Origin of the sequence: Halanaerobacter jeridensis, from assembly GCF_016908315.1 — a bacterium.
In the GTDB taxonomy this organism is placed as follows: Bacteria; Bacillota; Halanaerobiia; order Halobacteroidales; family Halobacteroidaceae; genus Halanaerobacter; species Halanaerobacter jeridensis.
The window spans coordinates 173,014-230,684 of sequence record NZ_JAFBDQ010000005.1 but is presented as its reverse complement, the minus strand read 5'-3'; the positions used below and the strand labels follow the sequence as shown (position 1 = coordinate 230,684).

The 57,671-nt window shown below is 33.1% G+C and carries 47 protein-coding genes (1 of these 47 running past the window's edge); 43 read left to right on the top strand and 4 right to left on the bottom strand.

The annotated features are described in order from the left end of the window. Positions 1–400: the end of an MFS transporter gene (locus JOC47_RS06690; protein WP_204701281.1), read on the top strand. It extends 866 nt beyond the left edge of the window; the window shows 400 of its 1,266 coding nt (coding positions 867–1,266); the start codon falls outside the window, past its left edge; it ends in the stop codon at positions 398–400. Between the two features lie 46 nt (positions 401–446). Here the strand turns inward: JOC47_RS06690 and JOC47_RS06685 are convergent, their stop codons facing one another. After that, a complete protein-coding gene (locus JOC47_RS06685) occupies positions 447–1,316 on the bottom strand; it encodes a zinc dependent phospholipase C family protein (protein WP_204701280.1) in 870 nt (289 codons plus the stop codon). 185 nt (positions 1,317–1,501) lie between these two features. Continuing rightward, the gene (locus JOC47_RS06680; RefSeq protein ID WP_204701279.1) at positions 1,502–2,743 is read right to left on the bottom strand and encodes an LL-diaminopimelate aminotransferase; all 1,242 of its coding nucleotides are present in this window, start codon (positions 2,741–2,743) and stop codon (positions 1,502–1,504) included. 339 nt (positions 2,744–3,082) lie between these two features. Between JOC47_RS06680 and glgA the strand changes: the two genes are divergently transcribed. From glgA to JOC47_RS06590, 18 genes are all read left to right on the top strand, one after another. Beyond that, entirely contained in the window at positions 3,083–4,528 is a 1,446-nt protein-coding gene (glgA, locus tag JOC47_RS06675; RefSeq protein WP_204701278.1) for a glycogen synthase GlgA, read from the top strand. Positions 4,529–4,667: 139 nt separating this feature from the next. After that, positions 4,668–7,211, top strand: coding sequence for an alpha-glucan family phosphorylase (glgP, locus tag JOC47_RS06670; protein ID WP_204701277.1), 2,544 nt, complete (start codon positions 4,668–4,670; stop codon positions 7,209–7,211). A gap of 322 nt (positions 7,212–7,533) precedes the next feature. After that, positions 7,534–8,199 carry a DUF421 domain-containing protein gene (locus JOC47_RS06665; RefSeq protein WP_204701276.1) on the top strand — a complete coding sequence of 222 codons (666 nt, stop codon included), beginning with the start codon at positions 7,534–7,536 and terminating at the stop codon, positions 8,197–8,199. A gap of 66 nt (positions 8,200–8,265) precedes the next feature. Continuing rightward, positions 8,266–8,433, top strand: coding sequence for a hypothetical protein (locus tag JOC47_RS06660; protein WP_204701275.1), 168 nt, complete (start codon positions 8,266–8,268; stop codon positions 8,431–8,433). 8 nt (positions 8,434–8,441) lie between these two features. Next, a complete protein-coding gene (locus JOC47_RS06655; RefSeq protein ID WP_204701274.1) occupies positions 8,442–8,591 on the top strand; it encodes a DUF1540 domain-containing protein in 150 nt (49 codons plus the stop codon). Between the two features lie 193 nt (positions 8,592–8,784). Next, positions 8,785–9,309: a transcription repressor NadR gene (locus tag JOC47_RS06650; protein ID WP_204701273.1), complete on the top strand. Its 525-nt coding sequence runs from the start codon at positions 8,785–8,787 to the stop codon at positions 9,307–9,309. A 110-nt stretch (positions 9,310–9,419) separates the two neighbouring features. Continuing rightward, a complete protein-coding gene (locus JOC47_RS06645; protein WP_239550957.1) occupies positions 9,420–10,085 on the top strand; it encodes a hypothetical protein in 666 nt (221 codons plus the stop codon). 172 nt (positions 10,086–10,257) lie between these two features. Beyond that, a complete protein-coding gene (gene nadA, locus JOC47_RS06640; protein WP_204701271.1) occupies positions 10,258–11,166 on the top strand; it encodes a quinolinate synthase NadA in 909 nt (302 codons plus the stop codon). 16 nt (positions 11,167–11,182) lie between these two features. Further along, the gene (nadB, locus tag JOC47_RS06635; protein ID WP_204701270.1) at positions 11,183–12,820 is read left to right on the top strand and encodes an L-aspartate oxidase; all 1,638 of its coding nucleotides are present in this window, start codon (positions 11,183–11,185) and stop codon (positions 12,818–12,820) included. After that, a complete protein-coding gene (nadC, locus tag JOC47_RS06630; protein ID WP_239550956.1) occupies positions 12,783–13,646 on the top strand; it encodes a carboxylating nicotinate-nucleotide diphosphorylase in 864 nt (287 codons plus the stop codon). The genes nadB and nadC overlap by 38 nt, the downstream gene beginning before the upstream one ends. After that, positions 13,630–14,643: a PTS sugar transporter subunit IIC gene (locus tag JOC47_RS06625; protein ID WP_204701268.1), complete on the top strand. Its 1,014-nt coding sequence runs from the start codon at positions 13,630–13,632 to the stop codon at positions 14,641–14,643. The genes nadC and JOC47_RS06625 overlap by 17 nt, the downstream gene beginning before the upstream one ends. Before the next feature lie 193 nt (positions 14,644–14,836). Beyond that, positions 14,837–16,498, top strand: a complete 1,662-nt coding sequence (locus JOC47_RS06620) for a methyl-accepting chemotaxis protein (protein WP_204701267.1) — start codon at positions 14,837–14,839, stop codon at positions 16,496–16,498. A 549-nt stretch (positions 16,499–17,047) separates the two neighbouring features. Then, entirely contained in the window at positions 17,048–18,124 is a 1,077-nt protein-coding gene (locus JOC47_RS06615; RefSeq protein ID WP_204701266.1) for a sugar ABC transporter substrate-binding protein, read from the top strand. Positions 18,125–18,214: 90 nt separating this feature from the next. Next, a complete protein-coding gene (locus JOC47_RS06610; RefSeq protein WP_369127963.1) occupies positions 18,215–19,738 on the top strand; it encodes a sugar ABC transporter ATP-binding protein in 1,524 nt (507 codons plus the stop codon). A gap of 27 nt (positions 19,739–19,765) precedes the next feature. Continuing rightward, positions 19,766–20,905 carry a sugar ABC transporter permease gene (locus JOC47_RS06605; RefSeq protein WP_239550955.1) on the top strand — a complete coding sequence of 380 codons (1,140 nt, stop codon included), beginning with the start codon at positions 19,766–19,768 and terminating at the stop codon, positions 20,903–20,905. A gap of 99 nt (positions 20,906–21,004) precedes the next feature. Continuing rightward, positions 21,005–22,933, top strand: coding sequence for a methyl-accepting chemotaxis protein (locus tag JOC47_RS15900; RefSeq protein WP_204701265.1), 1,929 nt, complete (start codon positions 21,005–21,007; stop codon positions 22,931–22,933). 113 nt (positions 22,934–23,046) lie between these two features. Next, the gene (locus JOC47_RS06595; RefSeq protein WP_204701264.1) at positions 23,047–23,445 is read left to right on the top strand and encodes a hypothetical protein; all 399 of its coding nucleotides are present in this window, start codon (positions 23,047–23,049) and stop codon (positions 23,443–23,445) included. A gap of 21 nt (positions 23,446–23,466) precedes the next feature. After that, positions 23,467–24,186: a DeoD-type purine-nucleoside phosphorylase gene (locus JOC47_RS06590; protein ID WP_204701263.1), complete on the top strand. Its 720-nt coding sequence runs from the start codon at positions 23,467–23,469 to the stop codon at positions 24,184–24,186. Positions 24,187–24,230: 44 nt separating this feature from the next. Here the strand turns inward: JOC47_RS06590 and JOC47_RS06585 are convergent, their stop codons facing one another. Further along, the gene (locus JOC47_RS06585) at positions 24,231–24,959 is read right to left on the bottom strand and encodes a hypothetical protein (protein ID WP_204701262.1); all 729 of its coding nucleotides are present in this window, start codon (positions 24,957–24,959) and stop codon (positions 24,231–24,233) included. Positions 24,960–25,134: 175 nt separating this feature from the next. Here JOC47_RS06585 and JOC47_RS06580 point away from each other — a divergent pair, with 175 nt between their 5' ends. From JOC47_RS06580 to JOC47_RS06465, 24 genes are all read left to right on the top strand, one after another. Continuing rightward, on the top strand, positions 25,135–27,006 hold the full coding sequence (locus tag JOC47_RS06580; protein ID WP_204701261.1) for an HD domain-containing phosphohydrolase: 1,872 nt from the start codon (positions 25,135–25,137) through the stop codon (positions 27,004–27,006). Between the two features lie 196 nt (positions 27,007–27,202). After that, entirely contained in the window at positions 27,203–28,243 is a 1,041-nt protein-coding gene (hflK, locus tag JOC47_RS06575; protein ID WP_204701260.1) for an FtsH protease activity modulator HflK, read from the top strand. Then, positions 28,244–29,110 carry a protease modulator HflC gene (gene hflC / locus JOC47_RS06570; protein WP_204701259.1) on the top strand — a complete coding sequence of 289 codons (867 nt, stop codon included), beginning with the start codon at positions 28,244–28,246 and terminating at the stop codon, positions 29,108–29,110. It abuts the gene before it with no gap. Between the two features lie 451 nt (positions 29,111–29,561). Beyond that, the gene (locus tag JOC47_RS06565) at positions 29,562–30,791 is read left to right on the top strand and encodes a BaiN/RdsA family NAD(P)/FAD-dependent oxidoreductase (protein WP_204701258.1); all 1,230 of its coding nucleotides are present in this window, start codon (positions 29,562–29,564) and stop codon (positions 30,789–30,791) included. A gap of 74 nt (positions 30,792–30,865) precedes the next feature. Then, positions 30,866–31,378, top strand: coding sequence for a hypothetical protein (locus tag JOC47_RS06560; protein ID WP_204701257.1), 513 nt, complete (start codon positions 30,866–30,868; stop codon positions 31,376–31,378). A gap of 249 nt (positions 31,379–31,627) precedes the next feature. Then, the gene (locus tag JOC47_RS06555) at positions 31,628–32,050 is read left to right on the top strand and encodes a HutP family protein (RefSeq protein ID WP_204701256.1); all 423 of its coding nucleotides are present in this window, start codon (positions 31,628–31,630) and stop codon (positions 32,048–32,050) included. Positions 32,051–32,207: 157 nt separating this feature from the next. Next, positions 32,208–32,594, top strand: coding sequence for a chorismate mutase (aroH, locus tag JOC47_RS06550; RefSeq protein WP_204701255.1), 387 nt, complete (start codon positions 32,208–32,210; stop codon positions 32,592–32,594). Further along, entirely contained in the window at positions 32,584–33,684 is a 1,101-nt protein-coding gene (gene hisC / locus JOC47_RS06545; RefSeq protein WP_204701254.1) for a histidinol-phosphate transaminase, read from the top strand. The genes aroH and hisC overlap by 11 nt, the downstream gene beginning before the upstream one ends. A 239-nt stretch (positions 33,685–33,923) precedes the next feature. Continuing rightward, positions 33,924–34,940 carry a 3-deoxy-7-phosphoheptulonate synthase gene (aroF, locus tag JOC47_RS06540; RefSeq protein ID WP_204701253.1) on the top strand — a complete coding sequence of 339 codons (1,017 nt, stop codon included), beginning with the start codon at positions 33,924–33,926 and terminating at the stop codon, positions 34,938–34,940. Between the two features lie 12 nt (positions 34,941–34,952). After that, positions 34,953–36,050 carry a prephenate dehydrogenase gene (locus JOC47_RS06535; RefSeq protein WP_204701252.1) on the top strand — a complete coding sequence of 366 codons (1,098 nt, stop codon included), beginning with the start codon at positions 34,953–34,955 and terminating at the stop codon, positions 36,048–36,050. Positions 36,051–36,381: 331 nt separating this feature from the next. Next, the gene (gene aroA / locus JOC47_RS06530; RefSeq protein ID WP_204701251.1) at positions 36,382–37,668 is read left to right on the top strand and encodes a 3-phosphoshikimate 1-carboxyvinyltransferase; all 1,287 of its coding nucleotides are present in this window, start codon (positions 36,382–36,384) and stop codon (positions 37,666–37,668) included. A 150-nt stretch (positions 37,669–37,818) separates the two neighbouring features. Continuing rightward, positions 37,819–39,519 carry an AAA family ATPase gene (locus JOC47_RS06525; protein WP_204701250.1) on the top strand — a complete coding sequence of 567 codons (1,701 nt, stop codon included), beginning with the start codon at positions 37,819–37,821 and terminating at the stop codon, positions 39,517–39,519. 267 nt (positions 39,520–39,786) lie between these two features. Then, on the top strand, positions 39,787–41,967 hold the full coding sequence (locus tag JOC47_RS06520) for a [Fe-Fe] hydrogenase large subunit C-terminal domain-containing protein (RefSeq protein ID WP_204701249.1): 2,181 nt from the start codon (positions 39,787–39,789) through the stop codon (positions 41,965–41,967). Between the two features lie 144 nt (positions 41,968–42,111). Then, positions 42,112–47,685 carry an alpha-2-macroglobulin family protein gene (locus tag JOC47_RS06515; protein WP_204701248.1) on the top strand — a complete coding sequence of 1,858 codons (5,574 nt, stop codon included), beginning with the start codon at positions 42,112–42,114 and terminating at the stop codon, positions 47,683–47,685. A 9-nt stretch (positions 47,686–47,694) separates the two neighbouring features. Then, positions 47,695–50,037, top strand: coding sequence for a penicillin-binding protein 1C (gene pbpC / locus JOC47_RS06510; protein ID WP_204701247.1), 2,343 nt, complete (start codon positions 47,695–47,697; stop codon positions 50,035–50,037). A gap of 14 nt (positions 50,038–50,051) precedes the next feature. Continuing rightward, positions 50,052–50,279, top strand: a complete 228-nt coding sequence (locus JOC47_RS06505) for a hypothetical protein (RefSeq protein WP_204701246.1) — start codon at positions 50,052–50,054, stop codon at positions 50,277–50,279. A gap of 11 nt (positions 50,280–50,290) precedes the next feature. After that, on the top strand, positions 50,291–50,830 hold the full coding sequence (locus JOC47_RS06500; RefSeq protein WP_204701245.1) for a hypothetical protein: 540 nt from the start codon (positions 50,291–50,293) through the stop codon (positions 50,828–50,830). 100 nt (positions 50,831–50,930) lie between these two features. Further along, the gene (locus JOC47_RS06495) at positions 50,931–52,661 is read left to right on the top strand and encodes an ABC transporter ATP-binding protein (RefSeq protein WP_204701244.1); all 1,731 of its coding nucleotides are present in this window, start codon (positions 50,931–50,933) and stop codon (positions 52,659–52,661) included. A 300-nt stretch (positions 52,662–52,961) separates the two neighbouring features. Next, positions 52,962–53,795, top strand: coding sequence for a sigma-70 family RNA polymerase sigma factor (locus JOC47_RS06490; protein WP_204701243.1), 834 nt, complete (start codon positions 52,962–52,964; stop codon positions 53,793–53,795). 347 nt (positions 53,796–54,142) lie between these two features. Beyond that, positions 54,143–54,817 carry a (d)CMP kinase gene (gene cmk, locus JOC47_RS06485; protein ID WP_204701242.1) on the top strand — a complete coding sequence of 225 codons (675 nt, stop codon included), beginning with the start codon at positions 54,143–54,145 and terminating at the stop codon, positions 54,815–54,817. 3 nt (positions 54,818–54,820) lie between these two features. Continuing rightward, the gene (locus JOC47_RS06480) at positions 54,821–55,405 is read left to right on the top strand and encodes a lysophospholipid acyltransferase family protein (RefSeq protein WP_204701241.1); all 585 of its coding nucleotides are present in this window, start codon (positions 54,821–54,823) and stop codon (positions 55,403–55,405) included. 129 nt (positions 55,406–55,534) lie between these two features. After that, positions 55,535–56,218 (top strand): cytochrome c biogenesis CcdA family protein, encoded by a 684-nt coding sequence (locus JOC47_RS06475; RefSeq protein WP_204701240.1) that lies wholly within the window; start codon positions 55,535–55,537, stop codon positions 56,216–56,218. A 65-nt stretch (positions 56,219–56,283) separates the two neighbouring features. Continuing rightward, complete coding sequence (locus JOC47_RS06470; protein WP_204701239.1) at positions 56,284–56,829, top strand: TlpA family protein disulfide reductase; 546 nt, start codon at positions 56,284–56,286, stop codon at positions 56,827–56,829. 14 nt (positions 56,830–56,843) lie between these two features. Then, positions 56,844–57,401 (top strand): prolipoprotein diacylglyceryl transferase family protein, encoded by a 558-nt coding sequence (locus JOC47_RS06465; protein WP_204701238.1) that lies wholly within the window; start codon positions 56,844–56,846, stop codon positions 57,399–57,401. A gap of 48 nt (positions 57,402–57,449) precedes the next feature. Here the strand turns inward: JOC47_RS06465 and JOC47_RS06460 are convergent, their stop codons facing one another. Further along, positions 57,450–57,659 (bottom strand): DUF378 domain-containing protein, encoded by a 210-nt coding sequence (locus JOC47_RS06460; protein ID WP_239550954.1) that lies wholly within the window; start codon positions 57,657–57,659, stop codon positions 57,450–57,452. Positions 57,660–57,671 lie beyond the last annotated feature (12 nt).

Below are 57,671 nucleotides of genomic sequence, written 5' to 3'. Positions count from 1 at the left end.
GTTTGGAAAACTAGGAGAAAAAATTGGGGCCAAAAAAGGAATTATCATTGCTTTAACTGTTTATTTATTAATTACTATTAGGGGATATTTTTTAAGCACTGCACTTGATTTCTGGATTTTAGCTGGATTGGTAGGTTTAGTGCAGGGGGGAGCCCAAGCTTTAAGTCGTTCTCTATATGGAAGTATGATACCCAAAGATAAAACTTCAGAATTTTATAGCTTCTTTGGTATTTCAAGCAAGTTTGCTGCAATTACTGGTCCTTTTGTATTTGGTTTAGTGGGTCACTTAACTCATTCTAGTCGTTTAGGAGTTTTAGCAATAGCTGGATTTTTCTTAGTAGGAATTATAATTTTAACTACAGTCGATATAGAAAAAGGGAGAAAAACTGCTAATAAATAAATTTGATTTATTAAATGCAAAATGCAGGGCGCCCCCTGCATTTTTATCAAATTTTAACGCCATCAAAATTTATATTAGGAAAAGTAGATTTTAACTCTTCTTCTCCTATATCTCCATTAATAAATTTAATTACTTCTTTAAGTATATTGTGTGCCTCTCCTACGCCTTTTAGTAATAAGTTTTCTACATAATTATAATCATTACTAGATAATAATTTATAATCAGGACGTGTAGGATAGATTAAAGTATTTAAATCAAAAGATAATAAGGGATTAATTGCTTTAAATAAATATCTTTTAAAACGCCAGCGGCTGTAAAACAAGCCAAAGACTCGTTTGAAATCTTGATATGAATCGTTAATTACATCACTTTTGTATTTGATGTTTAATTTTTCTAAAAGGTAGTGATAATATTCTTCAACTATTTTAGGTAATTTATGTCCTGCATCAATAGCCGGAGTAGGAGGCATTCGATGGGCCAATTTATTCCAGTATTTATTAGTTAGATAAGTATCGATATTTATTTCTAAGTTTTTGTGTTCAGGAAAATTATTTGTTTCTTGATAGATAAAAGGATGAATTCTTTTATCTAGAGCATAGTGAACTATAAAACCGCTTAAATAAGCAAATAATTGAGGGAAGTTTTGGTTATCTTGATTGTCTTTTAAGAAATTAAGGCTAGTTGCAAATAATTTTTTTATTTGTTCTTGATGTAGTTTATCGCCTATTTCTGCACCGCGTTTTTCACTGATCCAGGGCCAAAAGTCATTGTAAAAGAAAATGTCAGGTCCTTCACATCCTAAATTAAATAATTCCTGATTCTTCTTAATCATTTCCACATATTTTTGCTCTTCAGATGCTTTCATTTCTTTAGTGACTAAGTCTCCCCCTAAAATATGAGTCCAGAAATCAGGCATAATAATCACTTCCTTTTATATTTAATAATAGGTCTATAGACAATAAGATAAACTAAATTTTATGTTGTTAATTATTATTTTTCGCGGTGAATTTATATTTTCCTGCTTAATAAAAGAAAAATTAGACAAAAAAATTCATTTTAAAACAAAAAGCCTCCGGAAATCCGGAGACTTTTAAAAGTAAATTAAAATACAAAATCAAATTTGGATAATCTATTTTTGATTTCAGAAATAATTCGTTCTTCTTCGGCTTGATCTTCAGCTCTAAAAGTAACTGAGAAGCGAATAAAACTACCAGCATCATCCCATGGTACAGCTGAGATTAAGGCTTCTTTAATTAGAAATTGCCCAAATTCTTCAGCATTAGCAAATTCGCGACCGTCTTCAGTTCCTTCTGGTATTTCTACATATAAGTAAAAAGTACCATCTGGTTTTTGAGCATCGAAGCCTAGGTCTTGTAAAACCTCGACTAACATTTCATGGCGTCGAGAATATTTTTCAGCAGTCTTTTCAGTGATTTCAGGTTTGTTTAAAGCTGTAATTCCTGCTTTTTGAATTGCTCTAAATTGCCCTGAATCATTATTGTCTTTAACTGTTGCAAAAGCGTTAACTAATTTTGGATTTCCAACTACAAAAGCCATTCTCCAGCCTGTCATATTAAATGATTTAGATAGAGATTGGATTTCCATTCCCACCTCTTTAGCACCAGGGATGGAAAGAAAACTTAATGGCTCATTATCATCAAATACTAATCCAGCATAAGCTGCATCATGGATAACAATAATGTCATTTTCTTGAGCAAAAGCTACAACTTCTTTGAAAAATTCTTCTGTAGCTCCTGCACCAGTTGGATTATTAGGATAATTAAGATATAATAATTTAGCTTTTTCCTTTTGTTCTTCAGTTAAAGAGCTTAAGTCAGGTAGAAAATCATTTTCTTTAAGTAATGGTAAGTTAACTACTTCTCCGCCTAGCCATTCAGTATGAGTTCCCATGACTGGATAACCAGGAACAGTCATGATAGTAATATCACCTGGATTAATAAAAGCACTAGGTATCATAGCTAGACCTGGCTTAGAGCCAATAGAGTGATTAACTTCAGTCTCTTTATCTAAATCCGTAACTCCGAATACCTCTTCCATATATTCTACAGCAGCATCCTTGAATTCTTGGATACCATTATCAGCATAGAATCTATTTTCTGGTTTTGCTGCTTCTTCACAAAGAGTTTCTACTACTTCATTGTTGGCCATTGCATCGGGTTCGCCAACTCCCATATCGATTAATTCCGTATTTGGATTTTCTTTTTTAGCTTTTCTTTTAGCTCGTTTGATTTTTTCAAACTTATAAAGTGTAGTATCTTTGCCAAACTGTTTTCCTCCGATTCGTTCTGCAAACAAATTTTGAATATAGCTTTCTTCTGACATATTTCAATACTCCCTTCTCATTTAGTAATTTAAAAGTTTCACTTATAATTATATAGTATGTAATTTATTAGTCAAGGTTATGTAAGAAATAATTAATAATCGTTTTTTTGAATTTTTTTACTTGAAATTATATTAATTAATAAAGTAGTAACTGATTAATTAAAAAATTTAAGTTCAACCGTGTAAATAACTTTCATCAATTACATTTTTAATTGGAACTATATATGTTGATAAATAGGCTCATTAGTGATATAATTTAAAATAGTTTGAGTTCAATAATTACTGGTTTTTGGATTGCAGTTAATGAATATAATAGCCTAAAAGGGGGCATAATTAATCATGGGAAAAAACGATGATGAATTAAAAATATTATTTGTATCTTCAGAAGTAGTTCCGTTTGTTAAAACAGGAGGTTTAGCTGATGTAGCTGGATTTTTGCCTCGAGAAATTAAGAAACAAGGGCATGATGTACGAGTAGTAATGCCGGAGTATACTCAACAGATAGATAATGAATATTTAGCTCAAACAGAAAATATTACACACTTTAGAACTAATGTAGCTTGGCGAGATGAATATGTAGGTGTTGACCGCTTAGAAAATAAAGGAGTGCCTACTTATTTAATTGATAACAAAGAAAAATTTGATCGCCCAAATTTATATGAAAATCCTGATAAGCATGTTCAATTTGCTTACTTTTGTCGAGCAGTGATTGAAATGTTACCTAGGATTGATTTTCAACCTGATATTATCCACTGTAATGATTGGCAAACAGGTCCTTTAAGTGCTATGTTAAAAACACAATATCAACAGTATTCTTTTTATGAAAATATTAAGACTATTTATACAATTCACAATTTGCGTTATCAAGGTCAGTTTGGTTTAGATATATTAGATGATACTTTAGCTTTGAGTTCTGATTTATTACCTAAGATAGAACATGATAATCAAGTGAATTATATGAAAACAGGTATTAGTTTTGCTGATGCTGTTAATACTGTGAGTAAGACTTATGCTGATGAAATTCAAACACCTTATTTTGGCGAAGGATTAGATTATGTATTACGTTATCGCTCTGAAGATCTATATGGGATCGTAAATGGTATTGATTATGATGAATATGACCCAGCTACTGATGATAGAATTTATGCAAATTTTGATGCTAATGATTTAGCTGGAAAAGAAGAAAATAAATTAAAGCTACAAGAAGAAATGGGATTGCCTCAGGACCCAGATGTTCCAGTAATCTCTATAATCAGTAGGTTAGTGCCACAAAAAGGATTTGATTTAATTAGAGAAGTAATTGATGAATTAATGCAAGAAGACTTGCAATTTGTACTTTTAGGTACTGGGAATAGTGAATATGAAGAAATGTTTAAAGCAGCAGCGGAAAGATATCCTAATAAATTAGCTGCCAATATTGAATATGATGTAGACTTAGCACAGAAAATCTATGCTTCTAGTGATATGTTCTTGATGCCTTCTCAATTTGAGCCTTGTGGTTTAGGACAATTATTTAGTTTACGTTATGGGACAATACCAATTGTGAGAGAAACTGGAGGACTAAACGATACCGTTGAGTCTTATAATGAACACACTGGCGAAGGTAATGGATTTAGCTTTACTGATTATAGTGCTCAAGATATGTTATATACGATTAGAAGAGCATTAAGCTATTATAAAAATGAAGCAGAAGTTTGGGAGAAATTAGTAAAAAGAGCAATTGAAAGTGATTATAGCTGGTATAATTCAGCTCAAGAATATATTGACCTATATCAAAAGGTATAAGTTAATTAGATTTTTTCTCTAATTTAAATTACAATAATTCTATTATTGTTATGACTTAATTAAAATATAGTAGTTATACATAAGAGAATTAGAATAAAAATTTATTAGACGGAGATTTATAAACAAATGGAGGGGTTTTATGGAAAATTTCGGAAAATTGTCAGTTTATCCAGAATTACCTGAAGAAATATCTGGTTTAGAGAAGTTGGCCCAGAATTTATGGTGGTGCTGGAATTATAAAGCAGAAGAATTATTTGAAATTATCGATGCTGAGTTATGGGAAGATAATAAAAATCCAATTATCTTTTTATCTAAAGTCAGTCATAAAAGACTATTAGAAGTTGTAGAAAATGAAGAATTTATGAAACAATATCAAAATGTTATGAATCAATTTAATGAATATTTAGCAGAAGAAAATACTTGGTTTGACCAGAATTTTTCTGGTATAGGGGATGACCAGGTGATTGCTTACTTTTCAGCTGAGTTTGGGTTTCATGAATCTTTACCTATTTACTCTGGTGGTTTAGGAGTATTAGCAGGAGACCACTGTAAATCTGCTAGTGATTTAGGACTTCCTTTTGTAGGAGTAGGTTTGTTTTATGAGTATGGTTATTTCAAGCAAAGAATTAATAAAGAGGGATGGCAAAAAGCATTATATCCTGAGTTAGACACTGATGATTTGCCATTAGAGACAGTTACTGATGAAGCAGGTAATGAACTTAAAATAGAAGTTAAATTAGCTGATAGAATGATTAAAGTTAAAGTTTGGAAGGTGGAAGTAGGGCGAGTTAAGGTCTACTTATTAGATACTAATGTTCCAGAAAATAGTGAACAAGATAAACAGTTAACTTCTCGTTTGTATGGAGGAGGAGATGAAACTCGTATTGCCCAAGAAATTGTCTTAGGTGTAGGTGGTACTCGTGCTTTATATGAATTAGGTTATGAGCCTGTAGTGTGGCATATGAATGAAGGTCATTCTGTTTATTTAGGATTAGAAAGAATTAAAGACCTAATGGATGATTTCAATTTAGACTTCAATGAAGCCTTAGAGACTGTAGCTGCTAATAGTGTATTTACTACTCATACTCCAGTTCCGGCCGGAAATGAAACTTTCCCATTAGAACTAAAAGAGAGATATTTCTCTGATTATTGGAAAAGCATTGGTTTGACTAAAGAAGAATTTATGGAACTTGGATATGTACATGAAGAAGATTCGGATGAATTTTGTTTAACTGTATTAGCCCTACGTTTAGCTCAATTTAGTAATGGAGTTAGTGAATTACATGGAGAAGTCTCTAGTGAAATGTGGGAAGATATTTGGCCTGATGTACCAAAAGAAGAGAATCCAATCGATTATATCACCAATGGAATTCATACTTTGACTTGGTTGGCTCCCGAGTGGGAAGAAGTACTTGATGATTATTTAGGTGACGGTTGGAGAAACAATATTGAAGATGAAGAAATGTGGCAATCCGTTGAAAATATTCCCGAAGAAGAATTCTGGCAGGTTCATAAAGATTTAAAAGGACAATTAATTGATCATATTAGAGATAGAGATTTAGAAAGAAGAAAGAGATATAGCAATGTTAGATTAGCTAATTCTGATTTATTAGATAAAGATACTTTAACAATTGGATTTGCGCGTCGCTTTGCTACTTATAAGCGAGCTAATTTAATTTTTAGAGATTTAGAACGTTTAAGGAAAATATGTAATCAAGAAGGAAAAGAAGTACAGTTGATATTTGCTGGTAAAGCACATCCAGCTGATGTTCCTGGTCAAGAATTAATTAAAGAAATACATGATATTTCACAGCGAGAAGCATTTAAAGATAAAGTGATTATTTTAGAAGATTATGATATGAATTTAGCTAGATATTTAGTGCGCGGTGTTGATGTGTGGTTAAATAATCCTCGTCGACCATTAGAAGCTAGCGGAACTAGTGGACAGAAAGTATCTGCCAATGGTGGATTGAACTTTAGTGTTCTTGATGGTTGGTGGGTTGAAGGATATAATGGTTATAACGGTTGGGCAATTGGATATGAAGCAGAGTATGATGATCGCTATAAACAAGATGAAATTGATAGTGAATCATTGTATGAAATTTTAGAAGATGAAATTGTTCCATTATATTATGATCATGATAATGAAAATGGTATTCCAGTTGAATGGGTTAAGCGCATGAAGAATGCTATGAAAACTACTGCACCGGTATATAGTACTGATCGAATGGTTCAAGAATATACTCAGAATTTATATATGCCTGCTTATGAGCGAGGTAAAGAAGTACAAAACAATGACTTTGCTAAAGCTAAAGAATTAGCTGCTTGGAAAGATAAAGTAAGATCTAATTGGAATCAAGTAAAAATTTCTTCTCAGTCTAAAGGGGACCAAGGAGAATTTGCAGTACAGGAAAAATTAAATGTAGGAGCTAAAGTTGATTTAGGAAACTTAGCGCCAGAAGATGTAACAGTGGAATTATATTTGGTTTCTAATGTAGATGAGGTTCCAGAAGCCGAGATTATTCCAATGGATTTAGATGAGAATGTACGAGGTAATATTTACTCTTATTCTATGGCAGTAAAGTTAGAAGAAAGTGGAGATTATGAATATACCTTTAGAGTAGTACCAAATGATGATGATTTAAGTACTAAGCATGAGTTAGGATTAATAGAGTGGATTTAACTAGATGATTACTAAGCACTGGGCTTTTTGCTCAGTGCTTTTTTATTTTTTTGAAGTTAATAATTTCATATGATTCATGGAATAATATCTATATAAAGTGGCACTATCGTGCCACTAGCTAGTAGATAAAAGCTAGTAGCTAGTAGTAAATTCAAAACCAAAAAACAGTTCACAGCTTTGAATTATTGAATACTAGGTTAATGTTTTAGGTTTTGAATTTGATTTTATGTTTTTAACTACTAACTCCTAGCTACTTACTTCTAGCTATAAAGCTTCACTCCAAAGTGAAGCTTTATATAGAAAAAGTGTAGGTGATAAGATTATGGATATGTTTTTTCGTACTTTATTGATTTACGGCATGATTTTAATTGGAATGCGATTGATGGGTAAAAGAGAAGTAGGTGAATTAACTCCGATTGATTTAGTAGTATCATTGATGATAGCAGAATTAGGAGTGTTGATTATTGAAGACAAATCAATTGGGTTAGTTAAAGGCTTAATACCTATTTTTACTTTAGTGGGAGTTGAAATTTTAGTTTCTTATCTATCACTTAAAAATGATACAATTAGAAAATTAGTTAATGGTACGCCATCAGTTTTGATTAAAAATGGGAAGATAATGACGGAAGAAATGAGGCATAATCGTTATACAACTCATGATTTATTAACTCAATTAAGGGAAAAAGATATTTTTAATATTTCTGATGTTGAATTTGCTGTCTTAGAAACTTCAGGAGAGTTAACAGTTGTTCCTAAATCACAAAAGAGGAATTTAACTCCTGAGAATTTAGGGTTAGAAACAGGTTATGAAGGGTTGCCGATAGTATTGATTGAAGATGGTGGTATCAATTATACTGCATTAGAGGAAGTAGATTTAGATAAGAAGTGGTTAACAACTGAATTAAAAAAAAGAATGATTGATGATATATCAGAAGTATTAATTCTAGCTATTGAAACTGATGGAAATCTTTATCTGTCTACTAAATAATTAATTTTAGTTTTAACTTAATTTTTGCTTTGAATTGGGTATATTAATTTTTAGAGGGGGGATAAAATGAAACATGATCCTAAGAACAAGAGCCAAAAAGAAGATGATGATGAATTAGTGATTGATTATAATCCAGATGATATGGAAGCAGGAGAAGAACTACCAGGTATTGATGAGAAAAAAAGAAAAAATCGAGAAAAGAATCGTGATTATAGCCCAGATGATTTTGAGTAGGTGGTTTGATGGCCAAAATAAAATGTAATGTAGAAAGTTGTGCTAATAATGTTAAGAAACATTGTTCATTAGAAGAAATTACTGTGACCTGTGATGATAATGGAGAATTTGCTCGAAGGGCAGCGCAGACTAAATGTAAAAATTTTTTGAGAGAATAGATTTAAAGTCGGCCTGAAAAGGTCGACTTTTTGTAATTTGAACTTTTCAATAGTAATTAGGATAAATTTTAGTTTGTAATTCAGGAACAATATGTTATAATTGATACAAATTAAAAATGATTATTAATTTGTAACTTAGTAGCAGACAAAATATTAAATTATTTTAGAAAAAAAGTATTGCGAGGTGCATAATATGTCTACCACAGATAGAAGGGAAGAACTTTTAAATAAATTACAAGTTAGTCAATCTCCAATTACTGGTTCCAACTTAGCTGATTTATTTGAAGTTAGCCGCCAGGTGATAGTACAGGATATTGCGTTATTGAGAGCTGAAGGGCATGAGATTTTAGCTACTTCAAAAGGGTATATAATCTCTGATAATAATGATAATATGGTTCAGCAAATAATTGCTTGTCAACATGGAGTTGCTGCAGAAGATGTACAAGAAGAATTAGAGACAATTATTAAATATGGAGGACGGATTGCTGATGTAGTAGTAGAACACCCTATGTATGGTGAACTGAAAGGAAGGTTAGTAATTCAATCCAAATCTGATTTGGAAGATTTTATGGAAGATTATGAAAATAAAGAAGTAAAACCGTTATCAACTTTAACGGATGGAGTACATTTGCATACTATAGAAGCATTAAATGAAGAGGTTTTAACTTTGATTAAAGATAAATTAAAAGAAAAAGGATTTATACTAGAGGATTATTAATTTAGTATTTGATAAATAATAAAAATATCTATAGTAAGTAAGATATATTTGAAGTTAATCAGAAAGGGGTGGTTAAAGTCACTATCAAAAAGGATGAGAGGATACCTTTTTTGATTACTATTTCTTATTTGCTTTCATTTTTGACAATTAGACTAATGGTTTTAATAGCAGGTTCAGCAGAAACTAAATTTGCTCAAGTAGCTAAAGAAGGTTTAACTCCCGATGCTACTTTTCATATTGGGCGTAATATAATTCTATTTGGTCATCATGTACATCATTTTTATTTTGGTATTTTATTAATTTGTTTTGCAGCTTGGATTTCGATTGTGGGGTCTAATTATTTTAATCGCCGACAGGCTGCTATTATTTATGGTATAGGTTTAGGACTCTTCATGGATGAAAGTGGATTGCTATTAACTTGGGGTGATTATTATTCAGGCGTAACTTACTTATTAAGTCTATTTTTAATTGGTATATTTTTGAATATTGTCTTTTTCCCTTATTTTTGGCGTGAAGTGAGAAATGAATTGTTAGACTCTAATTTACATTCTTGGACTTGGAATACTCTCCTAGATCACACAAGTTTTATAAAGGTGGCTGATATCGTGAGTGAAAAAACGAATAAAACAGAGCGGGCAAGTTTACTTTTTACGGGGATCATTTACTTAGGAGTAGGAGCTTTAATTTTACTTTATCCTGATTTTGTTTATTATTGGGTAGCTGGTGTATTCTTTATTCAAGGGGTTTCGTCTTTAATTAGATCCTGGCAGAATTAATATTGATTATTTTAAATATAAGCTATATATTACAGTAGATAAGCTAATTCTTATCTACTGTTTTATTATTAAATAAGGTGTAAAGACACTTGACATTACACAAAGGAGATTATAAAATTAGATAAAAGTGATAAAATTAACGAAAGTTAAATTATTTTAGGTGGTGGAAAAAATGAAAGAAAAGTTAGTTGCTAAAATTAATAATTTGAAGAAGAAGAAAGATGCAGTGATTTTGGCCCATAATTATCAAGAAGATGAGATTCAAGATTTAGCAGATTATACAGGTGATTCATTAGGCTTAAGTAGAAAAGCTGCTAATTTGGAAGCTGAAACTATTGTATTCTGTGGGGTTAAATTTATGGCTGAAAGTGCAGCAATTTTATCTCCTGACAAAACTGTATTACTGCCGCAAAGAAATGCTGGTTGCCCGATGGCAGAAATGATGTCAATAGATGATTTGCGAGAATTAAAGACAGAATATCCAGAAGCTACAGTTGTTTGTTATGTTAATTCTTCAGCTGCGGTCAAGGCTGAGAGTGATGTATGCTGCACATCTTCAAATGCAGTAGATATTGTAGAAAGTTTAGATAGTGAAAAAATTATTTTTGTTCCAGATAAAAATCTGGGTAATTATGTAGCTCAAAAGACAGATAAAGAGATTATTTGTGACCTTGGCTATTGCCCAACTCATTGCCGTGTTAAAGAAGCAGATATTAAACAGGTGCGTGATATTCATCCGGAAGCTAAAGTTGTAGTGCATCCCGAATGTGATCCAGAAGTTGTAAAAGCAGCAGATTTTGTGGGGAGTACTGCTCAAATTATAGATTATGCTCAAAAGACTGATACAGAAAAGATTGTAGTAGGAACTGAAATGGGAATTTTACATAAGTTACAACAGGATAATCCTAATAAGACATTTTACATTTTAAGTCAGGGGTTGATCTGTCAAAATATGAAATTAACAACAGTAAGTGATATAGTAGAAGCTTTAGAAAATATGAACTATCAAATTACTGTTCCTAAAGAAATTAGAAGTAAGGCTCAAGAGGCTCTAAATAGGATGTTAAAATTAAGTAATTAAAGATGAGGTTGATAATATGCTGCCTAGATATCTAGTTAATTTAAATATGAATAATTGTAAAAGAATAACTACTGATTATTTAGTGATTGGAACTGGCATTGCTGGTTTAACTTCTGCCCTTGAACTTGCAGAAGCAGGAGAGGTAACTGTTTTAAGCAAAGAAAGTTTTGCAGAGAGTAATACTAGATATGCTCAAGGTGGAATTGCTACTGCTTGGGCCAAGGAAGATAGTCCTGAGATGCATTATCAAGATACTATTAAAGCTGGAGCGGGATTGTGTACTCCTTGTGCTGTAGATATATTAGTTTCGGAGGCCAAAGAGCAGATTGAAAAATTAGTTGCTTGGGGAGTTGAATTTGATAAAAATAATGAAAATTTTGCTTTGACTAAAGAAGGAGGTCATAGCAAATCTCGAATTCTGCATGCTGGTGGTGATGCGACAGGAAAAGAAATTAGTAATAAGTTAGTGGAGCAAGTTCGTCAGCATCCTCAAATTAAAGGTCAGGATAATAGTTTTGTTGTGGACCTAATTACCGAAGATAATAGATGTTATGGAGCATATGTTTATGATAAAGAGGCAGATGAATATTTGCTTTATCAATCTCGAGCTGTTATATTAGCTACTGGTGGTAGTGGACAGTTATATTCATTTACTTCTAATCCAGAAGTTGCAACTGGAGATGGAATTGCTATGGCCTATCGGGCTGGAGCAGAAGTAATGGACTTAGAAATGATGCAATTTCATCCTACAGTATTGAATATAGAAGATGCTGATGAATTTTTGATTTCCGAGGCTGTACGAGGAGAAGGAGCTAAGTTGAGAACTGCTAATGGTCAAAGGTTTATGTCAGAATACCATGAATCAGCTGAATTAGCTCCGCGTGATATAGTAGCCCGAGCTATTAAGCAGGAATTAGTAGAACAGGAAGAAGATTATGTCTACTTAGATTTAACTGAATTAGGTGCAGATTTTATTAAGAGCAGATTTCCGACTATTTATCAAAACTGTTTAGCCTTAGGAATTGATATTAGTCAGGACTATATTCCAGTTAAGCCTGCAGCTCATTATTTTATGGGTGGTATTAAAATTAATATTGATGCTCAAACTAGTGTGCAAAGATTATATGCGTGTGGAGAAACTGCTTGTTTAGCTGTGCATGGTGCTAATAGATTAGCAAGTAATTCTTTGTTAGAGGGTTTAGTTTATGGTCATCGAGCTGCTGAAAAAATTAAAGAAGAAGATTATAAATTAGTTACTGAATTCAATTTTAATAGTGCAGCTAAAATCAATAAATCAGATATAGATTTAACAAGCTTAAAAAGAAAATTGCAAAATTTAATGATGAGTAGTGTAGGAATAATTAGAAAGCAAAATGATTTACAAACTGCTTTAAGGGAGATAGAGGAAAAATTACAGTTATTAGAATTGCGTTTAACTGAAGTTAAGGCTTGGGAAGTACAAAATATGTTAACTGTTGCTTATTTAATTATGAAATCTACGCTGTTAAGAACAGAAAGTAGAGGGGCTCATTATCGGATAAATTATCCTCAATCTAGAGCAGAATGGAAAAAACATATTGTAATACAGCGTCAAAATGAATGGAGGGCAGAAAAAATTGAATTTAAAGAAACCTCAAGTTTTACAAAAAATTAAAATGGCTTTAGAAGAAGATATAGGAACTGGAGATTTGACTACTGAGTCATTGATTGATTCTGGTCAAATTAGTCAGGGAATTATTAAGGTGAAAGAAGAAGGAGTAGTAGCTGGTTTAGAAGTGGTCGAACTTGTGTTTAGCACTTTAGATAATGAAATTGAGTTTGAAGCTTGTGTTGATGAAGGAGCTAGAGTAAGAGCAGGAGGCAAAATTGCAGAAATTAGTGGTGCTACTGCTTCTTTATTAACAGCAGAGCGAGTAGCTTTGAATTTTTTACAGCGGATGTCTGGTATAGCTACTACAACTAGAAAATTTAGTGATCTGGTAGCAGATTTTGAAGTGCGAATTGTAGATACTCGGAAGACAACTCCGGGGTTAAGAATTTTAGAAAAAGCAGCAGTCCGTTTAGGTGGAGGTTTTAATCACCGGCAGGGATTATATGATGCAGTAATGATTAAAGATAATCATCTAGCAGCTGTAGCAAGTCTTGGGGCTGCAGTAGATAAGGTGCGAAATAATGTGTCACATACAGTTAAAATAGAAGTAGAAGCTGAAACTTTAGAGCAGGTTGAAGAGGCACTTAGAGCAAAAGCTGATATAATAATGTTAGATAATATGGAAGTAAATCTAATGAAAGAAGCAGTAGAGTTGATAAATGGAAGAGCAATAGTTGAAGCTTCTGGTGGAATTAATGCATCTACAGTGGTAGATGTTGCTAAAACAGGAGTTGATATAATTTCTGTAGGAGCACTAACTCATAGCAGTAATTCCTTAGATATTAGTTTTGATTTAGTAGGGAGTGATAATAATGGGAAAACAGCTTAAAGAATTTTTAGCTAAAAAGAATATTGAAATATCAGTTAAGCGTTATGGAATTCAGGCCTTAGGTTCAATGGCTAAAGGATTATTTGCTTCACTAATTGTAGGTTTAATTTTGAAAGTATTAGGCCAAAAGTTAAATATACCGTTATTGATTGATTTTTATGAAATAGCTAAAACAATGATGGGACCAGCAATTGGAGTAGCTGTTGCTTATGGACTAGAAGCTCCACCTTTAGTAATGTTTACTTCAGCTGTTACAGGAGGAGCTGGGGCAGAACTTGGTGGTCCGGTGGGAGCTTTTTTAGCAGCAGTAATTGGAGCAGAATTTGGGAAGTTGATCTCTAAAGAAACAAAATTAGATATTGTGTTGACTCCTAGTATAGTAATTATTACCGGGGGCTTAATGGCTAAATTTGTTGGCCCGGGGATTAATAGTTTTATGAAATATTTAGGGCAAGTGATTATGAAGGCTACTCAATTACAGCCAGTTCCGATGGGAGTTATAGTTTCTACTTTAATGGGGATGGCGTTAACTTTACCAATTAGTAGTGCAGCAATTGGATTAATGCTAAAATTAAGTGGTTTAGCTGCTGGTGCTGCTACTGTAGGTTGTAGTGCTCAAATGGTTGGCTTTGCTGTAATGAGTTATCGAGAAAATGGGATGGGCGGTTTAGTCAGTCAGGGATTGGGAACATCTATGCTGCAGATGCCGAATATTGTGCATAATCCTCTGGTCTGGATACCGCCAACTTTAAGTGGGGCAATTTTGGGGCCATTAGCAACAACAGTCTTTAAAATGAAGAATATTCCAATTGGTTCAGGAATGGGAACAGCTGGTTTAGTAGGACAGTTTGGTACTATTGAAGCAATGAATTCTAATGTTTTATGGCCTATTTTACTACTTCATTTTATTCTCCCCGCAATATTAACTATTATTTTTGCAGAATTAATGCGTAAATGGGGATTAATTAAAGAAAATGATCTATTGTTAGATCTATAAAATATCTTTTAGTTAAAGTGGGCAGATGCCCACTTTATTATTTTTTTGGTTATTTTTGACTAAAAATATAATAAATCAAAAAATAATAAAGGAATATGTAAAATTATGTGGAATTAAATAATTAACACTACAAATATAATTAAAAATAAATATAGATTAGTTTGTTTTAAAAGTAGAATAGGGAGGTGGAACTGTGAAATGGATTAAGGACTTATCAATTAAGAATAAAATTCTAATAGGTGTGGGCGGTACTTTTTTAATTGTAATGTTGGTGCTGGGATTGATTATTAATAATCAATTTGATAGTTTACAAGATAGAAATAATTCTAATTTAAGAAAAGTACTACTAGAAAAAGAAAAAGAAAGAATTCAGAATGCAGTTCATTCCATGGCGCAAAGTTTAGGAGAAGTATATCAAAGGAATCAATCGCAACTGTCACAAGAAGAATTAAGACAATTAATTGTAGAGCATAACAAAGATGTTAGATTTGGGGAAGCAGGTTATTTTTTCATTTATAAGTATAAAGGTGATAATCAGGGTGAAACTATTTCTTTGCCACCAGACCCTGATTTAGAAGGTACTAATCGTTGGGGGTTACAAGATAGTAATGGAAAGTATATCATTAGATCATTTGCTGAAGCTTTAGAAAATGATAAACATTTTGTGGAGTATGTGTATGCTAATCCTAATACTGGTGAAAAAGAAGTTAAATTTGGTTATGTTGAACAAATTCCAGGAACAGAATGGTTAGTTGGTTCAGGAAGTTATGAGTCAGTTATTAATTCTACTTTAAATAGTGCTAAGGGGAGAATTAATAAAGTAAAAAGAAATACTCTAATGATTATTTTAGGTGTTTTTGTTGTAGGAACTGTTATTGTAGCCTTAGTAATATTTATGGTATCTAAATATATCACTAATGGAATTGACAAAATATTAACTAGTGTGCAGGATTTTGCCCAGCGTAATTTAAATACTCAAGTTAATTTAGAACGCGAAGATGAATTAGGTGACTTAGCAAGGGGATTTAATCAAGCTATTAAAGATCAAAGGGAAATTTTAGAGAAAATATTAAATACAACTGAAGATTTATCGGCTTATAGTCAACAATTATCGGCTTCAGCCCAGGAAGGTAATGCAGCTATTGATACTACAACTGCTAATGTAGAAGATATGATTCAGGGAATTAATCAAATTTCTCGAAGTAGTCAAGAACTAGCTGATTTAGCACAGCAGACCTATGAAAAAACAGATAAAGGACAAAAATTAATTAATAAAACGATTGCTAAAATGAATGAAGTAGATACATCAGTTGAAGAAGCTAAAGGTACAATTGATAATTTAGATGATACTTCACAAGAAATTGGTGAAATAGTAGATATGATTAATGAGATTGCAGAGCAGACTAATTTATTAGCTTTAAATGCTAGTATTGAAGCAGCTCGAGCTGGAGAAGCGGGAGAAGGTTTTGCGGTAGTCGCAGATGAGATTAAAGATCTAGCTGATGAAACAGCTCAGGCAACAGAAAAAGCAAATCATTTAATTCAAGAAACACAGCAGCAATCTCAAAAAGGTCGACAGGAAATAGGAGCAGTAGTTGAAAAAACAGATGAAGGAACAGAATTGATTGAAGAAACAGGAGAGGCATTCTCTGGGATCGCTGATTTAATTGAAGATACTAGTGCTTCGACTGAAGAAACTAGTGCTTCGGCAGAAGAATTAGCTGCTAATAGTGACCAAGTTAGTACTGCTACTGATGATTTAGATAGTATGTCTGCAGAAATAAGTAATTCAGCACAGGAATTAGCTCAATTAGCACAAGAATTGCAACAATTAGTCGAAGAATATAATTTATAAAATTTAATTAAAAAGAAGGAATTATAATTATAGCATAGAAGGTAATTATATGAGAAGATTGTGATAAAAAAGTGAAAAAAGTCGGAAATATTTTAAAAATTTCTTGACAAAGTAACCAGAGACTATTATAATTTTAAGTACAAGTTAATAATTATTTGCGTTTTTCATCTAGCGTGTTACTGATTAGATTAGGCAAGAGCTAGGGAAAACTCTGGTTGCATCATAGAGAAGTGGGGCTTCTATATTATTTCTATGGTGGAGCAAGAGGTTTCTCTAGCTCTTTTTAGTTTTAAAAGGAGGTGAGGATAGATAGTAGAGCAACCGTAAACTTCCTTTTATAAGATGAAAAAGCATATAAGCAAGGATGATTAGTAGTATTATTATGATATTTAATAATAAGCAGGGTCTAATAATAAATTATTAGTTTATAATTTGCCCCTAGAATAATATAACTCGTAATATGTATGATCCCTATAATTTTATAATCCACATCAGCTATATAAGGTTATTTGCTGAAAATTCAGAAAATTTAAAAAGTGGAGGGATTCGATGAAGAAAAAGTTAAGTATTCTATTAATTGTTACGTTGGCGTTGACTCTATTTAGTAGTATGGCATTTGCAGGTTGGTTTGGTGGCAGTGATGATGAAGATGATGGTAAAATTAAGATTGGTTTCTTATTGAAGACGATGCAGGAAGAAAGATATAAGAAAGATAGAAGATACTTTACAGAAGAAGCAGAATCTTTAGGAGCGGAAGTAGTATTTGATTCTGCTAATAATAAATCTTCTCTACAAATGTCTAAATTTGAAAATATGCTAGCTAAAGGTGTAGACGTAATTGTACTACAACCAGTTAATACGGGGACAGCTGGTGCAATGGTTGAAAAAGCACATGAAGAAGGCGTTAAAGTAGTAGGATATGACTCTATGCTGCAGAATGGTCCGTTAGATATTCACGTAATGCAGGATAGTTGGGCCGTTGGAACGCTACAAGGTAAAGAAATGGTTAAATGGTTCAAGGAACATAAAGGTGCAGTTGAAGGAAATGTTGCTTTAATTAAAGGGCAGCCTGGTGACTCTAATGCTCGTTATATGAGTAGTGGAGCAAAAGAAATCATTGACCAGCATGATGGATTAGAATTAGTCGTAGAACAGTCTCATGAAGGTTGGTCTCCTGATAAAGCTATGGCGACTGCTGAAAATGCGTTAAATAAGTATAATAACAACATTGATGCATTTATTTGTAACAATAGTGGAATGGCACGAGGAGTTATTGCAGCTCTAGAATCTCAAGGTTTAGCTGATACTAGTAAAGTATTTGTAGCAGGTTCTGATGCTGACTTAACTAATATTAGATTTGTTGAGCAAGGTAAGCAGACAGTTGAAATCTTTAAGAAGATCAAGCCTTTATCTAAGACGGCAGCTCAGATTGCATTTAAGCTTGCGAACAATCCGGATAAAGAGGTAACAAATGTAGTTGAAGCTGATATTGACCGCATGATTGACAATGGATATCAAGAAGTTCCTACAATTGTAACTCCAATTGTTAGAGTAACACAAGATAATATCCAAGATACAGTAATTGAAGCTGGTTTCCACAGTGAAGAAGATATTTTTGGAGAGTAAGAATAATTAATAATTAACACACAACAGCCCCTTTCGGAATTGAATTTCTGAAAGGGGTTGTTAAAATAATGACTAGAGAAGGTGATAGAATTGTCTGAAGTGATGTTAGAAATGAAGGACATCATCAAAGATTTTCCTGGAGTTAGAGCACTAGACCATGTTAATTTGAAGGCATATAAAGGAGAAGTATTGGCTTTAGTTGGTGAAAATGGGGCAGGTAAATCAACATTAATGAAAGTATTAAGTGGAGTTCATCCTGCTTCTACTCATGAAGGCGAAATATATATCAAAGGTGAACGGAAAAAATTTGCTAATACAAAAGAAGCAGAATCAGCTGGAGTAGCTATTATTCATCAGGAATTAAATTTAATTCCTGGGATGAGTGTAGCAGAGAATATTTTTCTTGATCGGCAGTATACTAATGGACCAAGTATCAATTGGGGTAAACTATATAATGAAACAGAAAAAGTATTAGCTCGGTTAAATATTTATGATATTGAACCGACAGATTTAATCAAGGATTTAACAGTTGGTAAGCAGCAGATGATTGAGATTGCTAAAGCTTTATCTTTAAATGCAGAAATTTTAGTCTTAGATGAACCGACTTCTGCTTTAACTGATTCAGAAGTTGATGAATTATTTAGAGTAATTAATGAATTAAAAGAACAAGGTGTTTGTATGGTCTTTATCTCTCATAAGATGGAAGAGATTGAACAGATAGCAGATAGAGTAGCTGTCTTAAGAGATGGTAAAAGTATTGGAGATATTACTAAGATTGAAGATATTACTCTAGATGGTATTATTACAAGGATGGTTGGAGATGAAGTAGATGAAATGTTCCCTAAAGAAAAATTTGAGCGGGGAGAAAAAACATTAGAAGTTAGAGATTTAGAAGTAGACCATCCACTGCGTGAAGGAGAAAAGAAAGTAAAGGGAGTCTCTTTTGAAGCTTATAAAGGAGAAATTTTAGGTATTGCAGGTTTAATGGGTTCAGGAAGAACAGAATTAGTTTCTGGAATCTTTGGTGCTTATCCTGATGATACTCATGGTGAAGTTTATATTAGAGGAGATAAAGTTGAGATTAATTCTCCTGAAGAAGCAGTAGAACACGGTATAGGATTAATTCCAGAAGATAGAAAAGAGATTGGTTTACTATTAACTCGAAATGTTGTTGATAATGTTTCTGCAGCTTCCTTAAGTAAGTTTTCTACTATGGGAGTTATGAATGAACAAGAAGAAAGAAAAAATACTAGAGAATATGTAGATCAATTATCAATTAAGACGCCGAGTATAGATGCTAATGTAGCTACTTTAAGTGGTGGTAATCAGCAGAAAGTAGTTATTGGAAAATGGCTAACAACGGATCCGGATATTTTGATTTTAGATGAACCAACGCGTGGTATTGATGTGGGAGCTAAAGTTGAAATTCATCGGTTGATGAATAAATTAGTGGAACAAGGTGTAACGGTAATCATGATTTCGTCTGAATTACCAGAGGTATTAGGTATGAGTGATCGGGTATTAGTAATGTGTGAAGGAGAAGCAGTGGCAACATTAGACCGAGCCGAAGCAACTAAAGAAAAAGTTATGGAATACGCTTCAGGTAACTTTTAAGGATAAATTTTAGTAGGAGGTAAAAAAATGGATAATAATAATAAAGGAACAATGTATTATCTGAAAAAACTGATTGAAGGAAATGGGACTTTATTGGCACTGATTGGATTAGCTATTTTAGTTACTACTTTAGCACCGTCTTTCTTTACGCCAAGAAACTTAACAAATTTAACTAGACAGACAACAATTAGAGGTATTATTGCTGTTACAATGACAATGGTAATCTTATTAGCAGGTATTGACTTATCTGTTGGTTCAATAGTAGGTTTATCAGCAGTAACAGTAACTTTATTGATGCAGGCTGGCTTAGGAGTTTGGGTTTCAGTAATTTTAACTATTCTACTTTGCGGTGTAGGTATTGGCTTATGGAATGGATTTTGGATCGCTAAATATGATATTCATCCGTTCTTGATTACTTTAGGTATGATGACTATTGCCCGTGGTTTAGCAATGGTAATTACTGATGGTAGTTCTGTTCCGGTGCGAAATGATTTATTTGGGGTCATTGGCGGAGGATATATTCCTCAAGTTCCTAGTTTAATTATTTTAGGAATAGCCTTGATAGGAAGTATTTATGCTATTATTAAAGCTAATCAGAAGAAAAAAGAATTCGGGACTGAAGTGAGTAAGTTCGATACAATAGTTAATATGGTAGCAAGTACGGTAGGAATCTTATTTGCTGCAGCAGTATTTGGTAGTTATAAAGGGATTCCAGTGCCAGTAGCTATCTTTGCAGTAATTATAATGATTGGTGTCTTTATTTTAAGAAATACTAAATTAGGTCGAGCAATTTATGCTATTGGTGGTAATGAAGAGGCTTCTCGTTTATCTGGCTTAAATATATTTAAAGTTAAGATGTTTGTCTTTACATCTAATATAGTTTTAGCTAGTATTTCAGGGATTATTCTTGCGTCCCGTTTAAATGGTGCTAACCCTAACTTAGGTAAAATGTTAGAATTAGATGTAATTGCCTCTGTAGCAATTGGAGGTACTAGTTTCACAGGTGGTTATGGACGCATTACAGGATCAATTATTGGTGCATTTGTAATTGGTATTTTAAATAACGGAATGAGTTTATTAGGGATCAACACATTTTACCAGTATATCGTAAAAGGTCTAATTATTATCTTTGCAGTTTGGTATGATACAGTAAGTAGTAAAGAGTAATTTAATAAGAAATAGATTAATTAAATTTGTAATTTTCAATGGAAGCCATCCGGCTTCCATTGTCCAATTTAAATTTAATCTATAATTTTGTGGAGGAAGGTGGATTTAGTGAACTTTTCCTGGCGCAGTCTATCAATTAAATGGAAATTGTTAATAATAATGATGTTGATTGTACTAATCCCTCTAATCATAACTGGTTTCTTTATTCAAAGGTCTAATCAAGATATATTGCGGGGGGAATTAAATAACCAAGGCCAAACTAATTTAAAAGTAGTAAAGAGTTTTTTAGATACTAGAGCAACGAGATTAAAACAGATTGGAACTGGATTGTTGAGAAATACTGAATTAATGAATCAAATTAAGGCTGAACATCCAGCAATGATTTATGTTAAACTAAAAAAAGTAATTGATAGTGAAAGTATTGATTTTGCTACTTTTGTAACCCCTAAGGGAGCTGTAATTCGTCGTGGTAATAATAGCCGTAATTTTCAAGATCAATTACCTTTTCCAAAAGTTTTCAAAAAACTGCGAGAGGAACAAGAGACTTTTAATACTTATGTGAATTATCCTGCAGATGTATTAGCTAAAGAGGATACTCCTAAGAATAAAATTAGTCAACAGTTAGTGGTTAATGGCAACAAGCAGGATGGTTTAGTATTAATGAGTGTAGTTCCTGTTAAAATATTTAATGAATTAGTGGGCGCTTTTGTAGTGGGAGAGATTTTGAATAACAATACTAATTTATATAGTGGGCAACTTAATAATATAGTATTAAACAATTCCAAAAAGAGCGAAACTTATTTTTCTGGTATTAAATTGAAGGAAGATTACGTTACGGCTGCGAATAAATTTTGGAGTCAAAAAACAGGCATAAAAGCTGCACCCCAAGAATTACAAAATAATTATATAATGTTTGAGCAACCGCTAAAAAATGTTGCTGGTGAAAAAGTTGCAACGGTAGCTTATGGTATTTCCAAAGATAAATTAGCTAAAAGTCAACAAGATAATTTATTTACTATGCTGAAAATCATTTTATCTGTAACAGTGGTTGTAATTTTATTAGTGTTATTTATTGCTAATAAAGTGGATGAAAAGATCAATGTTATTTTTGAAAAGTTCAAACAAATTGCTAATGGTGATTTAACCACTCGTTTACAATTCGATAGTAATGATGAGATTGGGAAAATTGTAAGTGAGTTTAATAATATGATTGATGCTCAGCAAAATATTTTAGAACAGGTCTTATCTTCAATTGAAGATATTTCGGCTTATAGTCAACAGTTGTCTGCTTCAGCACAGGAAGGTAATGCAGCTATTGATACTACTACTGATAATGTACAAGATATGATTCAAGGGATTAATCAAATTTCGAGAAGTAGTCAAGAATTAGCGGATTTGGCACAACAAACTTATGAAAAAACAGATGAGGGTCAAAAGTTAATTAATCAAACTATTTCTAAAATGAAAGAAGTGGATAATTCTGTCGAAGAAACTAAAGAAACTATTGATAATTTAGATAACACCTCCCAACGAATTGGGGAAATAGTAGATATGATTAATGAGATTGCAGAACAGACTAATTTATTAGCTTTAAATGCTAGTATTGAAGCAGCTAGGGCGGGAGAAGCTGGAGAAGGTTTTGCAGTAGTAGCAGATGAGATTAAGGATTTAGCAGATGAAACAGCCCAAGCTACAGAGAAAGCCAATCAATTAATCCAAGAAACGCAACAACAGTCACAAAAAGGTCGGCAGGAAATAGATGAAGTTGTTGAAAAAACTGATGAAGGAACAGAATTGATCGAAAAGACTGGCAATGGATTTTCTGAAATTGCAGATTTGATTGAAGATACTAGTGCTTCGACTGAAGAAACTAGTGCCTCCGCTGAAGAATTAGCGGCTAATAGTGATCAAGTTAATACTGCTACTGATGATTTAGATAGTATGTCTTCAGAAATAAGCAGATCTGCGCAGGAATTAGCCCAGTTGGCCCAGGATTTAAAAGGGTTAGTAGAAGATTATGAATTATAAATGCCCTCCTGTGATAAATAAATGATAAAAAAATGGATAAATATAGAGGAATTAAGAGTAAAAAGTAGAAAATATATAATAGTAAATATATTATTTTTTAGGAGGGGTTTGCCATGACTAAAACTAGAAAAAAATTTCATTTATTGGACGAGATCAATGAAAAATTAGCTAGCTGGGAAGATAAAAGAGATAAAGCGCAGCAGATAAAAGGTTATATTCAAGATACTGCTTATAAGCTAACTAAATTTTCTAGCTGTCCCCATCATATTAGAGGAGAAAAAATAGAGATAAATTTTGATTTTGAGGAGCGAGATGGAAACGTACTTAAATTTATTGATAATGGTGAAAAGTTAGAGACATATGATTATGTAGTTCATTTTGAAGAAATTGTTGAACTGTTAGAAAAGGTTTATGATGAATTAGAGGAAGCAGAATTGTCAAACTTAGAAAATAGAGGCTATGATTTTAATGAATTAGCTAATAAAATAGATAAAATACTACAATTAATATAAATTTTCCAAGGAGGTTAAAAAATGCCGATTCATATTGAAGCTGAAGAAAGTGAAGTAGCTGATATTGTATTATTACCTGGTAATCCTCAGAGAGCAAAGTATATGGCAGAAAACTTTTTAGAGGATGTGGAACTATATAATGAATATCGTGAGATGTATGGTTATACTGGAAAATTTAATGGGATAGACGTTTCCATTCAGACTACAGGAATGGGGGTACCATCTATCTCGATTATTTTAGAAGAATTGAAGATGTTGGGAGCAGAAACTTTAATTAGAGTGGGAACTTGTGGTGCTTTAACTCAAGATTTAGATCCCGCTGATTTAATAATAGCTCAATCTGCTGCAACTTCTGGAACAACAATGAATCAATTAGAAGAGGATCTTATTATTGCTCCTCCAGCTGACTTTGAGTTAATTCACAATTTATATCAGAGTGCTTTAAATTTAGATATGCCTGTGCATGTAGGAGAAATTGTAACTTCTGATTATTTTTATGGTAAAGATGATAATTATACTGAACAGTTGAAAAAACTATCAGAACGTGGAGTGTTAGCAGCAGAAATGGAAACAGCTGCTTTATATAATATTGCAGCTAAATATGGGTTAAGAGCTGCTACTGTATTGACAGTTTCTGATCATATTTTTGACCAAACTAGAGCTGATAAAGAGAAAATTCAAGAAGGAGTAGACCGGATGACAGATATGGTTTTAGATACGGTAACTACAGTATTTGGATAATTATTAAAAAGACTTCTCCAAGCGGAGAAGTCTTTTTTAGTTTTTTATTTTAATTGGTATTCAACTCTAAAAGTAGTTTTTAATGTTATTTCTTTAGGAACTTGTGGTTGCTTACGATTAATTTTTTGTTTCTGATTGTTTATATTAGCTGCTTTAAGTTCTTCAATTTTAGTTAATGTTAAAGAATTACTAGCTAATAATTGAGCTAAAGTTTCAGATTTTCTTTTATTTTGCTGTAAAAGATTATTAAATAATTGGATTTCTAATTTTTGAGGATTAGCAAAGAAATAATATGCTTCTTCATAGTCTAATTCTAATTCAGATAAAGAATTATATTGAGCATTATGATAGCGAGGATTATTATCAGCAATTAAATCAATGATCTTTTCTGTGTTAGCTTGAATTTCCTCTGTATTTTTGTGATTAAGAGTTAATTTTAGTTGCACTCTTTTTTCATAAACTTGAGGATTGTTATATCCTGTTTTTTTAATATAAGATGAGTTTATAATTTCCGATTGAGAAATATTTGAACTGCTTAGACTGCTGTTATCAATTAAATCTTTTTTAAATTTTTTAATATAAGTTGTAAATTGATTTTTTAAGTGTGCTTTGTTTTCATCTGCCCCTGTGATTTCCACTGCGATGAATAATGATTGAGGAGTTGCTGTTAAAGTGCTATTAGAAAGTAAAGAAATAGTTTCAGCATGAGCAATTACAGTTACGGTTAAAATTAAAATAAACGTTAAAAATAGAGAAATTAATTTATTATTCATAAATTTCACCTCATTATATTAGATGTTAGATATTATTATACTAAATAATTAAGAAATAATAAAATCTTATATATTTTAAATGTCGAAAAAGGTATTATTTCTTCGAAGGAGAATAATTAAAAGTATAGTGGAACTATTATTTTGGTTGCAAAGCTAAGAAGGTGGGGTGTAAATTATGAATGATATACTCACATTATTAAAAAAAGAGACCAATATTTTGCTTTTAAATACTAGTGATGAAAATTCAAAAATATTGAATGAATTATTAAATGGGGAATACAACATTGATAGTACTGTTGATGATATTGATTATGATTTGATGATAATTGACCAAAGTGATATTAGTGAAATACAGAATAAATTGCAAAAAGTCGCTAAAAAACAAGAATTAAGATTTCTTCCTATTTTATTATTAACTACTAATGAGGCTGAAGAGTATAAAAAATCTGAATATTTATTTGATGATGTGATTCGTAAGCCGATTACTAAAGCAGCATTAAAAATTAGAATTTGTAATTTATTAAATATGCGTGAATTATTTTTGAAATCAAAAGAATTAGAGAAAAAATATTGGGGGATATTCAATAAATTAAATGATGCTGTATTTATTCATAGAATCACTGAAGATGGTTTAGGAGAATTTCTTGAAGTTAATAAAAAAGCTTGTCAAGCTTTAGGTTATAATAAAGAAGAGTTACTCAAAATGTCGCCCCAGGATATTGATAGTTCTATTTTAACTGAAGATGATTATAAAAAAGTTATTAAAACTTTAAAAGAAAAAGGTTCTATACGGTTTAAAACTGAGCATATGACTAAACAAGGAATGAAAATTCCTGTAGAAATTAATGCTCATACTATGGAAATAGATAAGAAGAAAGTAGTTGTCTCTATAGCTAGAGATATTAGTGAACAGCAACAGAGTAAAGAACAATTAGAGATGACTTTATCAAAAGCTAAAAATCTTAGCGTAGGACTGGAGAATTTAATTGACTTATCAAATTATTTAAGTCGTTCTTCATTGCAGAATGAAATTTTATTTTTATCAGATTTATTAGAAGTAGCTCTTAAATTAATAGATGTAGCAGATTATGGTAGTGTTGCTAAATATGATGGAGAACATTGGGTAACTATTAATACAATTGGGTATGGAACTGAACTATTAAAAGAATTAAATTTGAAACGGGATTATTTATATAATTCAGAAGAGCAATTAGCAGAGAAAAAAGTAATTGAAATTTATAATTCGGAAAAAATGAAAGCAGTTTTACCAAGGAAGATAATAGATGAGTTAGATTTAGTATTCAAAGAAATAAAAGAATCACTTTATTTAGATATTTTTCTAAAAGATGATATTAAAAAAATAAGAATTTCATTAGATATTGCTAATAGCAATAATGATCATTTTAGTGATAGTGATAAAAAGATGCTAGAATCATTTAGAAATTTAGCTACTTCATTTTACACTATTAAAGAGTATAATGATTTACAAGGAGCAGTTAAAAGAGAGATAATAATTGCTATGATTAGGACTTTAGAAATTCATGACCAATATACAAAAGGCCATTCAGAGAATGTTGCTGAAGTAGCTAAAAAAATTGCTAAAAAAATGGGATTAAATTCTGAAGAGATAGATAAAATATATTGGGCTGGATTAGTGCATGATATAGGTAAAATTTTAATTAGTAAAAAAATATTAAATAAACCTTCTGCTTTAACTACTCAAGAATATAAAATAATTAAAAAACATCCACAATGGGCTTATAAAATATTAAGTAATTCTAAAAATTTAAAGAAAATAGCTCAATATGTATTATATCATCATGAATACTGGAATGGAGAAGGTTATCCTGAAGGAAAAATAGCAGAAGAAATCCCCCTTGAATCCAGAATTATTTCTGTAGCTGATGCTTGGGATGCCATGACTTCAACTAGATCTTATCGCAAGGCTATGCCAGAGGGTAAAGCTTTAGCAATTATTAAAGAAAATAAAGGAAGTCAATTTGCACCTAGTGTAGTAGACGCTTTTATGCAATTAAAAGAAATTTGAAAATAATAAGGATAGTAGTAAAGTTAAAATTGAATAGTTTGATTTAGATGTTAAATAGATTGTTTATTAGACTACTAGGTAGATTATGACTTGGTAGTCTTTTTTATTGATTAGAAAAAGGTCATTTAAAATTTAAGAAGAAATGATACAATTAGGTTAGAATAATAAAAAAACAATTAAAGTAGGAGGTAATTTAATGGGGTTTTTCGATGATGTAAAATTATTATTTACTGATCAAGATCCTGCTGATACAGAGGAAGATGAAGTAACTGATATTAATCAAGGGCAGAAAAATTCTGGCAGTGGGTTATTTAGTGGTTTACCAATTTGGATTATTTTGTTAGTTTTAATAGCTTTGTATTTATCAACTGGGGTTTATAAAGTAGGACCAAAAGAAGTGGGAGTAGTAAAAAGATTTGGGGAGTATGTGCGGCAGACAGAATCTGGTTTACATTATCATTTGCCGTTTCCAATTGAGGAAGTTCATACGCCAAAAGTAACAAAAGTCAGAAGAATAGAGATTGGATTTAGGACTATTGATCCTGGGCCACCAGCTAGATATGAACAGGTGAAGGATGAATCACTGATGTTAACAGGAGATTTAGCTATTGTATCTGCTGAAGCAGTAGTCAAGTATAAGATCAAAGATCCAATTCAATATTTATTTTGGATTAATAAGCCAAATTCCACAGTCCGTGATGCATCTGAAGCATCTTTGCGACAGGTAATTGGACAGAATAATATTAATGATGTCTTAACAGATAAAAAGACAGAAATTCAATTAGAAGCGAAGGAGTTGCTGCAGAATTTATTGGATGAATATCAAGCGGGAATTCATATTAATAATTTTCTATTCCAAGATGTTTCAGTACCTGAACCAGTACAAGATGCTTATCGTGATGTAGCTAGTGCTAAAGAAGATAAACAGAAAAAAATGAATCAAGCGCAAGCATATCGCAATCAAATAATTCCTGAAGCAAGGGGAGAGGCAGCAGAAATCATCAATAATGCTGAGGCCTATAAGGCAGAGAGAATTGCTGAAGCTGAAGGTGATGTAGCTAGATTTAATCAATTATTAAAACGCTACCATCAAGGAAAAGAAGTAACCCGGACCAGACTTTATTTAGAAACAATGGAAGAAATTCTACCGGAAATGGATAAAGTTATAACAGGCGAAGACTCAAATGGAGTATTAAAGATGTTTAATTTAGATAAATTGAAAGGAGGAACTGAATAGATGAAAAAATTGATTCCGATTGTTCTTGTTTTAGCTATATTATTAATTGCTGCTAATCTTGTCTTTTTTACAGTAGATGAAACTGAACAAGTAATTGTAGTGCAGTTTGGAGACCCGGTTAAAGTTGTGACTGAACCTGGGTTAAACTTTAAAATACCTTTCATCCAAAATACAAGATACTTTGAAACAAGAGTTTTAGAATATGATGCTGAACCTAAAGAAATTTATACAGCAGATGAGAAAAATTTAAAGGTTGATAATTTTGCCCGGTGGCGGATAGTTGATCCACTGTTGTTTTACCAAAGTGCTGGAACTATGAATGCTGCTCAATCTCAGCTTGATGATATAGTTTATTCGGAAGTGAGAGCTGAATTAGGGGAATATACGTTAGATGAAATAATTTCTCCAGAAAGACAAGAAATAATGAAAAATGTGACACAGCAAAGTAATGAAGATAGTGAAAGCTTAGGAATTGAGATTGTAGATGTGCGAATTAAACGAGCGGACTTGCCGGAAAGTAATGCCCAATCTGTTTATGAACGTATGGAATCAAAACGAAAAGAGGAAGCGAATAAATATCGAGCCGAAGGAGAAGAGAAAGCTAAAAATATTCGCTCGCAAGCAGAAAAAGAGAAAAAAATAATTTTAGCAGAAGCTAACAAAAAGGCTAGGACTTTGCGGGGGGAAGGAGATGCAAGAGCTTTAGAAATTTATGCTGAATCTTATAATCAAGATAAAGAATTCTATCAATTTACAAAGACTTTAGAAACTTATAGAAAAACTATGAAAGAAAAGACTACTTTGCTTTTAGCCCCTAATAGTGACTTGTTGAAGTATTTTAATAATATAGATGTGGAAACTAAGTAATTAACTTTCAGTAAAAATAAAAGATTAAATTCAAGTTAAAGACCTCTTGCTTTATAATAAGTAAGAGGTTTTCTTATTGTAATAAATTATGTTATAATCTATATAAAGTGTAGCTTGCTGGTGTGAGATAAAATTGTTTCTTCGCTTATAAATCTAGTTTGATTCGTCTAAATTCGTTCAATTAAAGTGAATTTAACTTAATTTAAATCGAAAATTAAGTTAAATTCACTTTAATTTCACTTCATTAAGACTCATTACCAAACTAGATTTAAATACGCTGCGAAATAATTTTATCTCCCACCAATGCAGTCTTACTTTAAGTGTGGGAGCAGGGATATACCATTTTGAGGTTGCTTATTTTTTGGTTTTGAATTTACTACTAGCCACTAGCTTTTATCTACTAGCTAGTGGCACGATAGTGCAACTTTATATAGAAAGGAGTTAAAGATAGATGTCAAAATATGATTTAATTGTAATTGGAGCAGGAGCAGCAGGATTAATGGCAGCAGGTAAAGCTGCTGAAAGAGGTAAAGATGTATTATTATTAGAGAAAAATGAACAAGTTGGAAAGAAAATTTTGATTACTGGTAAAGGGCGGTGCAATTTAACAAATGACTGCGAAGTTGAAGAAATGATAAATAACTTTCCTGAAACAGGGAAATTTTTATATAGTGCTCTTTATACTTTTAGTAACTGGCATTTGCGTTCTTTCTTTTCAGATTTAGGGGTTGAAACTAAAGTAGAACGCGGAGATAGAGTTTTTCCAGTTAGTGATGATGCGAGAGATATAGTTAAAGCATTGAAGAAGTATATTGAGCAGGCTGGGGTAAAATTAAAATTAAATGCTAAAGTTACAGAGGTTTTAACAGAAGATGATGAAGTTAAGGGAGTAAGAATCGAATCAGGTTCAGAATATAGAGCTGATAATGTTTTAATAGCTGTGGGAGGTAAGGCTTATCCAAGTACTGGTTCTTCTGGTGATGGTTATACTATAGCCAAAGAATTAGGACATAAGGTTAAAGCAGTTAAACCATCGTTGGTTCCTTTAGAAACTAAAGAACAGTGGGTAACAGAAGCTCAAGGTTTAAACTTAAGAAATGTAAGGGCTACTTTAATTGTTAATGGAGAAGAGAAAGAACAGGAATTTGGAGAAATGTTGTTTACTCATTTTGGTATTAGTGGGCCAATTGTTTTAACGCTAAGCCGAGATGCAGTACAGTATTTAGATCAAAATATAGAACTGAGTATTAATTTAAAACCAGCTTTATCATTTGAAAAGCTAGATAATCGCCTGCAGCGTGATTTTGCTAAGTATTCTCGGAAGCAGTTTAAGAATAGCTTGGGAGATTTATTACCTCGTAAATTGATTCCAGTAATAATTGAATTATCTTCTATTCCGTCTGATAAGTTTGTTCATCAAATTACAACGGCAGAAAGAGAAGAACTAATAGAATTATTAACTAATTTAAAATTAACTATTACTTCTACGAGAGGTTTTAGAGAAGCAATTGTAACCACTGGTGGTATAGATACTACAGAGATTGATCCTTCTACTATGGAATCTAAATTAGTGTCTGGATTATACTTTGCTGGTGAAATAATTGATATTGATGGTTATACCGGTGGGTTTAATCTGCAGGCTGCATTTTCAACTGCTTATTTAGTAGGTAGTCAAATTTAAGATTGAATTATGCATGGTCTCCCTCTAAAAAGCATATTATTATATTGAAACTGTGCTTAAAGGGGGAGAATAATGTGCATTATAAATCTGAGTCAATCTTAGAAAGATTTGTTAAGTGGGTTGCTAAGTTAGTTTTAAATGTAGTAGTTGTGGGATTAGTATTATTGGTAACAGTGCAGTTTATAATGAGCAATACTGCTGTAGATAAAAGTTTGCTTTCTAAAGTGCCTTATAGTAAATATATATTGAAATTGGATCAAAGTGATAAATTTTCTCAAACAGCTAAAACTGTATTTGCCCCTCAAGAAGGTACTTTAATTTTTAAATTGCAGGGCAATGATAATCCTTGGCAAGTTAGACTTTTGGTTAATAAAGAAGTAGTAGGTAATTTTGCAGCAGGATTTATTAAAGTTAAAGTTAGACCAGGAGATAAATTGGCAATTGATGCTAGAGGATATAAAGAAGCAATTTGGTTGCAGTTATCAGACATATCAGAAAAAATAGTTTTTCTAAAAGAGGGTCAGCAATTTTGGATAAAGAATGAATATAAGAAGCTAGGAACAGTTAAAGCAAAAGCTAAATTTTAAATTTTTTCTTGCGTTGTTGGAAAATATATGTTAGTATTTTTTACAACAGTAGTTAGTGTAGTATAGTAGAATAGTAGGAGTAAAAAAAGTAGATAATTCAAAATAAAATATAGTTATAAAACTGTAGGATAGTAGTCAGGGTAGAATAGATATAGGGATAAGTGCGCGTACTCCTGACTATAGGGAGTACTTTTTTTAGTTTTTTGGCTTATAAAGTATTATTATTTTAGTTAGTGGGGGAGATTCTATATGGGGAACAAAAATGAGACAAGTAAAAAAGTAGCTTCAGCAGCAATTAAAATGAGTTTAAGTGACCGAGAAGATGAAGATAAAATCAAAACAAAGTATAAAGATACTGAGATGAAGGTAGCAGCAGTTGATTTTGGAGGAGAGTTTAATTCTTCAATCAAAAAGATTGTAGAACGTTCTATTGTGGCTGCAGAACGAGAAGAAGTAATAGATGAAGACAGTCATGCTGAATTAGGTGCAGTAGCAGGAGCAACGAGAGAAGCAATTAGTCAGATTCATTCCAAAGCAACGGGATTTAATGTCGGCGGTAAAATTGGTATTGCCCGCGAAGGTGATCATATTAGTGTTTCTATTTATTTTGCTATTGGCTTATTACATTTAAATGAAATGGCAATCGGCTTGGGGCATAGAGCAGTAACCTAAGAGACCAGCAAAAAGCACTGCATCTAACTTGCACGCTTAATTAGCATAGATTAAAGCAACTAGGGCTACACGGAGAGTTTTTTGTTTTCTAAAAAACTCGGAGGGTAATAACTTTTAAGTAGCAGAGAAGTTAGAATTAGATGGAAGGAGTGGAAGAATGAAAGTACGTGGAATTAGAGGAGCAATTACAGTAACAGAAGATACAGAAAAAGCAATCATTACAGCAACTACTAAATTATTAAATGAAATGATTGCTGCTAATGGATTAGAAGAAGATAATGTAGCATCAGTTACTTTTTCTTTAACACCGGATTTAAATAGTGCATTTCCAGCTGTTGCAGCAAGAGAGTTAGGGTGGGATAATGTTGCTTTGTTTTGTTGTCAGGAGTTAGCAATCAATGATGCACTTGATAAATGCATTAGAATACTAATTCATTATAATACTGATAAAAAATTAGGAGAATTAAATCATATTTATTTAAAAGATGCTAAAAAGTTAAGACCAGATTTAGCTGAGGAGGGAGTAGGAAAAAATGGCGAATAAAAAAGATTTGATTCGTGAAGAAATTTTAAGTATTAAACCTTATGTACCAGGGAAACCAATTGAAGAAGTAAAAAGAGAGTTAGGTTTAGAAGAAGTAATTAAGTTAGCTTCTAATGAGAATCCTTTAGGAGCATCGCAATCTGCTATTGATGTGATGAAAAAAGCAGCAGAAGATGTACATATTTATCCTGATGGTAATGTTTATCGTCTGCGTAAGAAGTTAAGTGAAAAGTTAGGAGTAGCAGAGAATGAATTAACTTTTGGTAATGGCTCTGATGAAATAGTAATTATGCTGGGCCAAGCTTTTATGAATCCAGATGATGAGATTATTATGGCAGAAACTACTTTTAGTGAATATAGATTTTCGGCTAATATTATGGGAGGAAATATAGTGCAAGTTCCTTTAAAAGATTACACCCATGATTTAGACGCGATGCTAGAAGCAGTTACTGAACAAACTAAAATGATATTTGTTTGTAATCCTAATAATCCAACTGGTACAATGGTAGGGCAGGAAGAAGTAGAAGAATTTTTAGAAGAAGTTCCTGATGATGTTTTAGTTATTTTTGATGAAGCTTATAGTGAGTATGCGACTAGTGATGATTATCCTGAGACAATTGATTATTTAGATGATTATGATAATTTAATTATTTTAAGAACTTTTTCTAAAATTCATGGTTTAGCAGGGTTGAGAATTGGTTATGGAATTGCTGATGAAGAAATTATTTCTTATATAGACCGAGTGAGACAACCTTTCAATATTGGAGCCTTGGCCCAAAAAGCTGCTATTGCTAGTCTAGAGGATGAAGAACATGTGCAGCAGAGTTTAGAATATAATCAGCAGGGCAAAAAATATTTATATCAGCAATTTGAAGAATTAGGTTTAGATTATGTGCCAACACAAACTAATTTCATTTTGGTAGATATAGAGCAAGATAACAATCAGGTATTTCAAGAAATGTTAGAACGCGGCGTAATTATTAGAAGTATGGATTCTTATGGTTATGATACTAAGATTCGCGTTACAATTGGACTACCTGATGAGAATAAAAGATTTATTAAGGAGTTGAAAGAAGTAATTAGGGATTAGTGAAGCAGTAAGAATAGTAACAAGTGAAGAGTGAAACAGTGAAATGATTTCCAAAAATTGTTTTATGTAGAGATTTGGCAATGCTAAATCTAATCCCATCACAATCTAGATAATGCCTAGGATAAAAAGATATATGCTGTGTAATTATTTGGCAGTAGCAAATGTAAAATTAAGTTGTTAATAATTTTTTATCATAAAATAAATCAAAGAAGTGAGAATATTTAAGGAGGAGATTAAAAATGATAGTTGTTATGGAACCTAGTGCGACAGAAGAGAATATTAAAGAAGTAGAGGAGAAGGTTAAAAAATGTGGTTTTCAACCTCATCCTGATAAGGGGGAACATCAAACTGTAATTGGTGTTGTAGGTGAGGGTGATAGAGAAGCAGCATTAAATTCTCTTGGCGCTTATCCTGGTGTTGATGAAGTGATTGAAATTACTAAACCATATAAATTATCTGGTAAAGAGTTTAAACCAGAACCTACTGTAGTAGATATTGATGGTGTAAAAGTTGGTGGAGATAACTTTACTTTTATGGCTGGACCTTGTTCAGTAGAAAGCAAAGAGCAATTATTCGAAGCTGCTAAAGCAGCTAAAGCAGGTGGAGCTAAAATGTTGAGAGGTGGAGCATTTAAACCGCGAACTTCACCTTATAGTTTCCAAGGGTTAAAAGAAAAAGGTTTGAAATATTTAGCTGAAGCCAGAGAAGAAACTGGATTAAAAGTAGTTACTGAAGTAATGGACCCTCGCGAGGTTGAATTAGTTGCTAAGTACGCAGATGTATTACAGATTGGAGCAAGAAATATGCAGAATTATCCTCTATTAAGAGAGGTAGGTAAAACTGATACTCCTGTTCTATTGAAGCGAGCTATGACAGGAACATATCGTGAATTCTTATTAGCTGCTGAATATATTATGGCTGGTGGAAATTATGATGTAATGCTTTGTATTCGAGGTATCAGAACTTTTGTTCAGGATACTAGATATACTCTTGATTTATCTGCTGTACCGGTATTAAGAGAGTTGACACATTTACCAATTGTTGTAGATCCAAGTCATAGTACAGGAAGTTGGAAGTATGTACCTTCAATTTCTAAAGCTGCTCTTGCAGCAGGTGCAGATGGTTTATTATGTGAAATTCATCCTGATCCTAAGAATGCATTATCTGATGGACCTCAATCATTGAAACCAGAAAACTTTAAAGAGATGGTAGAAGAGATGAAGCCTATTGCTGAAGCTGTGGGCAAAAAAATATAACGAGGTGACATGATGATCCATAATGTAGCAATTGTAGGAGTAGGATTAATTGGTGCTTCTTTGGGTCTAGGATTAAAAGACAATCATAAAATAGAAAAAGTGGTGGGGATTGATCAAAATCCCCATCATTTACAACAAGCATTAGATATTGAAGCGATTGATGAAACAGCTGATATAAAAAAAGGAGTCCAAGCTGCTGATTTAGTGGTAGTAGCTGTGCCGGTAGGTAGTATTAAGTCTGTAGTTGATGAAGTGTTAAAGTATGCTAAAGCAGGTACAATTATTACAGATGTAGGAAGTACTAAATCTAATTTAGTGCAGGATCTAGAACATAAATCTGCTACTAAAGACTGCATTTATATTGGTGGGCATCCGATGACAGGTTCTGAAGTTTCAGGGCCAATTGCAGCTGATAAATATCTATTTGAAAATGCAATTTATGTGCTGACTAAAACAGAGCAGACTGATCAAGCTAGTTTAGATGAGTTACAGCAACTAGTAGAAGGTTTAGGTGCTCAGAGTTTAATTATTTCTCCGGAACATCATGATCAAACTGTGGCAGTAACTAGTCACTTGCCTCATTTAGTGGCTGTGAACTTAATGAAGACAGCTTCGGAATATGAAGTTGATGATGAGTTAATCACTTCATTAATTGCAGGAGGGTTTAGAGATACGACACGTATTGCTGCTGGAGATCCAGAAATGTGGAAAGATATTTTTTTGAACAATCGTGAATTAGTTCTCAATGCTGTAGAAGTGTTTGAAGATAAATTGGCTGATTTTAAAGAAATGATCAATCAAGCGTCAGCTGAGGAATTAGAGACAGATTTAGAGGAAACAAGACAAGCTAGAAGAGAACTGCCGATGAAGAAAAAAGGGTTATTGGCGTCTAATTTTGAATTAATTTTGACTTTACCTGATGAGCCGAATGCAATTGGTCAGGCAGCAACTTTACTTGGGGAAGCAGGAATTAATATTCAAGATATAGAAGTGTTAAAAGTTCGTGATGATGGAGGAACAATTCGCTTGAGTTTCAAGCAGGAAGAAGAACAAGAGCAAGCTTATCGTTTGTTGAAGGAAAATAATTATAAAGTGGTTAAGAAGCAATAAAAAAACAGTGATGAGTAATTAGTGACAAGTAATGAGTAAAGCAGTGAAGAGTGAAAAAAAGCAAAGAGAAATAAGAAGAAACAGTAAAAACAGTAAAGAGTGAACAGAAAAGAAGTAATGAGAAATAAAAAAACAGTAAAAAGTTAAAGAGTAATGATAGTTCAAGAATAACGATAAAAGATAAAAATTGGGGAAAATAAATATTAACGAATAAAACATGTAGAGGCTTGGCACTGCCAAGTCTATTCAATTAGTAAGAAAATTTCAAAATGGCTATTATATAATTTGAAATTTGGAATAATAAATGTATATTATGTAGGGAGGGGAAAAAGTGGATTTAACAATCAAACCTAAAACAAATTTAGAAGGTACAGTCAAAGTACCTGGTGATAAATCAATTTCGCACCGCGCTGTAATGCTTGGTTCTTTAGCAGAAGGTACGACAGAAATTGAAGGCTTTTTAACAGGGGAAGACTGTTTAAGTACTGTGCAGGCTTTTCAAGATATGGGAATTGAGATTGAAGGTGTTGGAAATACAAACATGAAAGTTCACGGGCAGGGACTGCACGGCTTAGAAGAACCGGATAATGTTTTAGATTTAGGTAATTCAGGAACTACAACTCGATTAATGTTAGGGATTTTAGCTGGGCAGGATTTTTATTCAGTTGCTACTGGTGATGATTCATTGAGACAGCGTCCGATGGCTCGAGTAACTGACCCAGTGGGAGATATGGGAGGTAAATTCTTTGGTCGCGATAATGCTAATTTACTGCCAATTACTACAATTGGCGGACAGGATTTAGAAGCATGTACATATCATTCTCCTGTGGCTAGTGCGCAGGTTAAGTCCTCTGTTTTATTAGCAGGTTTATATGCTGATGGAGAAACAACAGTTGTGGAACCAGCTAAGTCAAGAGATCATACAGAAAGATTGCTTGATTATTTTGGGGCAGATGTTACTGTCGATGGGTTAACAGTGAGTGTCAAAGGAGAACCACAATTAAAAGCTAAGAAAGTAATTGTACCATCTGATATTTCTTCAGCTGCATTTTTAATGGTGGCAGCTGCAATTACTCCTGATTCAGAACTTGTCTTGGAAAATGTGGGATTGAATCCGACTCGAGCAGGAGTAATAGAGGCTTTAGAAGCAATGAATGTTGATTTGGAGCTATTAAATGAACGAGAAGTTAATGGTGAACCAATTGCTGATATTAAAGTTAAGACGAGTCAACTACAGAGTGTAGTGATTGAGGGAGATATAATTCCGTTATTGATTGATGAAATTCCTATCTTAGCTGTAGCAGCTAGTCAGGCAGACGGAAAAACTATTATTAAAGATGCTGAGGAACTACGCGTTAAAGAGACTGACCGAATTGATGCTATGGTAACAGAATTAACTCGTTTAGGTCTAGAAGTAACAGAACGAGAAGATGGATTAGAAATTGCAGGACCGCAGGAGATTAAAGGTGGAGTGACTTGTTCTAGCTATGATGACCACCGCGTTGCTATGTCTTTAGCAGTAGCAGGACTGATTGCCGATGAACCGGTAGAAATAGAAGAAGCGGAATGTATTAATATCTCATTCCCTGGATTTAAAGAGTTATTGATGGATTTATAGCGGGAAAGATGAGTAAATAAATTGAGTATGATGATGAAGCATGTAAAGCCTCGGGCAGGGACATTGGCCCGGGGCTTTTTTGGTAAGTACAGTTAGATTGTTATTTTTCTAGATTTAGGATATAATAAGAATTGTTAGGAGGGAAATAAGATGGCTAAGATTCCATATGGAATTAGTAATTTTAAAAATTTAATTACTCAGGAATATATTTATATGGATAAGACAAATTATATAGAAATATTAGAGAGTTATGGAGAAAAATACATCTTCTTTTTAAGACCGCGTAGATTCGGGAAAAGTTTATTTGTATCTACATTAGAGCATTACTATGATTGTAATAATCAAGATGATTTCAATGAATTATTTGGAGATTTATATATAGGAGATAATCCGACTAATTTAGCTAATAGCTATTATGTTTTAAGTTTTGATTTTTCGGGGATTAATACTGATACTAAAGATGATTTAGTAAAAAGTTTTACAAAAAATGTTGTGAAAGCATTAAATGAATTTATGGATAAATATAATTTAGATTTTGATTATGACAAAACTGGTATGCCTTCGGAAATATTCAATTCTTTTTTGGGACGAGTCAAGTATCAAATTGATAAAAAAATTTATGTATTAATAGATGAGTACGATTATTTTGCGAATGAATTATTAAGTTTTCAAGTTGATACCTTTGAAGAGACAATTAGTAAGACAGGGTTTGTCCGTAAGTGGTATGAGATTTTAAAGCAGGGGACAGCAGATGGGACGGTAGATCGAATTTTTGCAACGGGAGTGAGCCCGATTACTCTTGATAGCTTGACTAGCGGTTTTAATATAGCTTCCAATGTAAGTCGCGACCGGGGATTAAATGAAATGATGGGTTTTACTACTGAAGAAGTTAGATCTTTAATTGATAAATTAGTGGCTGAAGATGTTGATAAAGAAGAACTAATGAAAAAATTAAAAAGGTATTATAATGGTTATTTGTTTAATCAAGATGCAGAGGAAAGACTATTTAATAGTGATATGGTACTGTATTATTTTAAAAGCTATTTAAAGGAAAACAAAGAGCCGAGTGATTTAATTGATACTAATATTTCTAGTGATTATGCTAAAATGCGAGAATTATTCACGTTAAAGAATAAGGAAAGAAATTATAAAATATTAGATGGGATTTTGAATGAAGAATTACAGCAGACTGCAATTACTAGAGAATTTAGCTTGGCTAAAGAATTTACTGTCGAAGATTTTTTATCGTTGTTATTTTATTTGGGATTTTTAACTATTGATAGTACAGTATTGAATTTAGTTAATTTGAGAGTACCTAATTATGTAGTTAAAGAGCTTTACTTTGATTTTTTTGCTAAGATAATTAAAGATGATGCGGATTATGAAATTGAGACTGTAGATATTAAAAAAAGTATAGTGCAGTTAGCTTTAGAAGGAGAAATAACAGACTTTGTAAATATAGTAGAAGAAACTTTGCGGCGGTTATCTAATCGAGACTATATAGATTTTGATGAGAAATATATTAAGCTAACAATGCTTAGTTACTTAATGTTGAGCCGAGTATATTACGTTAAAAGTGAGTATGAAGTAGAAGATGGTTATATTGATATAGCATTATTAGAACGAAGTGGGATAGAGCCAAATTACGAGGCAATAATTGAATTGAAATATATCAAGAAGAGTGAATATGATGACCAAGGTGAAGATATAGTCCAAGCTAAATTCGAAGCAGCTAGAGAACAGATATTAAAATATAAGCAGGCAGAGGAACTAAGTGAAAGAGAGAATCTGAAGAAGATAGTGTTAGTTTTTGTAGGAGACAAGTGTGTAAAGCAGAAAGAGGTAGAGTAAAAGTTAATTTGCTAAAAGCAAGAAAATTTCAAGATATAATAAATTAACGGGCCAATATTATGGCTCGGTTTTTATTTTTTTGCAATAATTTATTTCAAGTGAAGGAAATATTAGGTTAAATCTAGAAAAGATTAAAAATAGTAGCTTATAAATTTTGCGACCTATTATAGTAATTTGAAATTTAAAAGTTTATTTACTATGTATTATTGTATAATACAAACTATATATTGTAGGAGTAGTTTTTTAATTAATAAGGAGGGAGTTTCAATGTTGTCTAAATTAGTAAAAGTAAACCCCGAAAAGTGCATAAATTGTCAAAGATGTATAGCAGTTTGTCCAGTCAAATTTTGTAATGACGGTAGTTCTGATTATGTTGAGATTAATGATGACATGTGTATCGGATGTGGAGCATGTATTGAAGCCTGTAATCATGATGCTAGAACTGGAATTGATGATTGGAAGCAAGTTAAAAAGATGCTGCTCGAGGAAAACGAAGATTTAGTAGCAGTTGTAGATCCAGCAGTAGTAGCTGATTTTCCTAATAATTATTTAAGAATTAATGGTTGCTTAGATGATTTGGGAGTAGCAGCGGTATTTGATGCTGCATTTGGAGCAGAATTGATGATTAAAAGTTATTCTGAATATATAAAAAATGAAAGTCCTACTTGTATAATTTCACAGCAATGTCCGACAATAATCAATTATTTAGAAATTTATCAACCACAATTGTTAGATTATTTAGCTCCAGTTGATAGTCCTACAATACATACGATTAAGATGATTAAGCATTTTTATCCTCAGTATCAAGCTCATGAAGTTGTTGTTGTCTCTCCCTGTTTATCGAAGAAAAGAGAATTAGAAGAAACGGGTGTGGGAGATTATAATGTGACTTTTAAATCAATTAAAGAACATTTTAAAAATTCAAGTCAGACTTTATTTCAATACTCAGAAGAAGATTATACTACTCCTGACCCTGAAAGAGGGGTTTTAGTTTCTAAACCGGGTGGATTATTAGAGGTTGCTCAACGTGATTTAGAAGAAGTAGAAAATTCTAGGAGACAGATTGCAGCAGTGAAAGAAGTTTATGATTATTTAGCAGAGCTTGAAGAAAGTATTGAACATGGTTTTAATCCTTTATTAATAGATTGTCTAAGTTGTGGATTAGGATGTAATGGCGGGCCAGGAGCAGTTAGTAGTGATAAAAGTAGAGATGAATTAGAATTTGCAGTTAATCAGCGCAGTCAGAAAATGAAAGAAAAATATAAAAATAATGAAGGCTCACTGACTAGCTTTTTTAATAATAATAGTTTAGCCAAAGAGGTAAAACAAAAATGGAAGTCTGGTTTATATACTAGAGAATATAAAGATTTAAGTGCTAAAAATAATATTAATTATCCTAATGAAGAAAATTTAGAATCTATTTTCCAGAGTTTAGGCAAAAAAAGTGAAAAATCTCGTTATATAAATTGTAGTTCCTGTGGCTATTTTAATTGCCATGATTTTGCTGTAGCTGTTTATAATGGATTAAATAAAAAGATTAATTGCCGTGTTTATGCTCAAGAATTGATTGATCAGCAACTTAATGAACTAACAGAAACTCTTAATAATCTCTCCTCTTACGGACAACAGATTGAAAAGATTAATAAACAATTTAGTAATTTGTTTGAGATTATAGAAAATATTAAAGCAGGTGATAAAGAAACAGTAATAGCAGTAGAAGAAATTGCAAAGGCAATTCATGAAATAGCAGAAGGAGTAGAAAACTTAGCGCAAAGAGCGGAAGACATTTCAACTAATGGGAAGAAGACTTTTGCTTTAGTTAAAGAAACAGATAAAAAGATTCAATCAGGGACCGAATTAGTTGATCAGGCTGCTGTAGCTATGGAAGAGTTAGAAGGAAGTGTATCTAAAGTAGAAGAAATAACAGATAAAATCATGGCACTAGCTCAACAGACTAATTTATTATCTTTAGATGGGGCTATAGAATTAGCAAATTCTAATCAAGGCTTTGGAGCGATAGCAGATGATATTAAAGACTTAGCAGATGAAAGTATGGTTTTAGCTAAAGAAGCAAAAGAAATTATGGTTGAAGTAAAAGGGGTAGCTAATGAATCTATTAAGAGTATGATGCCCCAAGATGAGTCGAATGAAAATATTTATGATATTTTTCAAGAAATTAAGTCATCTTCAGCTGAAATGAGAGATAGAATGAAGCAAGTTCATAATGCTACAGAAAGTCAAGTAGCAGCTACTGAACAAATTAGTGCTTCAGTAGAAGAAATTTCTGCTTCTAGCACAGAATTTTCTTCACAAGCTGAGGAGTTATATAATCATATTAAAAAATTAAAAAAGGTTATTGAAGATATGACTAAAAATAATCAACAGTTATATAATGATTTTAAAATAGAGTCTTTTGCTGCTGAAGGTTTACTACAAGAAATTGAATAAATATAAACTCAGATCAAGATTTTTGGTCTGTTTTATTTTTTTTGAAAAAGGTAATTAAGCTTGTTATATAGTAGTATATGATAAGAAGGAAAAATATAATTAGTTATTATTAGATAAATTAATTTTATGTTAGGAGTGGTAACCATGTTTTCTTCCTTAAGACAAGTAATCAGTGATAATTTTGGATTAATAATTGCTTTGTTATTATTAATAGGATTAATTGCATTTTTAATTGGACGTAATGTCGAACCTAAAGATCTTAGTGAAGAAATGATAACTAATGATAGTTCTAGTAAGACTATTACGCGAGTCACTTCAGGAGTAGTTGAAGCTGATGGTAGGATAGCAGTGGAGTTTGCTGAAGCACAGATAGATGAGGATTATATTGATTATCCTTTAGAAAAAGAGGAGATATTCAATTTCACTCCAGAACTAGAGGGCCAAGTTTATTGGAGGGATACTAAGACAATTGTTTTTAAGCCGCAGCATAAACTAACAGGGGCCAAGAATTATACCGGTTTAATTGATTTGGCTAAAGTGTTTCCCAATCTCCAAGAAGTTAAGCCTGATAAAAAAAGTATTCAATTTAGAACTTTAGGCCAACGGCTATTAAGCTGGCAGGGAGAATTTGAGTTAGTTGATGGAGGGCAGAAACAGGCTCGTTTTAAAGCTGAGTTTGAATTAGCTGAAGAGGCAAGTCGGAAAGCTGTTAGAGAAGCAGTAAAATTGTCAGGACCGCAGCAGATTGAGTGGGCAGTTGAAACAAAAGATAATCATAAATTTAAGCTAGTGTCTGATAAGGTAGCGCGGACTGAAGAAGACATGAAGTTTAAGCTTCTAATTGATAAAGAACGATTGAATTTAGCTCAGCAAGTAAAGAAAGAATATTTATTACCGGCAGTAGGACCGCTGCGGGTGGTTGATGTAGAAGAGCAAAAAGTTGATGATCATTCTAATTTGCGCTTGCTCTTTTCTGATTATTTGGCGCAAAATTTAAACTATAAGGCATATTTGAATGTTAAACCAGATCTTAATTATGATGTGCAAGTCGAGGGGCGGGGGTTAACTCTGAAGGGTGACTTTAAGCCTGATCAAAAGTATCGGGTTCAGTTATTTAAAGGGTTAAAAGGAAAATTAGGCAGTCAACTCAAAACTACTAAAAACGTAGACTTTACAGTTGAAATTTCTGATATAGAGCCCAAACTTAGATTTGCTCAATCCGGAATTTATTTAACTACTTTAAAAGAGCAAAAGATTGCTTTTCAAACTATGAATGTGCAGCGAGTAACAGCTAAAGTAAAGAAAATTAATGCTGATGATGTAGTAGAATTTTTAGAACGAAATTCTTATCGTCCGCAGGGGAGAAGTTTTAACGAATATGAAGAGCGTTCTTTCCAGTGGGCAGGAGAAGTGATTGATGTTAAAACATTAGATGTAGGTCAGTCTAAAAATAAATGGATTACTTCGCAGCTGGATTTAGCGGCAGCTATTGAAAAGAGTCAGCCAGGTTTATACATTGTCCAGTTAGAGTTTGACGAAGATGATACTCTTTATATGCCACCAGAGTGGGATGATTATGACTGTCAAAGACATATTCGTAATCACGGACAGAAAGCTAAACATTTGATTTTAAGTAATTTAGGAGTTACAGTCAAGCGTTCTGCTGGTAAAACTCATGTGTTTGTAAATGATATACTAACGACGGAGCCGGTTAAAAATGCAGTAGTAGAATTAAAAAATGACTATGATGATCACAGCGGTGGTCATGAAGCAGATAATGATGAAGATGACGGCGATCGCGGTGATGATGATGGAGATAATTATGATGACTATGACCATCCGGCTGAAGTAGTAGATACAGCGATGACTAATCAACAAGGAATGGCTGTCTTAGAGGGTAGTGCTGATTATATAGAAGTTAAAAAAGGTCAGCAGTTATCGGTATTAGAATTTGATGCTACTAAGTTAGATACGTCATTGTTTGATACGGGGGGAGTAAATAACGAACAAGGCTTAAAGACTTTTCTTTATACTGACCGCGGTGTTTACCGGCCGGGAGATAAAGTACATTTAGCAGCGATTGTGCGTAATGAAAGCAATACTTTTCCTGCTGATCACCCAGTAACAGTTAAGGTCTATAATCCTAAAAAGAAATTAGTCTATGAAGAAACAAATCGTCAAGCTGAAGATGGTTTTTATACCTTTGACTTTAGCACTAAAGATACTGCTTTAACAGGTAGTTGGGAGCTAGAGGCTGAAGTAGGCAGTCAGTCATTCTTCAAAGAATTAAAGGTAGAATCAGTGGTACCGTATCGGATTGAAGTTAAAATCAATCCCGAGCAGGAAAAATTAACTTTAGATGATGAGATAGTTGATTTCTCATTATCATCTAAATATCTATTTGGTGCTCCGGCTAAAGGATTAGATAGTAAAACAGAAATTAGTATTGAACCATATGCAGTAGATTTTGCTAAATTCAACTCTTTTGTGTTTACAAATCAAGGTCAGCATTGGGAAGCAATTAAGAGTAAAAAATTTGAACAGCAGCTTGACCAACAAGGGAAAACAAATATAAGTTGGGAACTACCGCAAATTACAGATGTTCCATCGGGACTGCGGGTTAAGATTGATACTAAAGTATTAGAAAAAGGCGGTCGTCCTGTTCCCGCTCAAGAACAAATTCCAGTTAAAACTTATGATAGATTTGTGGGAATTAAGAAGTTGAAAGATGATGGCTTAGCTATTGGCAGTAAAGTTAATTTTAATTTAGCCTTAGTCGATAAAGATGGCGAGTTGATTAGCGGCGAGAAGTTGAAGTATAAAATTTATCGTATGCGCCGTTATTGGTGGTGGGAATATGATGATCGTGATTCATTTAGAAAACACTTTAAAAAAGATAAATATATAGAAGTTGTGAAGCAGGGGACAATTACTTCACGGCAGGATTTAGCTACTTTAAAATATCAGTTAGAAGATTATGGAGAGATGTTCTTAGAAGTGACAGATGTAGAAGGAGGACATCAAGCCGGTTACTTCTTCCGTTCTTATTGGTGGGGCGATGAAGGGAATAAACAGAGTGCTGATGTGGTAACTTTAAAACCTGATAAAGACCAGTATTATCCCGGCGAGACTGCTAAAATAGCAGTTAATACTCCGCAGACAGGGCGGGCTTTATTAGCCGTTGAAAAGAACGGTCGGATTCTGCAAAAAGAATGGAAAGAAATCACGAGTAACCAGACTGTATTTGAAGTAGGTATTACTAAAGAGCATATCCCGAATGCCTATGTCTTTATTTCAGTATTACAGCCGCAAGAGAATAATAATGATTTGCCAATTAGAATGTACGGGATTGAATCTTTAGCTGTGACTAAAAAGAATGCTCGGCTAAATTATCAACTGCAGGTACCAGAAAAGGTACAGCCGAAAGAAGAATTTAGAGTTAAGGTCAATACAGAAGAGAAAGAACAGTCGCAGTTTACTATTGCTGTAGTTGATGAAGGTTTATTAAATATCACTAATTTTAAAACGCCTGATCCGCTAGATCATTTCTTTAAGAAAGAACGATTAATTACTCAGACCTTTGATAATTTAGCTGATATTATCGGTCTTGATTCAGGTTATATTTATAATGTCTTTTCCATTGGCGGTGCTGAGACAAGAAAGATGTCTAAGGATTACCAAGAAAAACAACTACAGGCTGAAGAAACTAATCGTTTTGAACCGGTAGCGATGTTTAAAGGGCCAATTAAAACTGACGAACAAGGCCAAGCTGAAGTTGACTTCAAGATGCCGAATTATATCGGCAGTGTGCGGGTAATGGTTGTAGGAGCCGAACAGGGAAGTTATGGAGCAGCCGAGAAAAATATCCCTGTCAAATCTGATTTAATGTTAATGCCTACTTTACCGCGAGTTTTAGGACCCAAAGATGAAATCAAAGTTCCTGTTACAGTCTTTGGTATGGCAGAAGATTTAGCTAATGTAGAAGTTAGTTTGGAAGTAGAAGGTCCAATAGAGGTAGTAGGCGCTGAGGAAAAGAATTTAGCCTTTAATGGAGCTGAAAATAAAGATATTAACTTTAATTTAAAAGCTGTTGATGGAATTGGCGAAGCTAAAATCACCTTTAAAGCTCAAGCTCAGGAAAATAATTATCAGAGTCAAAAGACGATTAATTTAGCCGTTAGACCATATAATCCTTATATTTATAAAGGGACTAAAGAAGTGATTGCCAGCGGCGAACAAGTTACTTTGCCGGTGCCTAAAAAAGGAATAGCTAATTCTAATTATGCGCAGGTTAGTTTATCACGGCGGAGAAGTCTTAACCTACAGCACCGTTTGAAATGGTTGATTAGATATCCTTATGGTTGTATTGAGCAGACGACTTCTAGTATTTTCCCTCAGCTTTATTTAGAAGAGATTTCTAAATTAGAGCAAGAGAGAATTAAAGAAATAGATAAGAATATTAACAGCGGTATCCAGCGGCTGCGCAAATTCCAGTTAGACAACGGCGGTTTTTCTTACTGGCCGAACAGTCACCGCGCTAGTTTATGGGGCACTAATTATGCCGGGCATTTCTTGTTAGCTGCTCAAGAACAGGGCTATGCTGTGCCGCAGGATATGTTTGCAGCTTGGTTAGATTATCAACAAGAGCAGAGTCGAGATAAAGAAGGACATCGTTTAACTAGAGCTTACCGTTTGTATTTACTTGCTTTAGCAGATGAAGGAATAGTTAGCGAAATGAACTACATGCGGGAAAATGAACTAGGGCAGATGCGAACTCCAACTAAGTATTTTTTAGCTGGTGCTTATCAGGTCTTAGGTTATGACGAAGTAGCCCAGGAATTAATTGACGATTTAGGCTTTGATGTGCAGGAATATCGCGAGACAGGTGGGACTTATGGTTCGAGACTGCGTGATAAAGCTGTTATTCTTGATATTTTAACGCAATTTGCCAAGTATGATCAAGCCTTAGCAGTTTATAATGATATTGCTGAAGAGTTATCAACAGATGATTGGTATTCAACCCAGAGTACAGCTTACTCTTTATTAGCTGCTAGTCAATATCTGAAGGCAACAGGTGATAGTCAAGAGGAATTAGCAGCAGAAGTTATAACTGCCCAGGGAGAAGAAAAAGAAGCGACAATTACAGATAAAATTGCTGCAGTGCCAGTCAATGATAGTTTTGGCGGAGAGGTAACAGTTAAGAATAAATCCCAGCAGCCGTTATTTGCGACTTTAGAGTGGGAAGGTATTCCTCATCGCGATGAAATAAAGGCAGAAGAGAATAATATGGCCTTACAGGTAGAGTGGTTAAATAAAGCCGGAAAGAAGATTGATCCGACAAAATTAGAGCAGGGCACTACTTTCTGGGGGCACTTTACAGTAGATAAAACTGTTGATAAGGAGTTAAGTGAAGTAGCCTTAGTGCAGATTTTACCAGCAGGTTGGGAAATAGAAAATATTCGCTTATCTAATGAAAAACTCCCAGCTTGGATGGATGATTATGATTTAGATAATGAAGAGTATTTGGATATTAGAGATGATAGAGTACGTTGGTTCTTTGATATGGATAAATATCAGGATGATCTTGAATTTGTAGTTAAGATCAATACAGTAACAGTCGGTGAGTTTTATTTACCGCCGACATTAGTTGAAGCAATGTATGATAATCGCTATAAGGCTACTACTGCCGGACAGCGAGTAGAAGTTTTAAGTAGATAGGTGATAATAATGTTTAACAACAAGGTTAAAATCATATTAGCTAGTTTAATAGCAGTTTTAATTATAGGAGGAGGAGTGTGGCAGTTAACAAAACTGCCGGCTCCTCTCTTTCCTGATGACTATAGTACAGTGGTAGTCGATGAAGATGGAGAGCAGTTACGTGTTTTTTTAAATTCTCAAGAGCAGTGGATTTTTCCGCCGCAGGATAAGGAACTGCCTGCTAAGTTAATTACGGCAGTGACTCAGTTTGAAGACAAACGTTTTTACAGCCACTGGGGAGTTGACCCTTTAGCGGTAGGAAGAGCCATTGTCCAAGACCTACGGGCAGGAAAGATAGTTAGTGGCGCGAGTACAATTACAATGCAGGTGGCCCGCTTAGCTAAAGAAAAAGATAGAACAGTGGTTAATAAATTAATTGAAATGATACAAGCTCTGCGCCTAGAAATGAAGTATAGTAAAGAAGAAATACTCCGTTTGTATTTAAATCATGCTCCCTATGGTGGTAATATTAAGGGCTATCAGGCTGCTGCTCAGCGTTATTTTGGCAAAGAGGCGGCTGACTTGACTTGGGGCCAAGCTTCTTTGTTAGCCGTGCTGCCGAATAGTCCTAGTTTGATTAATCCGACGCGGGGGCGGGAGAAGTTAAAAACTAAGCGCAATCGCTTATTGGATAAACTGCAGCGTAAAGGAATAATTGATGAAACGACATGTCAGTTAGCGCAGGCAGAAGAAATTCCTCAGGGAGAACAGGCTTTTGATTTGGCGGCGCCGCACTTGGCCCGGCGTTTAAATAATAAGTACAAGCAGGATGTAATCAAGACTACAATTAATAAAGATCTTCAGCAGCAGAGTACTCAGATTGTACAGAAATATATGCAGAAATTACAGCAGCAGGGAGTTAATAACTGTGCTGTATTAATTGCTGATACTAAAACAGGACAGGTAAAAAGTTATATTGGTTCTAATGATTACTTTGACCATCAACACAGCGGCAAAATAGATGGTGTACAGATGAAAAGATCAAGCGGTTCAATTTTAAAACCATTTTTATATGCTGGAGCTATGGATCAAGGGTTGATTATTCCGCCCAGTAAAATTGAAGATATTCCTAATAGTTATGGAGCTTATTCTCCTTATAATGCCGATAATGATTTTGCTGGAGTTGTGACTGCTCGCAAAGCTTTAGTTAATTCTTTGAATGCGCCAGCTGTTAGTTTATTAGATCAATACGGAGTCCAGGAGTTTTATAATTTATTAGAAGAAGCAGGGATAACCACTTTGTTTCGTGATGCAGAAGCCTATGGTTTACCTCTAGCGCTGGGAGGAGCTGAGATTAAAGTTTGGGATATAGCAGCATTATACCGAGGTTTAGGTAACTATGGTCATTTTTCGGGATTAGAAGTTATGCAGTCAGAAGACAAGTTATTCACTACTGTTGATCAAGCTCAACAGCTAATTACTCCAGGGGCTGCTTATTTAACTTTAGATATCATTGATGACCTAAAGCGGCCGGGAGCAGATTACTTTTGGCGTAACTATTCTTCTCAGTACCGAATTGCTTGGAAAACCGGAACGAGTTATGGCAACCGTGATGCTTGGGCAGTTGGAACTTCTCCTGAGTGGACAATTGCTGTCTGGGTTGGTAATTTTAATGGACAGGAAAATCAGAAAATCAGCGGTTTAAATGCAGCAGCACCATTGTTTTTTGAATTATTTAATAGTTTAGATAAGGATTACTATCAAGATTTTTTTGCTAAACCTAAAGATGATTTAGAAGAAATAAAGGTTTCAGCCCAGACAGGTTATCGTCTGTCTGATAAAATTATGGAGCAGGATTTAGCAGATTTAACTACAGCTGTAGTGCCTAAAAATGCTAAGCCTCTGCGCTATTCTCCCTATGAAGAAATTGTATATACTAATCAAGCGCAAACAAGAGAAGTCTGTTCGCGCTGTTGGGAACGTGATGATTTGACTAAGAGTCTGGAAGTTGTTTATCCACCGCAGGTAGTAGCCTATCTCAGTAAACGGGGGAATAATGTGTATACGACTTTGCCGCATAGAGCCGATTGTCCGACAGTTACAAATAATAATCCAATTGAATTTATTTATCCCCAACAGGATAGTATTATTTCGATACCTCGTGGTAGTAATGGCAATTATCAAAAAGTCACCTTTAAAGTAGCTCATTCTGGGCAAAATAGCAAGCTGTTTTGGTATTTAGATCAACAATATTTAGGTACTACGAAAGGAAGTCATCAAAAACTAATGCTGCCTGCTAGCGGAGAACATCAATTGCATGTAGTTGATGGGGCAGGATATCATCGGGAGATAGATTTTTATGTCAAAAAGTGAAAGGTGTGATAATCATGCCTGTTGATAAAGTGAAACATTTCTTAGCTGGAGTATTAATATTCACATTTTGTTTTATATTAGGAAGTAATCATTGGTTTTCTATGGTAATGGTTATTATAGCTGGTGTAGGAAAAGAAGTATATGATTATTATCATCCTCAGCAGCATACAGTAGAAGTCCTTGACCTGCTTGCTACTATTGCAGGTGGAATAGTTGTTTGCTTGGGATTATTATTGATTTGAGGGGGGATAAGGTGGATATTGAAAAATTTATCGAGCAGCCTCAAAAGATATTAAATGGACAAAGTCCCCAGGAATTATCTCAAACTGAAGCGGGGAGAGAGAAATTAAAACAAAGTTTAGCTGAGATTGAGTTATTAGCTGAATTGGATTATAACAATAATGAACAAATTATTAATAATATAAATCAGGTTCGAGATAATCTAGGTTTAGAAAAACCGGATAATATTTTTCAAGACCGAGTAGAGGAATTGTTAGTAGATCGTATGACTGGGGATTTATTTGAAGATTATATCAGTAAAGCTATCCTAATGTGGCGTAATTATAAAGGGCAGACAGATAATATAAGCGGTCAAGCTAAAAGTTGGGCGGCTGCAGTAGAATATTTGATTTGTCGCTTGAATTGTTGGCAAGGGACACAAGAATATATAGGAAATAAATATAACGTTTGTATGGCGACTATTTCGCAAAAGTACAGACAGCTAGCTTCTGATCTAGATTCTAATTTAAATTTATCGTCATGGCGAGAATTAATTAGTGTTTTTAAGAATTAAGCAACCTAGGTGTAAGTGCCTAAGTTGCTTTTTTTGACATAAGACCATAATTCTTTTATAATCGTAATTATTGAAAACACATAATATAGGGGGATTCAAAATGCTGAAAAAATTTATAAGTTATTATAAGGCGCATTGGAAGTTATTTGTAGTGGATTTGATCTGTGCCTTTGGGATGTCGGGGCTAGATTTGGTATTCCCGATTTTCATCCGCGATATGATAGATGATTTTTTTCCTAGTCGTAATTTTTCTCTAGTGGCAAAAGCAATCGGAATTTTATTTGTTCTTTATATTTTGCGTTTGGTATTACAGTATATAGTTCATTATTGGGGACATGTAGTAGGAATTAGAATGGAAACTGATATGCGTGAGGATTTATTTACTCACTTGCAGAAATTATCTTTTAAATTCTATGATGATAATAAAGTAGGATATTTAATGTCCCGAGTAGTTAATGACTTAAATAACTTATCAGAAATGGCTCACCATGGACCAGAAGATATATTTATTTCTTTGGTTATGATCTTGGGTTCTTTTGGAATTTTATTAACTATTCACTGGCAGTTAGCCTTATTTACTTTTTTAGTAGTACCGATTATGGCTTTCATTTCATTTAAATTAGGTGATAGAATGCACCAAGCTTTCCGCAATATTAAAGAAGAAATGGGTAATTTGAATTCTCAAATTGAAGATAGTTTAAGTGGTGTTAGAGTAATGAAGGCCTTTACTAATGAAGAATTTGAGTTTGATAAGTTTCTAAATCAGAATCATACTTATCGTAAAAAGAGAGAAGATGCGATGCAGGTGATGGCGACTTTCTTTTCTAGTCTGACTTTTTTAAGTAATCTAATTACATTGATTACTTTAGCAGCAGGTGGCTATTTTATTTATTTAGAACAATTAACAGTTGGAGAATTAATAGCTTTTATCTTTTATGTGCGGCTATTTATTAAGCCTTTAGAGCGTTTAGTTAGATTTAATGAGCAGTTCCAAAAAGGCATGGCTGGTTTTAGAAGATTCAATGAATTGTTGAATATTGATCCAGAAATCCAAGATAAGCCTGATGCTAAAGAATTAGAGGATATTACAGGTCAAATTTATTATAATGATGTTACTTTTGGTTATGACCATCATTCTAAGGTTTTATCAGATATTGATATTGAGATTGATGCCGGTCAAACTGTAGCGTTTGTTGGCCCATCTGGAGCAGGTAAATCAACTTTATGCAGGTTGTTACCGCGATTTTATGAAATTGATAGCGGTGAAATATTAATCGATGGTGAAAGTATTGAAAACTTTACTTTGAATTCGCTGCGCGGTAATATAGGTACGGTCCAGCAGGATGTGTTTTTGTTTAATGGGACGGTTGAAGATAATATTGCTTACGGTAGTTTAGATGCTAAAGAGGAAGAGATAATTGCTGCTGCTAAGAAGGCTAATGCTCATCAATTTATTTTAGACCTAGAAAATGGTTATAATACTAACATAGGTGAGCGAGGCGTTAAATTATCTGGAGGTCAAAAGCAAAGAATTTCAATTGCTCGTACTTTCTTAAAAGACCCTGCAATTTTAATTTTAGATGAAGCAACTTCTTCTTTAGATAATAAAAGTGAAAAAATAATTCAAGAATCTTTAAGGAGATTAGCTGAAGATAGAACGACATTAGTAATTGCTCATCGATTATCAACAGTAAAAAATGCTGATGAAATTATAGTGCTGACTGAAGATGGCATTGCTGAACGAGGTTGTCATGAAAAATTGATTCAGCAGTCAGATAGTATGTATAAGCAATTATACCAAAGAGAATTTAGTGAACAATTAGTATCTTAAACTTTAAAAAAATGGAATAATTAAGATTTAATAGATAATAAATTCTATTTTTTGTCTTAAAATAATTAAACAGCTCCCTTCTAGAAGGTAATAATTTATTTTTAAATAAAAATTCATTTAATTTGCAGGAGAAATGCTTTTTTGTGAGAAATATTTAATATGCCTTTTAAATAAAATAGAAAAAACTATTTAAAACTTTTATAATTGTTAATTAAGAATATAATTGACTAAAATTTTATCTAAGTAGTTTATAATGCCATAATAGTAGTCAATCGTATTCTTTCATAAAGGAGGGGTGAGATGGCAGCCAGGACTGATGACAGCATAAAGTTATATTTAGATCAATCGGCACATGAATTGTTGTCTGCTGAAGAAGAAAGAGAATTAGCTAAAAGAATAGTAGAGGGGGACAAAGAGGCAGAACAGGAGCTGATTGAAGCTAATTTAAGATTAGTGATAAGTATTGCTAAGAAATATATGGGACAAGGATTAGACTTTCTTGATTTAATTCAAGAGGGAAATTTAGGATTGATGCAGGCAATCCAGAAATTTGATTATACTAAAGGATATCGCTTTAGTACTTATGCTACCTGGTGGATTAAACAGCGAATTAGTAGAGCATTATCTGATAAATCGAGAACAATAAGAATCCCAGCTCATGTATGGGAGGTTATGAATAAATATCAGAAGGTGACTAATAGATTAGCTAAAGATTTAGGACGTGATCCTAAAGCAGAAGAAGTAGCGGAAGAAATGGATTTGGAGTTATCTAAAGTGAGAAAAATAAAAAAATTAATTCAATCGCCTGATTCTTTAGATCGTCCAGTAGGAGAAGGTGATGATGACTTTTATTTAGGAGATATGATTGAAGATACTAATTCTCCTACTCCAGATCAATTAACTCAAAAAGAATTATTACAAGATGAATTAGATGAAGTTTTGGATACTTTATCTGATCGAGAACAGAGAATTTTAAAATTAAGATTTGGTCTTTTAGATGGACGAGCTCGAACTTTGAAAGAAATTGGACAAGATTATGACTTGTCGCGAGAAAGAATTAGACAGATTGAAAAGAAAGCGCTACAGAGATTACGACATCCAACAAGAAGTGAAAAACTAAAAGATTATCTATAAAATAATTACTAGATTGGATATTGGAAGTTAGGAGTATAAATTAACTTTCAATATCCAATTTTATCTGTATATCTATATAAAGCTTCACTTTGGAGTGAAGCTTTATAGCTAGAAGTAAGTAGCTAGGAGTTAGTAGTTAAAAACATAAAATCAAATTCAAAACCTAAAACATTAACCTAGTATTCAATAATTCAAAGCTGTGAACTGTTTTTTGGTTTTGAATTTACTACTAGCTACTAGCTTTTATCTACTAGCTAGTGGCACGATAGTGCCACTTTATATAGATAATATTTAATATTAATAAATGAAATAATATATAATAAAGTAAATAGGGAGTATGATAATTTATGGGTGAAGATAAAGAATTGGTAATAGCGATTGACGGACCAGCAGGTGCTGGAAAAAGTACAGTAGCTAAACGTGTAGCTGATACTTTAAGTTATATATATATTGATACTGGAGCTATGTATCGTGCTTTGACTTTAAAAGCCTTAAAGCAGGGTTTGAACCTTGCTGACGAGGATGAAGTAGCAGCTATGGCTAAGGAGACTGAAGTTAAATTTAAAAAGGTCAATGAAAAAGAAAAAGTGATCTTAGATGGTGTAGATGTAACAGATAAAATTCGCACTAATAAAGTAAGTAATAATGTATCATTAGTTGCTAAGATTAAAGCAGTGCGGGAAAGATTAGTTAAGTTACAACGTGAAATGGCTGCGCAGGGTGGTGTAGTTATGGATGGTCGTGATATTGGGACAGTAGTGCTACCTGATGCTGATCTAAAAGTGTTTTTAAATGCGACTGTAGAAGAACGGACTATGAGACGTTATGAAGATTTAAAAGAAAGTGGTGAAGAAGTGGACTTTGAAAAATTAAAGGAAGAGATTATAAGACGAGACGAGATAGATAAAAATCGTGAGGTTAGTCCTTTAAAGAAGGCAGAAGATGCCAACGAGGTTGATACTACTAATTTGAGTATTTCTGAAGTAGTAGAGGAAATACTCAACCTTTGTCAGGAGGTTTAAATTATGGACCGTGTTTATTGGTTCACCCATGGTGTTTTAAAAGGTGCTTTTAAGCTATTTCTACGTCAGAAAGTAACAGGTGTAGAAAACATTCCTCAAAAAGGTCCCTTAATTGTAGTAGCTAATCATATAAGTAATTTTGATCCACCGGTGTTAGGAGCAGCATTCAATCGCAAAATACATTATATGGCCAAATCTGAGTTATTTGAAAATTTCTTTTTAGAAAAAATAATGAGAACATATGGTGCTTTTCCAGTCGAAAGAGGTCGACCTGATACTAAAGCAATTAAATCAGCTTTGCGTTTTATAGAGCAGGAAGAAGCGATAGGGATTTTCCCTGAAGGAACTAGGAGTAGAGATGGAACGTTAGGAAGAGCAAAATTGGGCTCTGTATTATTAGCTACAAAGTCTCAGGCACCGTTATTACCAGTAGGGCTTAAAACCAGGCATCCTTTTAAAGAGGGAGTTGAAGTACATTTTGGTAAACCATTTACTTTAGATGATTATTATGACCGTAAGCTAGATAGATCTGAAATGAAAGAAGCGGGCAGGATTATTATGAAAGAAATTGGAAAATTATTAGATTAAGTTTGGCATTCAAATATTAACTATGTTAAAATAAAGACTAGTTAATATTTGGATGTTTTTTAGTAGGAGTAATATTAAAATATCCAAATATTAAAATATTAATTTTTATTTTAAAGGGAGGGAGAAAAAATGCAGGATGTTTCATTATTCATGGCAGTTTTTGCTGGATTTGCATCATTTGTTTCACCTTGTGTGCTGCCGTTAGTTCCAGCATATGTAGGTTATATTACCGGTAGTACTAGTGAAGAAAAACAAACTAAAACTTTTACTTTATGGCGAGCTATTGCTTTTGTATTAGGTTTTTCTTTAGTATTTATCATGATGGGGGCTACTGCAAGTTATATTGGAAAATTATTTGCTGAATACAAATTATTATTTCATAAAATCAGCGGTATTTTAATTATAGTTTTTGGGCTACATTTAATTGGATTGTTGAAGATGGAATTTTTATACAAAGAAGCACGAGTGGAAGGACCAAAAGAAGCTACTAGTTGGATAACTGCTGTATTGATGGGCATGGCTTTTGCTGCTGGTTGGACGCCTTGTGTAGGGCCAGTCTTAGCTTCTATTTTAGCCTATGCCGGTTCCTCTACTACTTTAGTACAGGGAATTATTTTATTAGTTTTTTATTCATTGGGTCTAGGAATCCCATTTATTTTAACAGCTGTATTTATTGAAAAGTTTATGGAAGTTTCGAATAAGGTCAACAAGTACTTACCTATTGTTTCAAAAGTAAGTGGGGCAGTCTTGATTATTTTTGGTATTCTATTATTCTTAAATAAAGTCCAAGCCCTAAGCCAATATTTTATATAATAAAGGAAAACGCCCACCGATTTGCGAAGAAGATAGAAATTTAAAAATTTAGGAAGGGGATAATTATGAGTAAAAATTTCAAAGTAGGATTAGTAATTGTACTTGCTTTATTAATTGTTGGACTAGGAGCTTATTATCAATTAAATAAGCCGACTACTAATAAACAGACAAAACAACCTGAAGGTGAAGTAGGAACTGATCTTAATAATATTGCACCTGATTTTGAGTTGACTAATTTAGAAGGAGAAAAAGTTTCATTATCTGATTACCGAGGGCAGTATGTTATTTTAAACTTTTGGGCGACTTGGTGTCCACCATGTCGAGAAGAGATGCCTGATTTAAATGATTTTTATGAAGAAAACAAAGAAGATTTTGTAGTTTTAGCTGTTAATTTGGGAGAAGAAAAACAAAAGGTGCGTCAATTTATTAGCTATGGTGGATATAGTCTTCCGGTTTTATTAGATAAAGGAAAGCAAATAGGAAGAGAATATAAAATCTCTGTAATTCCTACTTCTTACTTTATTGGCCCCCGTGGGAAGATACAATACATTAAAAAAGGAGCAGTTAGTAAGACAGAATTGAATCAAATCAAGCAGGATCTGCAAAAATAAAGGTAGGTTTTATTATGGACCCATATCTGATTGAATATAAATCATTAGCTTTAAGTTGGTTTTTATTTTTAACTTTAATAGCAGGAGTAATTGCTAATTTTATTTCTAAATTTCAACTACAAGATATATTAAGCCAAGAAGAACGAGAAGATCTGAATTTTTATGTAATAATTTTTGCTGTAATAGGGTCTAGATTATTATATGTTCTATTAAATTGGCCCTTTTATCAGAAAAATTTATTGGCAACATTTGAATTATCTCATTTAACTTTAAATTTGACTGGGGCATTGTTGGGAGGAGTAGTGATAGTATTTTATTTTTCTTGGCAGAATAATAAAGACTTCTGGCAATTAAGTTCTCGCTATACTAGTATAATTACAGTTGCTTTAATGATTGGTAGTTGGACTTATTACTTTGAAGGTCAGCTTAATTTTTTAGTAACTTTGTTATTATCATTATGGTGGGCTTTTATTGCAGCAGTTCAGTTTTTAATTCTAGACTATAAAGATAGTAAAAAAAGTATATTAACTTTATTTGTAATTGCTTATGGAATAGTTAGAATATTTATTTGAATTATCAAATCAAACAAAAGAGGTCTCCAAAATTGGAGACCTCTTTTGTTATTCTATTTGTGCTTCATCTTCTCGGAATAAAAAGCTAAATGAATATAGTCCAGCAAGTCCTACTAAAGCATAAATAATTCTACTAAAAGTATTAAGACCTCCGAATTCTACACCAGAAATAAAAGCAACTAAATCAAATCCAAAGATACCAATCAGACCCCAATTCAGGGCACCAATTATTATTAGAATTAGTGCAATTCGATCCATCTTAGTTTTCAA

What these genes read in the sequence shown, in the direction of transcription:
- JOC47_RS06460 (WP_239550954.1), bottom strand. Translation starts at nt 57,659, where the DNA reads ATGGATCGAATTGCACTAATTCTAATAATAATTGGTGCCCTGAATTGG.
- cmk (WP_204701242.1), top strand. Translation starts at nt 54,143, where the DNA reads ATGGGTGAAGATAAAGAATTGGTAATAGCGATTGACGGACCAGCAGGT.
- aroH (WP_204701255.1), top strand. Translation starts at nt 32,208, where the DNA reads ATGAAAGTACGTGGAATTAGAGGAGCAATTACAGTAACAGAAGATACA.
- JOC47_RS06660 (WP_204701275.1), top strand. Translation starts at nt 8,266, where the DNA reads ATGAAACATGATCCTAAGAACAAGAGCCAAAAAGAAGATGATGATGAA.
- JOC47_RS06555 (WP_204701256.1), top strand. Translation starts at nt 31,628, where the DNA reads ATGGGGAACAAAAATGAGACAAGTAAAAAAGTAGCTTCAGCAGCAATT.
- hisC (WP_204701254.1), top strand. Translation starts at nt 32,584, where the DNA reads ATGGCGAATAAAAAAGATTTGATTCGTGAAGAAATTTTAAGTATTAAA.
- aroF (WP_204701253.1), top strand. Translation starts at nt 33,924, where the DNA reads ATGATAGTTGTTATGGAACCTAGTGCGACAGAAGAGAATATTAAAGAA.
- JOC47_RS06590 (WP_204701263.1), top strand. Translation starts at nt 23,467, where the DNA reads ATGCCGATTCATATTGAAGCTGAAGAAAGTGAAGTAGCTGATATTGTA.
- JOC47_RS06495 (WP_204701244.1), top strand. Translation starts at nt 50,931, where the DNA reads ATGCTGAAAAAATTTATAAGTTATTATAAGGCGCATTGGAAGTTATTT.
- JOC47_RS06490 (WP_204701243.1), top strand. Translation starts at nt 52,962, where the DNA reads ATGGCAGCCAGGACTGATGACAGCATAAAGTTATATTTAGATCAATCG.
- JOC47_RS06625 (WP_204701268.1), top strand. Translation starts at nt 13,630, where the DNA reads ATGGGAAAACAGCTTAAAGAATTTTTAGCTAAAAAGAATATTGAAATA.
- JOC47_RS06665 (WP_204701276.1), top strand. Translation starts at nt 7,534, where the DNA reads ATGGATATGTTTTTTCGTACTTTATTGATTTACGGCATGATTTTAATT.
- JOC47_RS06505 (WP_204701246.1), top strand. Translation starts at nt 50,052, where the DNA reads ATGCCTGTTGATAAAGTGAAACATTTCTTAGCTGGAGTATTAATATTC.
- nadA (WP_204701271.1), top strand. Translation starts at nt 10,258, where the DNA reads ATGAAAGAAAAGTTAGTTGCTAAAATTAATAATTTGAAGAAGAAGAAA.
- JOC47_RS06515 (WP_204701248.1), top strand. Translation starts at nt 42,112, where the DNA reads ATGTTTTCTTCCTTAAGACAAGTAATCAGTGATAATTTTGGATTAATA.
- nadB (WP_204701270.1), top strand. Translation starts at nt 11,183, where the DNA reads ATGCTGCCTAGATATCTAGTTAATTTAAATATGAATAATTGTAAAAGA.
- JOC47_RS06650 (WP_204701273.1), top strand. Translation starts at nt 8,785, where the DNA reads ATGTCTACCACAGATAGAAGGGAAGAACTTTTAAATAAATTACAAGTT.
- pbpC (WP_204701247.1), top strand. Translation starts at nt 47,695, where the DNA reads ATGTTTAACAACAAGGTTAAAATCATATTAGCTAGTTTAATAGCAGTT.
- JOC47_RS06520 (WP_204701249.1), top strand. Translation starts at nt 39,787, where the DNA reads ATGTTGTCTAAATTAGTAAAAGTAAACCCCGAAAAGTGCATAAATTGT.
- JOC47_RS06480 (WP_204701241.1), top strand. Translation starts at nt 54,821, where the DNA reads ATGGACCGTGTTTATTGGTTCACCCATGGTGTTTTAAAAGGTGCTTTT.
- JOC47_RS06605 (WP_239550955.1), top strand. Translation starts at nt 19,766, where the DNA reads ATGGATAATAATAATAAAGGAACAATGTATTATCTGAAAAAACTGATT.
- glgA (WP_204701278.1), top strand. Translation starts at nt 3,083, where the DNA reads ATGGGAAAAAACGATGATGAATTAAAAATATTATTTGTATCTTCAGAA.
- JOC47_RS06535 (WP_204701252.1), top strand. Translation starts at nt 34,953, where the DNA reads ATGATCCATAATGTAGCAATTGTAGGAGTAGGATTAATTGGTGCTTCT.
- glgP (WP_204701277.1), top strand. Translation starts at nt 4,668, where the DNA reads ATGGAAAATTTCGGAAAATTGTCAGTTTATCCAGAATTACCTGAAGAA.
- JOC47_RS06585 (WP_204701262.1), bottom strand. Translation starts at nt 24,959, where the DNA reads ATGAATAATAAATTAATTTCTCTATTTTTAACGTTTATTTTAATTTTA.
- JOC47_RS06595 (WP_204701264.1), top strand. Translation starts at nt 23,047, where the DNA reads ATGACTAAAACTAGAAAAAAATTTCATTTATTGGACGAGATCAATGAA.
- JOC47_RS06475 (WP_204701240.1), top strand. Translation starts at nt 55,535, where the DNA reads ATGCAGGATGTTTCATTATTCATGGCAGTTTTTGCTGGATTTGCATCA.
- JOC47_RS06525 (WP_204701250.1), top strand. Translation starts at nt 37,819, where the DNA reads ATGGCTAAGATTCCATATGGAATTAGTAATTTTAAAAATTTAATTACT.
- JOC47_RS06655 (WP_204701274.1), top strand. Translation starts at nt 8,442, where the DNA reads ATGGCCAAAATAAAATGTAATGTAGAAAGTTGTGCTAATAATGTTAAG.
- hflC (WP_204701259.1), top strand. Translation starts at nt 28,244, where the DNA reads ATGAAAAAATTGATTCCGATTGTTCTTGTTTTAGCTATATTATTAATT.
- JOC47_RS06565 (WP_204701258.1), top strand. Translation starts at nt 29,562, where the DNA reads ATGTCAAAATATGATTTAATTGTAATTGGAGCAGGAGCAGCAGGATTA.
- JOC47_RS06685 (WP_204701280.1), bottom strand. Translation starts at nt 1,316, where the DNA reads ATGCCTGATTTCTGGACTCATATTTTAGGGGGAGACTTAGTCACTAAA.
- JOC47_RS06615 (WP_204701266.1), top strand. Translation starts at nt 17,048, where the DNA reads ATGAAGAAAAAGTTAAGTATTCTATTAATTGTTACGTTGGCGTTGACT.
- JOC47_RS06465 (WP_204701238.1), top strand. Translation starts at nt 56,844, where the DNA reads ATGGACCCATATCTGATTGAATATAAATCATTAGCTTTAAGTTGGTTT.
- JOC47_RS06580 (WP_204701261.1), top strand. Translation starts at nt 25,135, where the DNA reads ATGAATGATATACTCACATTATTAAAAAAAGAGACCAATATTTTGCTT.
- hflK (WP_204701260.1), top strand. Translation starts at nt 27,203, where the DNA reads ATGGGGTTTTTCGATGATGTAAAATTATTATTTACTGATCAAGATCCT.
- JOC47_RS06470 (WP_204701239.1), top strand. Translation starts at nt 56,284, where the DNA reads ATGAGTAAAAATTTCAAAGTAGGATTAGTAATTGTACTTGCTTTATTA.
- JOC47_RS06680 (WP_204701279.1), bottom strand. Translation starts at nt 2,743, where the DNA reads ATGTCAGAAGAAAGCTATATTCAAAATTTGTTTGCAGAACGAATCGGA.